The organism is Oribacterium sp. HCP28S3_H8 (assembly GCF_052064775.1).
Lineage (GTDB): Bacteria > Bacillota > Clostridia > Lachnospirales > Lachnospiraceae > Oribacterium.
The window spans coordinates 288,358-345,618 of record NZ_JBQHUZ010000003.1 but is presented as its reverse complement, the minus strand read 5'-3'; the positions used below and the strand labels follow the sequence as shown (position 1 = coordinate 345,618).

Annotated in this window: 55 protein-coding genes (1 of these 55 only partly in view); 52 read left to right on the top strand and 3 right to left on the bottom strand. The window is 45.9% G+C overall.

Annotated features, from left to right (window positions below; translation table 11 throughout):
- Positions 1-474, bottom strand: a 474-nt coding sequence (locus tag ACTNEN_RS05690; protein ID WP_441205075.1) for a transposase, incomplete at its 3' end; no start/stop codon positions are given.
- Between the two features lie 135 nt (positions 475-609).
- Between ACTNEN_RS05690 and ACTNEN_RS05685 the strand changes: the two genes are divergently transcribed.
- From ACTNEN_RS05685 to ACTNEN_RS05665, 5 genes are all read left to right on the top strand, one after another.
- Positions 610-1,335, top strand: coding sequence for a MerR family transcriptional regulator (locus ACTNEN_RS05685; RefSeq protein ID WP_441205074.1), 726 nt, complete (start codon positions 610-612; stop codon positions 1,333-1,335).
- Positions 1,332-2,159, top strand: coding sequence for a YhfC family intramembrane metalloprotease (locus ACTNEN_RS05680; RefSeq protein WP_441205073.1), 828 nt, complete (start codon positions 1,332-1,334; stop codon positions 2,157-2,159). The genes ACTNEN_RS05685 and ACTNEN_RS05680 overlap by 4 nt, the downstream gene beginning before the upstream one ends.
- 160 nt (positions 2,160-2,319) lie before the next feature.
- Positions 2,320-3,039 carry an ABC transporter ATP-binding protein gene (locus ACTNEN_RS05675; protein ID WP_441205072.1) on the top strand — a complete coding sequence of 240 codons (720 nt, stop codon included), beginning with the start codon at positions 2,320-2,322 and terminating at the stop codon, positions 3,037-3,039.
- Complete coding sequence (locus ACTNEN_RS05670) at positions 3,036-3,689, top strand: ABC-2 transporter permease (protein WP_441205071.1); 654 nt, start codon at positions 3,036-3,038, stop codon at positions 3,687-3,689. Before ACTNEN_RS05675 ends, ACTNEN_RS05670 begins: the two co-directional genes overlap by 4 nt.
- 13 nt (positions 3,690-3,702) lie before the next feature.
- Positions 3,703-4,137, top strand: coding sequence for a helix-turn-helix domain-containing protein (locus ACTNEN_RS05665; protein ID WP_441205070.1), 435 nt, complete (start codon positions 3,703-3,705; stop codon positions 4,135-4,137).
- 92 nt (positions 4,138-4,229) lie between these two features.
- Here the strand turns inward: ACTNEN_RS05665 and ACTNEN_RS05660 are convergent, their stop codons facing one another.
- On the bottom strand, positions 4,230-4,424 hold the full coding sequence (locus tag ACTNEN_RS05660) for a DUF1349 domain-containing protein (RefSeq protein ID WP_441205087.1): 195 nt from the start codon (positions 4,422-4,424) through the stop codon (positions 4,230-4,232).
- Positions 4,425-4,472: 48 nt separating this feature from the next.
- Here ACTNEN_RS05660 and ACTNEN_RS05655 point away from each other — a divergent pair, with 48 nt between their 5' ends.
- From ACTNEN_RS05655 to ACTNEN_RS05480, 36 genes are all read left to right on the top strand, one after another.
- Positions 4,473-4,721 (top strand): hypothetical protein, encoded by a 249-nt coding sequence (locus ACTNEN_RS05655; RefSeq protein ID WP_441205069.1) that lies wholly within the window; start codon positions 4,473-4,475, stop codon positions 4,719-4,721.
- Between the two features lie 70 nt (positions 4,722-4,791).
- Complete coding sequence (locus ACTNEN_RS05650) at positions 4,792-5,283, top strand: DUF6935 domain-containing protein (RefSeq protein WP_441205068.1); 492 nt, start codon at positions 4,792-4,794, stop codon at positions 5,281-5,283.
- Between the two features lie 198 nt (positions 5,284-5,481).
- The gene (locus ACTNEN_RS05645; protein ID WP_441205067.1) at positions 5,482-6,249 is read left to right on the top strand and encodes a hypothetical protein; all 768 of its coding nucleotides are present in this window, start codon (positions 5,482-5,484) and stop codon (positions 6,247-6,249) included.
- 583 nt (positions 6,250-6,832) lie between these two features.
- Positions 6,833-7,225 (top strand): hypothetical protein, encoded by a 393-nt coding sequence (locus tag ACTNEN_RS05640; protein WP_441205066.1) that lies wholly within the window; start codon positions 6,833-6,835, stop codon positions 7,223-7,225.
- Positions 7,226-7,369: 144 nt separating this feature from the next.
- Entirely contained in the window at positions 7,370-7,549 is a 180-nt protein-coding gene (locus ACTNEN_RS05635) for a SymE family type I addiction module toxin (protein ID WP_441205065.1), read from the top strand.
- Between the two features lie 439 nt (positions 7,550-7,988).
- A complete protein-coding gene (locus ACTNEN_RS05630) occupies positions 7,989-8,243 on the top strand; it encodes a helix-turn-helix domain-containing protein (protein ID WP_441205064.1) in 255 nt (84 codons plus the stop codon).
- Positions 8,240-8,842, top strand: a complete 603-nt coding sequence (locus ACTNEN_RS05625; protein WP_441205063.1) for a DUF1819 family protein — start codon at positions 8,240-8,242, stop codon at positions 8,840-8,842. Before ACTNEN_RS05630 ends, ACTNEN_RS05625 begins: the two co-directional genes overlap by 4 nt.
- A gap of 1 nt (position 8,843) precedes the next feature.
- Positions 8,844-9,473: a DUF1788 domain-containing protein gene (locus tag ACTNEN_RS05620; protein ID WP_441205062.1), complete on the top strand. Its 630-nt coding sequence runs from the start codon at positions 8,844-8,846 to the stop codon at positions 9,471-9,473.
- A gap of 13 nt (positions 9,474-9,486) precedes the next feature.
- Positions 9,487-13,110 (top strand): BREX system P-loop protein BrxC, encoded by a 3,624-nt coding sequence (gene brxC, locus ACTNEN_RS05615; RefSeq protein WP_441205061.1) that lies wholly within the window; start codon positions 9,487-9,489, stop codon positions 13,108-13,110.
- Positions 13,111-13,121: 11 nt separating this feature from the next.
- On the top strand, positions 13,122-13,724 hold the full coding sequence (locus tag ACTNEN_RS05610; RefSeq protein WP_441205060.1) for a DUF6338 family protein: 603 nt from the start codon (positions 13,122-13,124) through the stop codon (positions 13,722-13,724).
- Positions 13,725-13,880 (top strand): hypothetical protein, encoded by a 156-nt coding sequence (locus ACTNEN_RS05605; RefSeq protein WP_441205059.1) that lies wholly within the window; start codon positions 13,725-13,727, stop codon positions 13,878-13,880. It begins immediately after the preceding gene.
- A 22-nt stretch (positions 13,881-13,902) separates the two neighbouring features.
- A complete protein-coding gene (pglX, locus tag ACTNEN_RS05600; protein WP_441205058.1) occupies positions 13,903-17,631 on the top strand; it encodes a BREX-1 system adenine-specific DNA-methyltransferase PglX in 3,729 nt (1,242 codons plus the stop codon).
- 3 nt (positions 17,632-17,634) lie between these two features.
- Positions 17,635-18,666 carry a Fic family protein gene (locus tag ACTNEN_RS05595; protein ID WP_441205057.1) on the top strand — a complete coding sequence of 344 codons (1,032 nt, stop codon included), beginning with the start codon at positions 17,635-17,637 and terminating at the stop codon, positions 18,664-18,666.
- 5 nt (positions 18,667-18,671) lie between these two features.
- Positions 18,672-21,197, top strand: a complete 2,526-nt coding sequence (gene pglZ / locus ACTNEN_RS05590; protein WP_441205056.1) for a BREX-1 system phosphatase PglZ type A — start codon at positions 18,672-18,674, stop codon at positions 21,195-21,197.
- A gap of 28 nt (positions 21,198-21,225) precedes the next feature.
- The gene (gene brxL / locus ACTNEN_RS05585) at positions 21,226-23,337 is read left to right on the top strand and encodes a protease Lon-related BREX system protein BrxL (protein ID WP_441205055.1); all 2,112 of its coding nucleotides are present in this window, start codon (positions 21,226-21,228) and stop codon (positions 23,335-23,337) included.
- Position 23,338: 1 nt separating this feature from the next.
- Positions 23,339-24,169 (top strand): DUF6414 family protein, encoded by an 831-nt coding sequence (locus ACTNEN_RS05580; protein WP_441205054.1) that lies wholly within the window; start codon positions 23,339-23,341, stop codon positions 24,167-24,169.
- Positions 24,162-25,289 (top strand): AAA family ATPase, encoded by a 1,128-nt coding sequence (locus tag ACTNEN_RS05575; protein ID WP_441205053.1) that lies wholly within the window; start codon positions 24,162-24,164, stop codon positions 25,287-25,289. The genes ACTNEN_RS05580 and ACTNEN_RS05575 overlap by 8 nt, the downstream gene beginning before the upstream one ends.
- 69 nt (positions 25,290-25,358) lie before the next feature.
- Complete coding sequence (locus tag ACTNEN_RS05570) at positions 25,359-25,955, top strand: RNA 2'-phosphotransferase (RefSeq protein ID WP_441205052.1); 597 nt, start codon at positions 25,359-25,361, stop codon at positions 25,953-25,955.
- A gap of 47 nt (positions 25,956-26,002) precedes the next feature.
- Entirely contained in the window at positions 26,003-26,749 is a 747-nt protein-coding gene (locus tag ACTNEN_RS05565) for an 8-oxo-dGTP diphosphatase (protein ID WP_441205051.1), read from the top strand.
- Positions 26,750-26,970: 221 nt separating this feature from the next.
- A complete protein-coding gene (locus tag ACTNEN_RS05560; RefSeq protein ID WP_441205050.1) occupies positions 26,971-27,345 on the top strand; it encodes a helix-turn-helix domain-containing protein in 375 nt (124 codons plus the stop codon).
- Positions 27,346-27,467: 122 nt separating this feature from the next.
- The gene (locus ACTNEN_RS05555) at positions 27,468-28,826 is read left to right on the top strand and encodes a hypothetical protein (RefSeq protein ID WP_441205049.1); all 1,359 of its coding nucleotides are present in this window, start codon (positions 27,468-27,470) and stop codon (positions 28,824-28,826) included.
- Positions 28,827-28,998: 172 nt separating this feature from the next.
- The gene (locus ACTNEN_RS05550; RefSeq protein WP_441205048.1) at positions 28,999-29,280 is read left to right on the top strand and encodes a helix-turn-helix domain-containing protein; all 282 of its coding nucleotides are present in this window, start codon (positions 28,999-29,001) and stop codon (positions 29,278-29,280) included.
- Positions 29,281-29,754: 474 nt separating this feature from the next.
- Positions 29,755-30,150 carry a type II toxin-antitoxin system PemK/MazF family toxin gene (locus ACTNEN_RS05545; protein ID WP_441205047.1) on the top strand — a complete coding sequence of 132 codons (396 nt, stop codon included), beginning with the start codon at positions 29,755-29,757 and terminating at the stop codon, positions 30,148-30,150.
- Between the two features lie 26 nt (positions 30,151-30,176).
- Positions 30,177-30,410, top strand: a complete 234-nt coding sequence (locus ACTNEN_RS05540) for a DNA-binding protein (protein WP_441205046.1) — start codon at positions 30,177-30,179, stop codon at positions 30,408-30,410.
- A gap of 81 nt (positions 30,411-30,491) precedes the next feature.
- Positions 30,492-31,712 (top strand): tyrosine-type recombinase/integrase, encoded by a 1,221-nt coding sequence (locus ACTNEN_RS05535; RefSeq protein ID WP_441205045.1) that lies wholly within the window; start codon positions 30,492-30,494, stop codon positions 31,710-31,712.
- 152 nt (positions 31,713-31,864) lie between these two features.
- Positions 31,865-33,112 (top strand): tyrosine-type recombinase/integrase, encoded by a 1,248-nt coding sequence (locus ACTNEN_RS05530; protein WP_441205044.1) that lies wholly within the window; start codon positions 31,865-31,867, stop codon positions 33,110-33,112.
- A gap of 297 nt (positions 33,113-33,409) precedes the next feature.
- Positions 33,410-33,877, top strand: coding sequence for a hypothetical protein (locus ACTNEN_RS05525; RefSeq protein ID WP_441205043.1), 468 nt, complete (start codon positions 33,410-33,412; stop codon positions 33,875-33,877).
- Positions 33,878-34,033: 156 nt separating this feature from the next.
- Positions 34,034-35,953, top strand: a complete 1,920-nt coding sequence (locus ACTNEN_RS05520) for an OPT family oligopeptide transporter (protein WP_441205042.1) — start codon at positions 34,034-34,036, stop codon at positions 35,951-35,953.
- Positions 35,954-35,955: 2 nt separating this feature from the next.
- On the top strand, positions 35,956-36,339 hold the full coding sequence (locus tag ACTNEN_RS05515; protein WP_441205041.1) for a PqqD family protein: 384 nt from the start codon (positions 35,956-35,958) through the stop codon (positions 36,337-36,339).
- Between the two features lie 355 nt (positions 36,340-36,694).
- Positions 36,695-38,338 (top strand): HlyD family efflux transporter periplasmic adaptor subunit, encoded by a 1,644-nt coding sequence (locus ACTNEN_RS05510; protein ID WP_441205040.1) that lies wholly within the window; start codon positions 36,695-36,697, stop codon positions 38,336-38,338.
- A gap of 19 nt (positions 38,339-38,357) precedes the next feature.
- Positions 38,358-39,071 (top strand): ABC transporter ATP-binding protein, encoded by a 714-nt coding sequence (locus ACTNEN_RS05505; RefSeq protein WP_441205086.1) that lies wholly within the window; start codon positions 38,358-38,360, stop codon positions 39,069-39,071.
- Positions 39,061-40,314, top strand: coding sequence for an ABC transporter permease (locus ACTNEN_RS05500; protein WP_441205039.1), 1,254 nt, complete (start codon positions 39,061-39,063; stop codon positions 40,312-40,314). The genes ACTNEN_RS05505 and ACTNEN_RS05500 overlap by 11 nt, the downstream gene beginning before the upstream one ends.
- Before the next feature lie 102 nt (positions 40,315-40,416).
- Positions 40,417-41,127: a response regulator transcription factor gene (locus ACTNEN_RS05495; RefSeq protein WP_441205038.1), complete on the top strand. Its 711-nt coding sequence runs from the start codon at positions 40,417-40,419 to the stop codon at positions 41,125-41,127.
- A 31-nt stretch (positions 41,128-41,158) separates the two neighbouring features.
- A complete protein-coding gene (locus ACTNEN_RS05490; RefSeq protein ID WP_441205037.1) occupies positions 41,159-42,508 on the top strand; it encodes an ATP-binding protein in 1,350 nt (449 codons plus the stop codon).
- 66 nt (positions 42,509-42,574) lie between these two features.
- Positions 42,575-43,369, top strand: coding sequence for a hypothetical protein (locus tag ACTNEN_RS05485; RefSeq protein WP_441205036.1), 795 nt, complete (start codon positions 42,575-42,577; stop codon positions 43,367-43,369).
- Between the two features lie 128 nt (positions 43,370-43,497).
- Positions 43,498-44,664, top strand: a complete 1,167-nt coding sequence (locus ACTNEN_RS05480) for an iron-containing alcohol dehydrogenase (RefSeq protein ID WP_441205035.1) — start codon at positions 43,498-43,500, stop codon at positions 44,662-44,664.
- Between the two features lie 101 nt (positions 44,665-44,765).
- Here the strand turns inward: ACTNEN_RS05480 and ACTNEN_RS05475 are convergent, their stop codons facing one another.
- Positions 44,766-44,894 carry a hypothetical protein gene (locus ACTNEN_RS05475; RefSeq protein WP_441205034.1) on the bottom strand — a complete coding sequence of 43 codons (129 nt, stop codon included), beginning with the start codon at positions 44,892-44,894 and terminating at the stop codon, positions 44,766-44,768.
- A gap of 518 nt (positions 44,895-45,412) precedes the next feature.
- Between ACTNEN_RS05475 and ACTNEN_RS05470 the strand changes: the two genes are divergently transcribed.
- The 11 genes from ACTNEN_RS05470 to ACTNEN_RS05420 all read left to right on the top strand — a co-directional run.
- Entirely contained in the window at positions 45,413-46,936 is a 1,524-nt protein-coding gene (locus ACTNEN_RS05470) for a cell wall-binding protein (protein WP_441205033.1), read from the top strand.
- A 333-nt stretch (positions 46,937-47,269) separates the two neighbouring features.
- Positions 47,270-47,989 carry a response regulator transcription factor gene (locus ACTNEN_RS05465; RefSeq protein ID WP_441205032.1) on the top strand — a complete coding sequence of 240 codons (720 nt, stop codon included), beginning with the start codon at positions 47,270-47,272 and terminating at the stop codon, positions 47,987-47,989.
- On the top strand, positions 47,986-48,585 hold the full coding sequence (locus ACTNEN_RS05460) for a hypothetical protein (protein ID WP_441205031.1): 600 nt from the start codon (positions 47,986-47,988) through the stop codon (positions 48,583-48,585). The genes ACTNEN_RS05465 and ACTNEN_RS05460 overlap by 4 nt, the downstream gene beginning before the upstream one ends.
- On the top strand, positions 48,497-48,847 hold the full coding sequence (locus ACTNEN_RS05455; protein ID WP_441205085.1) for a sensor histidine kinase: 351 nt from the start codon (positions 48,497-48,499) through the stop codon (positions 48,845-48,847). The genes ACTNEN_RS05460 and ACTNEN_RS05455 overlap by 89 nt, the downstream gene beginning before the upstream one ends.
- A gap of 221 nt (positions 48,848-49,068) precedes the next feature.
- A complete protein-coding gene (locus ACTNEN_RS05450) occupies positions 49,069-49,656 on the top strand; it encodes a hypothetical protein (RefSeq protein WP_441205030.1) in 588 nt (195 codons plus the stop codon).
- Positions 49,657-49,818: 162 nt separating this feature from the next.
- A complete protein-coding gene (locus ACTNEN_RS05445; RefSeq protein ID WP_441205029.1) occupies positions 49,819-51,000 on the top strand; it encodes a COG1470 family protein in 1,182 nt (393 codons plus the stop codon).
- 2 nt (positions 51,001-51,002) lie between these two features.
- Positions 51,003-52,229: an ABC transporter ATP-binding protein gene (locus ACTNEN_RS05440; RefSeq protein ID WP_441205028.1), complete on the top strand. Its 1,227-nt coding sequence runs from the start codon at positions 51,003-51,005 to the stop codon at positions 52,227-52,229.
- 19 nt (positions 52,230-52,248) lie between these two features.
- Positions 52,249-53,235, top strand: a complete 987-nt coding sequence (locus tag ACTNEN_RS05435; protein WP_441205027.1) for an ABC transporter permease — start codon at positions 52,249-52,251, stop codon at positions 53,233-53,235.
- Between the two features lie 543 nt (positions 53,236-53,778).
- Entirely contained in the window at positions 53,779-54,690 is a 912-nt protein-coding gene (locus tag ACTNEN_RS05430) for a hypothetical protein (protein WP_441205026.1), read from the top strand.
- Positions 54,691-54,918: 228 nt separating this feature from the next.
- Positions 54,919-56,583: an acetolactate synthase large subunit gene (locus ACTNEN_RS05425; protein WP_441205025.1), complete on the top strand. Its 1,665-nt coding sequence runs from the start codon at positions 54,919-54,921 to the stop codon at positions 56,581-56,583.
- 97 nt (positions 56,584-56,680) lie between these two features.
- Positions 56,681-57,261, top strand: partial view of an amidohydrolase gene (locus ACTNEN_RS05420; protein ID WP_441205024.1) — the 5' end (the start) only. 868 nt of this gene lie beyond the right edge of the window; 581 of the gene's 1,449 nt are visible here — the first part of the coding sequence; the start codon lies at positions 56,681-56,683; its stop codon lies off the right edge, out of view.

The window sequence follows — 57,261 nt, the reverse complement described above, 5'->3', positions numbered from 1 at the left end:
AATGTATGGGTATTCTTCGGTGATAGGACGATTACGCCACTTATCGATGTTCTCATACGCCTTTTTATTAAGGTTACTGATAGTTCCTGGGGATACCTTGGTACCCCAGAGCGCTTCTGTAATATCTTCAACACGGCGTACGGAGACACCGGCAAGATACATTTCAATAAGAGCTTCTTCAACAGAAGTCTCACGGCGACGATACCTCTCGATTATAGCAGTTTCAAAGGCTACGCCTTTGAGCTTTGGCATCTTGAGATTTACATCACCAGCTGTAGTGGTGAAATTTCGATCATAGTGGCCTGCTCTATAGCCTTTACGATCTTCTTCACGAGCATAGCGATCAGCATTTACAAGCTTATCCGCTTCTGCATCCAGCATAGCATTCAGAGTTTCCTCGACGCTAGTTTTGACCAGATCCTTTAATTCGGTATGGATTAGATCCTGGTTTAACTGTATAATGTTCTCAGACATGACAAATACCTCCGGTTAGTTTTTTGTTTGAGCACTTAAAATTTTACCCAAAGGTACTAGTCATGTCTATTTTTTTATTCGGTTTTAAAAGAATTTGCGCAATTAATTATACGTTATCAAAAGGAGGCGAAGGCTATGTCAAAATACTCGACAGGAGAGATTGCAAAGCTCTGTAGCGTCACTGTCCGGACGGTCCAGTACTATGATACAAGAGGGATCCTGATTCCCAGCGAACTATCCGAAGGCGGGAGACGGCTCTACTCGGAAGACGATCTGAAGCGCATGAAGATTATCTGCTTTCTGCGTGAATTGGATCTTCCCATCGGCGCGATTGCTCAGATCCTGAAGGAAGAGCATCCTGAAAAGGTGATCTCCCTGCTGATAGAACAGCAGGAGAAGGCTCTTTCAGATGAAATCATTGACAAAGAGGAAAAGCTTCTGAAGCTCCGTGAGCTGAAAAACGGACTGAAAGGCAAAACAGAATTCTCCCTCGAAACGATCGGTGACATAGCCGCCATTATGGAAGGCAAGAAAAGACTGAAGAAACTGCATCTGATGATGCTCCTGACCGGGCTCCCGGTCACGGCGCTGCAGTGTTTTTCCATCATCTTCTGGATCGTCAAAGGCATCTGGTGGCCGTTCATTATCTGGCTCCTGGTGGCGATCCCCTGGGGGATCCTGATCAGCCGATACTATTTCGCACATGTGAAATACATCTGTCCGGAATGCCATGAGGTATTTAAACCCACACTGAAGGAAGCCTTCTGGGCAAATCATACCCCCACAGCCCGAAAGCTTACCTGCACTTCCTGCGGTCACAAGGGCTTCTGTGTGGAAGTCTGGGGAGGTGATGGCGAATGAGCGTATTTGAGAATATTGTCATCGGTAAAAGCGCCGTTCCGTCTCTTGCCATCACCGTTATTCTGATGATCGCGATCCCCGTATGCTTTTTCATCTGCTGGCGCAAGAAGCATAAAGAACAGACAAAGATTAGCTGGCTTATTGCCGGTGCTGCCGGTTTTGTCATTTCTGCCCGGATTCTGGAAGTGGGCGTACACTATTTCTGCATCGTGGCAGACAATCCTGTTTCGCGCTTCATTAACGGAAACACAGCCGCCTTCGTCCTTTATGGGATCACGATGGCAGGGATTTTCGAAGAATGCGGACGGCTTATCATTCTGAAATACATTCTGAAAAAGGACCGTACCCGTGAAAATGCGGTGATATACGGAATCGGCCACGGTGGGATCGAGATCCTGACGGTCCTTCTGCCTGCTATGATCCTCTATCTTGCCATCGCAGTAATGTTTCTTCAGGGAGATACGGAGACCGCGCTTAAGACCCTGAATATTACGGAAGAGACCGCAGCCGCAGCGCTTCCTTCCGTACAGGCAGCTGCTGCGTTTGACTACGCCATGATGGCCATGAACGTCATGGAGCGGCTGCTGGCGATGTTAATACATATCGGACTTACGGTCATCGTATATTACGGTGTTGTCAATGCAAAGAAGTTCTGCTTGCCCGCGGCCATTCTGCTGCATATGCTGGCAGATACCTTTCCGGCGCTGTATCAGAGAGGCATTCTGCCTCTGTGTGCAGTTGAAATGTGGGCTGCCTTCTGGACACTGATGATTATGCATATTGCGGTTAAACTATACAAAAGAATGTCGGAAATTGTTCATTAGCAATTCAAACACTTCATGCAGGCAGGGAAACAGGGTGATTGCAGACGGCTAATGCAACCAGATGTAATAAAATACGTGATAAATTGTCATGTACGGTTAGTGGAAACCGACGCAATCAGACTTTACAATATTCATGAAAGTCATATTTCTGGAGGACCACATGGATATTGTAGAAGTAAAGAATATCTGTAAGACCTATCAGGCTTTTCAGATGAAAGACGTGTCCTTCTCGCTGGAAGAAGGCAGGATCACTGGATTCATCGGGCGAAACGGTGCCGGGAAAACCACCACGATCAAAGCCATGCTGAATCTGATCCATACTGACAGCGGTAAGATCTTTTACTTTGGGATGCCGCTTGCCGGAAATGAAGCAAAGATCAAGCAGCGGATCGGGTATTCCACCGGAGCAGTCAGCTGGTTTCCGAGAAAGACGATAAAGAAAATCGTCAGCACTACTAAATCCTTTTATTCAAACTGGGATGAGGATGCTTATCACCACTATATGGTGATGTTTGGTCTGGATGAAGGAAAGAAGCCCATGGAGCTTTCAGAGGGAATGAAGGTGAAGTTCAATCTTCTTCTGGCGCTTTCCCACCGGGCAAAGGTGCTGATTTTAGATGAGCCGACCAGCGGGCTGGACCCATTTTCCCGGGATGAGCTCATGGAAGTGTTTCAGATATTGAAAGAACATGGGGTGACGATCTTCTTTTCAACACATATCATCTCAGATCTGGAACGGTGTGCAGATAATATCATTTATATCAGCAATGGTGAGATAAAAGCGGACTGCTCCATGATGGAGTTCATGCAGAGGAATGTCCGGCATGAGGAGACCCTGGAAGAGAGTATTCTGAGGCTGGAGAGGGAGGCGAGGTCATGAGTGCTTTATTACGGAAGGAAATACGGCTCTCTTCGTTACCGCTGACCTGGCTGTTCATCAGTTTTGGCGTCATGACACTGATCCCAGGCTATCCGATCCTCTGCAGCGTATTTTTCATCACGCTGGGGATTTATCAAAGCTTCCAGAGTGCCAGAGAAGCAAACGATATCCTGTATTCGGCACTATTGCCGGTGGCAAAGAATGATGTAGTCAAGGGAAAATATCAGTTTGTTATGATGGTCGAGCTCTGCGGGTTCGCTCTTATGACTGTTCTTACCATGCTACGAATGACGGTCCTTAAGGATTCATCCATTTACAGGCAGAATGCGCTGATGAACGCTAATCTGTTTTACCTGGGCGCAGCCCTGTTTATTTTCGGATTATTCAACGCAATCTTTGTGAGCGGTTTTTTCAGGACAGCCTATAAGCTTGGGAAGCCCTTTGTCATATATATCATTGCCGCATTTCTGATGATCGGATTCTTTGAAGCGCTGCATCATTTCCCGGGACTTGCGGCTGTTAATGCTTTCGGCTTTGACCATATCATTTTACAGATATCACTGCTTCTTGGCGGAGTCCTGTTTTATGCGGGAATAACATATCTGTCATATCAAAAGGCCTGCGCGGATTTTGAGAAGATCGATCTGTAGTAAGGAGGAATGCATGCTGAAAGACAATCTTGTGATGCTTCGAAATCTCCATGGGTTTTCACAGGAAGCAATCGCTGAAAAAATAGGGATCTCCAGACAGGCGTATGCTAAGTGGGAAACCGGTGCGACGGTCCCTGATATTGAAAAGTGTTTATCACTGGCAGAAGTATACGGAACGACCATTGACAGCCTGGTCAGGACGGAATCCGTGGAAGGAGTGGGGATCATTCCACCCGCTCCCAGAGGAAAAAATATCTGGGGTTCTGTTGCCGTGGGCGAAAGGGGTCAGATCGTCATCCCGAAAGGGGCAAGAGATCTGTTTGGACTGACGGGAGGACAGCGCATGGTCGTTCTCAGTGACGAAAATGGAATTGCCCTGATTCCGGAGGAGGTGTTCATGTCGAATATGAGAAACGCAATGGAGCGAAGTCTTGAAAAGCAGGATTAAGGAAGGTTGATACGAATAATTAAAAATGAACTCCCTTTTTACAAAAGTGTTTCTACATGCACAAACTTGAAGTTATTTATACGGTAATACTTCTAATCTGGTTGCTGACCGTCATGAGCCTTCCATGCACAGTCTGTGATTTCCATATTTGTAAAGGTTGCCAAAAAAGATGAATCCTCAGCACTGCACGCATAAATACCGAAACTAATCTCCTTTGGAACATTGAACATATGACATATCCTCATTTGTTTATTGTAAAAAACAGGGGTAAGATAAAATATACATATAGTATGTGTATGAGTTGTGTGCAGTCGTGAAAAAGAGGGGAACAGTTTTTGGTTTTGGGAATATTGCTTGTGACGGGAATAATCTTAGCAATACCGGCTCTTTCAGACAAAAATGCGGTTCGGCTTATGATTTCTGAAAAGTTTATTGCACTGTTTCTGATGATTGACTGCTTTGAAAGCGACGGTACAGGAGCAGATGTTATGACTGGATTTGTGATGCTTGCTGCGGCTGTAATTATATATATCTTTGTGAACGGGCTTTTAAAAACGATTGGATTTTGTGTGAGAAATAAATAATTAAGTAGAGGTTTCATGTTGGTTGCTTATGAAGTCGGCTTTTTGAAGCTGATTTCGGGAAGGAGTTGTTATGAAAAGAGTAACGGTAACCATGGATAAACTGCCAAAGAGCGTGCTGGAGCTGAAAAGTGAAGCAGAGAAGATGCACTCACCGGAAGGAACAGCGATTCTTACCATTGCAGCATTCTGCCTGTATCCGGAAAATCGTGATGAGTCGCTTGCAATGCTCGATTATTTAAGAGGTCCGAGACCGTTAAGTATCGCGGAGAAGCAATTCATCCGGGATCGATTTATGGATAAGGACTATGTGCCGCGCTCTTATTTTAAGGGCGCAACTCCGGACAATGACTACACGCCGGATCTTCCATATGAACTGGACGTGATTGATCAGGAGCTGCCAGAAGAGGACGGGTATGAGACGCGCTACTTAAGAAGTGGAGGAGCGGATTCACCTCGCCCGATTAAGTTCAGAAATAAACCATCTACAGGGGAGTGGTTTTTATGGGAACAGCTGTTGCTTGCAGGAATCAGGGAGCCGGCAAGTAAGGATCCGTGGAGGTAACGGGAAGCTGACAAGTAAGTTTCTACGGAGGTGACGGGGGAAGATTGTGAGTCGCGTATGCGTAATATATTAAAAATTGTTTTATGCTTCGGGGCTGTAATTCTTGCCTTTTTTGCAGTTCTGATTGGTGTAACAGTCTATCAGAACAGTAGTTTAAAAGAACGAATAGACAACAGCAAAAAAGTTAAGGAGAGCAAGATGACAAAATTTGAATATTCGGTTGGCGGTGGAATGCGCGGAGAATCGAGCACTGTCACCGTCAGTGTTGCGGATGAGAACTCCTGCATGATTACGGAGACTGATAAGGAGTATTATGCTGCAAGGAAGGTTGTGCACGAATACCGGACGGAAGAGGATCTGCTTGGGGAAATCGAGGACATTTTCCGCGAAAATAAAATGCAGAAATGGAGCGAAAAGGACCTGAGGGGTATTTTTGTAGCAGATGGAGCATCTGAGAGTTATCGCTTTTCTTTTACAGATACTGATGTATATTTTTCTTCGCAGCATTATCCAAAAAAATATAGCGAAAAGCTGGCTAAGATTCATGAGATGATTGAATCAAGAAAGAAGGAGGCAGAACAGCTTCCTGCACTGAAGCTTCCAGTGGGTGAGTCAGAGGATCAGGTGAGCCCGTCAGCGGAAATTTATCCGACGGATGGATATTTAGGGCTTTATCTTGAATCTTACGAGCAGAATGAATTACATTTTGTGATTCGAAACGGGCGTAAAGAGGCGTTTCCAGGAATTGGCGAGAATGGCTTGAATGCGAGTGTTTCTGAGGTGAAGATCATCGATTTGCGAAGTCAGGAGGAGCTGCCGCTTCTGTCTCCACGTTACGGATATGGTGGAGCCTGTGCCGGGGAGAATATTGGAGAAGGCTATGTGACGCCGGAAAGCTGGTTGGAACCTGGACATTACGAGTTACGAGTGGAGAATCTTGCCTGTGAATTTGAAATCGTGAAGTGAGTGTTTAAGAAAGAGTGAAAGTATGGTACCTGTCAATGTAATTGTGGCGTTTGTCATTGTCGGGCTGTTTTGTATTTTGAGGCCGGCAGGGCTTTTAATCTTCTGGCACAAAAAGATGAAAACGACTGTGGTAAATGCCCTGATTGGATCATGCAGGAATCGATATCGGAACCGTGCTTCTTGCAAGGGCGTTGCCGATTCCTGTTTTTGAGGTGCTGTTACTCTTTGCTGTTCTGGGTCTGGCATATGTGGTTTCTGTTCGATACAGATCTGAAGGAAAAAGTGTTTTTGAGTCATACTTGCAGATTTGTTTCTTTCGTGTTACTGAAATAAAGCTTTATGTTTTATTTAGTGCAAAAGACATCACTGACCGGGCATGTAAAGTCTGGTCAGTTTTTTTAATTTATGCTAACAGCTGAGTGAAAGCTGATTTGCCTGTTTATCCTGAAAGGATTTCGTTCTTTTATATCAACAATGGTGAGATAAAAGCGGACTGTTCCATGATAGAGTTCATGCAGAGGAATGGCCGGCATGAGGAGACCCTGGAAGAGAGTATTCTGAGGCTGGAGAGGGAGGCGAGGTCATGAGTGCTTTATTGCGGAAGGAAATACGGCTCTCCTCGTTGCCGCTGACCTGGCTGTTCATCAGCTTTAGCGCTATGACACTGATCCCGGGCTATCCGATCCTCTGCAGCGTATTTTTCATCACGCTGGGGATTTATCAAAGCTTCCAGAGTGCCAGGGAAGCAAACGATATCCTGTATTCGTCACTATTGCCGGTGGCAAAGAATGATGTAGTCAAGGGAAAATTGTTAGCGCCAGGAGAAAATGGCCATTTTCACCTGGCCCAAAATGGCCATTTTCTCCTGGCGCTAACACTGTATTGGTTTCTTGGTCAATATTTCCTGTTTCGATACCAGTACTCTTGCAGTAAAATGATGGTCTTACGAAAAAACAGTTGCTTCTGCTCTGGATAAGCATTACCTTAATGACAACAGATCATATCGGCATAACAACCATTTCTTCAAAGTGCCAGGGAGTGTCTTTCAGACACACCGGATTCCATTTTTTCAATAATTATATAAAAGTAGCGCTTTTTATTATGCGCGGATTGGAGGACTATGGAGCAGAGAAACACTCGTAAGTTGTCAGTTTATGAAAGCAGCGGGTATCACTACAAGAGCACACCATCAATCGTTCTGAAAGGGCAGTGGCTTGAGCAGTATGGCTTTTTCATTGGAACAAAAGTTGATGTACAGTGTTCAGAAGGAAAACTGATAATCAAGCCTCGAGAAGAATGAGTAGGATATTAATTTACCTTAATAATTGAGCAACAATTCCATTGGCATATGATGGCTGTTAATGATGCTGTCATATGCCTTTTTTCTTGTTGTTTATTGTTTTTGCATTTAGCGTTCATTAGAACGCGCAGCCATTTCCTAGGAAATGTTCAAGGGGATTGGGGCGATTCCCCAACGAGCGAATTTAGTCTTTGTATATACAAAGACACTGCTCGCACAGTAACTCAGATCTTGGAAAGGTAGTCTCTGGTGGCGTAAAACATCGGCTTCAGCCTTAAATTCAATTATGGTGATTCAGAATTTAATTGTTGGGATTCAAAATTTGCAAATACCAATTTTATGATTGTAGAAGCCCATTATCGATGTTATACTGGTAATATCGTTTCAATGTGCAGACAATTGCTGACAAAATGCGTGAATTTATGATGGAGAGAAGACCATGGCTGTAAGCTATAACAAACTCTGGAAGATGTTAATTGATAAGGGCATGAAGCGTACAGAACTTCGCGATGCTGTCGATATGAGCACGAACTCATTGGCAAAGCTGGGTAAGAATGACTATATCTCACTGGAGATTCTGGACAGGATTTGCACGTATCTGCAGTGTGATATCGGTGACATTATGGAGTTTGTTCCTCCGAAGAAGGATGATACTTCTAATACGCCTTCCGGTCGGAATGAGGTGCATCAATGAAGGATCTGACATATAGTGCCGGTGGTGTTAAGCATGCCTTCTGGTTCCCGGAATTTCGCAAAGAGATCAGTATGCTTGCGGAAGGAAAGACAACGGAAGAAATCAAAAAGCTTTGCCTTGAAGACAATCTGTTTGGCGCGTCAACAACTGCCAGGGCAAAAATGGTTTACCTGACTGTCACAGCCAGAATCATGGAACTGGATAAGAGCATCTATCCGATTTTCCAATCCGCGGATCTTGCAACGCAAAAGCTGATTAATTTGACTGCAGTAATGGCGCATGATCGTCTTTTCTTTGAATTTGTATATGAAGTGGTTAAGGAAAAAATTCTGATCGGTGCAGAAGATTTATCAGACAGCGATTACCGGATCTTTTTCCGGAACAAGCAAGTGCAGGATGAGAAGGTTGCAGCCTGGACGGATCAGACCATTCATCGCCTGACCGGAACCTATAAGAGTTATCTTCTTGAAGCAGGCATAACAGATGATGGGAAGCCGGCGAGAAAAATACTAAGACCGATTCTTGATCCTATCTTCGAGGGTTGGCTTCGTGAACATGACATGCGCATGGTGATAAATGCGCTGACGGGGGTTCGGTAAAATGACAGATAATATAACATCCCACGACTATTACAGGAAACGGCGAAGCCTCACGGAACGCTTTGCAGAGATGGATGAAAAAATTAAAAGCCCATCATTCCGGAAAGCATCCGGCAAAGCAAATGAAGTGAATTATTGGGTGTTCGATTACCCGCCAGAGCAGGAAATGGAAGTGCGAAGTCACATCAAGTGGCTCCAAAATCGAAACAGCAAAGGACTCGATGACTACGAGCTTGTTGTCTATGACCTCTACGATCTGATCATTGATGAACTGAAGGCGAAGGGCTTTCTTGAAAAAACAGAGAAGCTGGAAGAACGAGGTGGCATCCATAGGGTCGTCACAGCTGTTCAGAGAACGCTCCGCATCACAGACAAGGACAATTATCTGGTGCAGTACATTTCCGATCATACACCGGATAATGCTGTTGTACTGCTTTGCGGAATCGGTAAATGCTATCCGATTCTGGAGGCACCGGAGGTTTTCAATAAGGTGCTTTACAACATGCCGCAGAAATTTACATCGACACCAGTGATCCTGTTTTATCCCGGCACCTACACGGAACAGGAGCTGGTCGTATTTAATGAAGTCGTCGAGGACAGTTATTATCGTGCTTTCCGCATAGCACGTTAAGAGGGGAGAAACCATGGAAATCAAGGATATGTTTGTCAAACCGATTGATCGTGACCTGCAGGGGGTTATCAAAGTCGGTGACATTGAGAATGAAAATGTCCGTCAGGAACTTGAAGAATATGTTGTGACGAAAGAGCTGCAGAAACATTTTGCGGATTTCTTCGCTGCGTACAAAAAAGGAATTCTCGGAACAACACCAAAAATGGGCGTTTGGATTTCCGGTTTCTTTGGAAGTGGTAAATCTCATCTGTTAAAGATCCTCTCCTACATACTGGAGAATAAAGAAGTTGGCGGAAAGAAAGCTATCGATTACTTCATTGATGATCATAAGATTGAAGATCCGATTGTGCTTGCCGACATGAAACTGGCAGCGGAGACACCGACGGATGTGGTTCTTTTCAATATTGATTCCAAGAGTGATTCGAACGGAAAGAAGGACAAGGATGCGATTGTCAATGTCTTCCTGAAGGTCTTTAACGAGATGCAAGGATTCTGCGGTGCCATTCCGTATCTTGCGGATCTGGAACGGAAGCTTTCCGATGACGGACGTTACGATGAATTCCGGCAGAAGTTTGAGGAAGAGTATGGCTCGCCGTGGGAGGAATCCCGGAGTGATTTTGACTATGTGCAGGATGATATTGTCACTGTCCTTGCAGATATGAATTATATGTCCGAGGATGCCAGCAGAAACTGGTGTGAAAAAGCGATCCAGCCATATAGGATTTCCATCGAAGAATTTGCAGACCGGGTAAAGAAATACATCGATCGCAAGGGTAACAACCACCATGTTGCGTTCCTTGTAGATGAAGTAGGACAGTATATTGGCGATGACCGGAACCTCATGTTGAATCTGCAGACAGTGACAGAAGACCTTGGAACTGCATGCAATGGCAAGGCATGGGTCATCGTGACATCCCAGCAGGATATTGATTCTGTCATCAAGGTAAAGGGAAATGATTTTTCCAAGATTCAGGGACGTTTTGATACAAGACTTTCTTTATCTTCTGCAAATGTAGACGCCGTTATCAAGAAGAGAATTCTGGAGAAAACAGACACAGCCGGACAGACACTCCGTCTTCTTTATGGTCAGAAGGAAACGACGATCAAGAACAAGATTGTGTTTACGGATTCTGTGGAACGTAAGCTGTATGCAGGACCAGACGATTTCTCTGAAGTTTATCCTTTCATTCCGTATCAGTTCAATCTGCTCGCTTCCGTACTGACCGCAATCCGGACCCACGGCGCTTCCGGAAAGCATCTTTCCGAAGGCGAGCGTTCCATGCTGGCCATGTTCAAGGAATCCGCTGTCGCCTATATGCATGAGAAAGAAGGAACGATCATTCCGTTTTATGCATTCTATACACCGATGGAGAACTTCCTGGATCACAGCCATCGTGGCGTCATTATCAAGGCCTACGAGAATGACTACATCAATCCGGATCATAAAAATGGCGACGTTTTTGCCATCAATGTCCTGAAGACACTGTTCCTGATCAAATATGTGCAGGATATCACCTCTAATATTGACAACATCACGACTCTCATGATGACTGATATTGATGAAGACCGCATTACCCTAAAGGGCAAAGTAGAAGATGCCCTGAAAGTTCTGATGCGTCAGATGCTGGTACAGAAAAACGGGGATTCCTATGTCTTTCTGACGGATGAAGAGCAGGAAGTCAACCTCTGGATTGAGAGGGAGGATGTTGATAATGCCGATGTCATCAACAAGGTGTCGGAACTGATTTTTGAAGACATCTACACCGAAAAGAAATACCGGTATCCGAAGTTCAATGGCCGGTATACATTCAGCTTTAACCAGAGTGTTGATGACCGCCCGTATAAATCCAGTCAGTCTAATGATATTGGTGTACACATCCTGACGCCCGCATCTGAGATTACGGATGAATTGACGAAACGAATGATGTCCGGACAGGGCCATGAGGTTCTTGTTGTGCTGCCAAATGACCGAAGCTTTATGGACGAAGTGCAGACGTATCTTAAGATTGAAAAGTTCCTGCGTCGAAATACAAGCTCTTCCATGATGCAGTATGAGACGATCAAAGAAGCAAAGCGTCTCGAGATGCGGGAGCGGTTTGCCAATGCGAAGCTGTTCCTGACGGAGAATCTGAAAGAAGCAGAGATCTATGTTAATGGAGATCGGGCAGATATCAAATCAAAGGACGTTACATCGAGAATCAATGAAGGACTGCAGCGTCTGGTAGAGACGGTTTATAACAAACTGTCCTATATTGATGCGCCGCTTGGCGACAGTGACATTCCGAAACTCTTTGCCAGCAGTAACCAGTTCTCACTGAAGATTGATGATGCGCAGGAAGCCAATCATCTGGCGTCACAGGATGTGCTTGCTTACATAGACAATAATACGCAGATGCATATGAAGACTTCTATGAAGTCCGTCAAGGACCGTTTCATGAAGGCTCCGTATGGATTTATCGAGGAAGACGTGGATTATCTGGTGGCACGTCTGTTTAAGCGCGGTGATATTGCTTTTACTGTGAATGGAGCAGCCGTCAGCCTTCTCAATAAGTCTAAGGAAGAGATCATCAATTACATCACAAAAAAGCAGTTCGTAGAAAAGCTGATGATAGAGCGTAAGACGCACCGCACGGATCGTGAGATCAAAGCCTGCAAAAATCTGCTGAAAGAGTTGTTCTCATTGACACCGACCAATGACGATGAAGATGCGATGATGCAGCTGTTTATCAGGGCGTCACAGTCAACATTAACGGATCTGAAAGAGCTGTCTGTCCGGTATGAGAATGCACCTTATCCGGGGAAGGACACAGTTTCTTCCGGAACCAAGCTGCTCACTTCCATTACAAATGCGGAATCTACGGAGGAATTCTATAAGCTTCTGACAAACTGGCAGGACTCACTTCTGGACTTTGCAGAGGATTATGAGCCGATTCGTGAATTCTTTAAAGGGGAGCAGAAGCAGATCTTCGATGAAGCATTGAGACTGATGAAGATCTATGACGATAGTAAGACCTACATTGTTAATGAAGAACTAGAAAATACGGTTGCAAAGATCCGGGATATATTGCGTGAAAAGCAGCCGTATCGGGATATTCCAAAGCTTCCGGAACTGCTGGATCATTTCAGAACGATCTATGGCGGAATCCTTGATGAGCAGGAGAAACCGGTTATGAGCGCCATTAACGATTCCTACCAGCGCGTAATGGATGTGCTTGATACCAAGTCATATGTGGCTGAGAAGAAAGAAGCATATGGTATTCAGTTCAAGGAATTATTCGATGGTGTAGAGCGTTGCAACAACGTGTTTGTTCTTCGCAGCTATGCTGATCGGGCGGATGCTCTAAAGATCCGTCTTTTGAATGAGATGGACGCAAAGGACAAACAGATCGCAGAGAAGGAAGCGGCAGAAGCAAAAAGAAAAGCGGAAGAAGAGGCAAAAAAGAATGGCCAGCAAGTGACACCAGTTGTCGTAACGCCTCATATAAAAACAACGAAGAATGTTCCGATCAAGTCGGTTACGGGAACCTCTTCCTGGCGCTTGGAATCACAGGAAGATATTGAGAAATATATCAATGCGCTCAAGAAGAAACTGACGGCAGAACTGAAAGACGATACGATCATTAATATTGAGTTTTAAGAGCCGAAAATATGATAAGTAATCCAGAAACAATCATATATACTTTTTTGTTTTTAGTTCCGGGTTATGTGATTTCCGAAATCATATCAAGTTTCTTACCTGAAAAAGAAATTGATACTCTCAGAAAGACATTACAATGCCTCATGTACAGTGTGATCAATATAAGTTTGTGGTATTGGTTATTCAGATTGATCGCTAATCACTTATCGTCGGATACTTCAGTTTTCTGGCTTGCAATGGTCTTGGCGTACATTGTAACGAGCATTATAACGGGTGTCTGCTTGGGAATTGTTAGGCTGAAAAACTTTCCTAGACGGTTGCTTAGCATATTTAAAGTTAATGTCCAACATCCCGCGCCTACGGCCTGGGATTATAGATTTAGTAAAGATGAATGCTGTTGGGTTGAAGTAATTCTTAATAACGGCGATACGATCAAAGGCTATTTCGGAAGTGATTCATTGGCTTCTTCACAAGAGAATTATCATGATCTATATCTTGAAAAACTTTATGTGATGGGAAGTGAAACTTGGAAATTAGTAGATCGTACAGCAGGAGTATGGATTAATCCATCTGAAATAAGGTATATCAAGTTTTATAAAACAGAGGAAAAATGAATGGAATATTCAGATAAGAATCAAGATCTTAATAGAAGAGGTTACCAACCTTCTGGAAAGCCCAATGTGGGCAAGCCAGGCAATAGTTATCAACCATCATCGGAACATAAAGATCCAGGGACACCACCAAAAACATCATCCGGTAAAGATGGCTGATTAAGGAAAAGAAGAGAAAACCATGAATAAGTCTGAGATTAAAAACTTTGCTATTTGGGCAAGAAATAAATTGATTGCAGACAGTGTCTATAAGGCGAGTCTGCTTGGTATTACAGAAAATGGAATACAGAATCCGCTTCCGCAGTCTACGTCAGATGCACAGCTCTTTGATATTGGCATGAAGGAACCCTATGCCATTACCAGGCAAGAAATCGATCAGAGAAGGAAGCTTGTCGCAGCAATCAAGAATAAACAGCGTGATCTGAAATATAAGGATGCTTTCCAGAATGTAATGGAAGAGGCTGCCTATACCTGGTTTAACCGTCTTATTGCGATCCGGTTCATGGAAGTCAATGATTACATGCCGTCCCACATCAGAGTGCTGTCTTCTGAAAATCCGGGAAAGACAGAACCGGATCTTGTGACGACACCATTTGATTCTGATCTTCAATTTAAAGATGAAGAGAAGCAGCAGATCATCGATCTTAAAAATGAAAACAAGACCGATGATGTTTTCCGCATGCTGTTTATCAAGCAGTGCAATGCTTTGAATAAGCCGCTTCCGATGCTTTTTGAAAAGATTTCTGACTACACAGAGCTTCTTCTCAATATCTCCATTACCGATCGCGATGGTATTGTCTGGCATCTGGTTCATGATATTCCGGAAAATAACTTCGATGTGAATGCTGTGGATGAAGACGGTAACCCGATGGGACAGGTAGAGATCATTGGCTGGCTATACCAGTATTACAACACGGAACCGAAGGACAAGGTTTTCGCCAACCTGAAAAAGAATATAAAGATCACCAAGGAAACGATTCCGGCAGCGACACAGCTTTTTACACCTGACTGGATTGTTCGCTATATGGTGGAAAACAGTTTGGGAAGACTTTGGATTGAAGGACATCCGAATGACGATCTGAAAGCTGGATGGAAATATTATCTGGATGAAGCGGAACAGAAAGAAGATGTCCAGAAACAGTTGGATCAGATTTATGCGGAACATGCCAAGTTAAAGCCGGAAGAAATCACTTGTATGGATCCTTGCAGCGGCAGCGGCCATATTCTTGTCTATATGTTTGAAGTGCTGATGCAGATCTATCAGAGTCAGGGATATTCTGCCCGTGAGGCAGCGGTAAGCATTGTTGAACATAATATCTATGGCCTTGATATCGACAAACGTGCTGCACAGCTGGCTTATTTTGCAGTGATGATGAAGGCTAGACAGTATGATAGAAGATTTCTGACTAGAGGAATACAGCCAAATGTTTATGCGATCTGCGAAAGCAATGAGATTAGTGAAGAGTGTCTGGAATATTTTACTAATGGAAACGATAGTATTAATCGAGAGATACATGCATTAGTAACAGAAGTGAAAGATATTTGCGAATATGGATCGATCCAGCAGGTGACACCATTTGATTTTGACAAGTTTGCAATAAGGTATGAAGAAACTCAAAACGAAATTAGCTTCTACAGACAAGAAGTAGAGGATTATCTATATCCGTTAATAGTCGTATCAAATTTACTATCAAGAAAATATTCAGTTGTGGTTACAAATCCGCCATATATGGGTTCAGCTAGTATGAGCCCAAAACTTTTTGAATACGTAAAGCAAAAATATCCAAATAGCAAAAATGATTTATTTGCTGTTTTTATTGAACGATGTCTGAAAATGACGGAGGATGACTCGTATCAAGCAATGATCACACAACACGCTTGGATGTTTTTAACAAGTTTTGAAAAGCTAAGAAAACATATTTTGCAATATAACATTGTCAATATGATACATCTTGGAGCAAGAGCATTTGAAGAAATTAGCGGAGAAGTAGTGCAAACAACCAGCTTCGTTATTAGAAAATCAACTAATACTAACTGCTACAATGGAATGTATTGCAGATTAACTGAGTATTTCTCTCAATCAGCTAAAGAAGAGTCATTTCTATCCCAAAAAAACAGATATGAATTTTCTCAAAATAAGTATAGCGATATTCCAGGAAACCAAATTGCTTATTGGATAAGCGATAATTTTATTAAGCTTTTTTCCAATAAAACCGTAAAAGATTATGGCTTTGCTGGGATAGGAATGAGAACGGGTAATAATGAGCGTTTTCTTCGCCATTGGTTTGAAGTAAGAGTCGATAACACCTTGTTCCATTGTAAAACAGCTAAACAACAAATAGAATCAAAAACCCGATGGATACCATATAATAAAGGCGGAAACTATAGAAAATGGTATGGAAATAATGATTATACGGTTAATTGGTTCAACAATGGAGAAGAGATAAAAAATAATACTAAAAAGGTATACCCTCAGCTCGGGGATAATTTGGAATGGAAAATTAGTAACCAAAAATATTATTTTTTGAAGGGTATTACATGGTCAGGTGTAACTATGGGGCCATTTGGATGCCGCTGCTACGAAGAAGGTTTTATCTTCGATTCTGGAGCCAATGGTTTGTTTACTGTTACCGATGAGAATAGGTATTATTTGGCTGGATGCTTAAATAGTAAAGTTGTGGGTGAGATTTTAAAAATACTGAACCCAACAATTAATACAGGATCTGGAACTATTAATCAGATTCCTACAATTATGAATAATGATAGAAAAGCCGAAATTGTCAACTGTGTAAAAATGGCAATTGGGCTTTCGAAAAGCGATTGGGATTCTTTTGAAACATCATGGGATTTTAAACGCCATCCTTTATGTCCGTCAGCTAGCGCTTTACAGTCTCAGCTCCATTCTCAATTTGCGACAGATCGTATGTCGAAATTCGATCGAATCTCTTGGCATTACGATAACTGGAAACGTGAATGTGATAACCGCTTTAAACAGCTGAAGGCAAATGAAGAAGAACTTAATCGTATCTTTATCGATATCTATGGCCTTCAGGATGAGCTTACTCCAGAAGAAGATGATAAGGATGTAACGGTCAAATTAGCTGATCTCAACAGGGATATTAGATCGTTTATCTCCTATGCGGTCGGCTGCATGTTCGGCCGTTACTCTCTTGATGTGGACGGTCTCGTATACGCTGGCGGGGACTGGGATGATTCAAAGTATAAGACTTTCCTGCCTGATGCGGATAACGTAATACCAATTACTGACGAAGAATACCTCGACGATGATATCGTTGGCCGCTTTGTTCAGTTCGTAAAGGTCGTTTATGGAGAGAAGACTCTGGAAGAAAATCTGACCTTTATTGCGGACGCACTGGGCGGTAAGGGAAAGTCAAGTCGTGAGGTGATCCGGAATTATTTCCTCAAAGATTTCTTCAAGGATCATTGCAAGACATATCAGAAGAGGCCAATTTACTGGCTCTATGACAGCGGCAAGCAGAACGGTTTCAAGGCATTGGTATATCTGCATCGTATGGATGAGAACACAACCGGGAAAGTCCGCGCGGATTATCTGCATCGTATGGAGCAGATCTACGGCAATGAAGTTATCCGCATGCAGGACGTAATTGACCATGATAAATCTGCGCACCAGGTATCCCTTGCTGAAAAGCGCATGGACAAACTAAAAAAGCAGATCAAAGAGTGCCAGGATTATGATGCAAAGCTTGGTCATCTGGCACTGGATCAGATAAAGCTGAATCTGGATGATGGTGTGAAAGTAAACTACCGGAAGACGCAGACCGGACGAGATGGCAAGTTCTATGAAGTTCTTTCGGATTCAAAGAACATCATGGCAAATGATGCCCTGTGGAAAGAGTATCTGACAGAATGGCCGCATGAGGAGGAATAACAGATGAGTGATGAGTATGTTCCTCCATTTCAAATAACAGAAGAGATCACAAATCTGACCATTGAAATCGGTCAGTATGTCGGTTCGATTACTGCATTTGAAGAATTGCATCCGAATCCGGTACTTCGAAGGGAGAACCGGATCCGTTCCATTCATTCATCGCTTGCTATTGAGCAGAATACACTGACACTCGATCAGGTGACGGACGTTGTTGACGGAAAAAGAGTTCTCGGTCCGCCGCAGGATATTCGGGAAGTGAAGAATGCCTATGAGGTTTATGACATTGTGGCTTCCTTTGATCCCTATAGTGTGAAGGATCTTCTGCGTGCGCATAAGATTATGATGGATGGACTTGTCAAAGAGGCAGGCATGTTCCGCTCTGGTAGTGTCGGCGTATATGCTGGGAAACAGCTGATTCATGCCGGGACACCGGCCAATTATGTTCCGGAGCTGATCGGTCAGCTTTTCTCATGGCTTAAGAAATCAAAGGTTCATCCGTTGATCAAGAGCTGCGTGTTTCACTTTGAGTTTGAGTTTATTCATCCATTCGCGGATGGAAATGGCAGAACAGGAAGACTCTGGCAGTCATTGATTCTGCAGAAATGGCAGCCGATCTTTGCCTGGCTGCCGATTGAAACACTGGTTCATGAGAATCAGGAAGAATATTATAAGGCGCTTCAGCTTGCAGACAATGCTGGAGAGTCTACCGTTTTTGTTGAATTCATGCTGCGGATGATTCGGGATGCTCTCAAGGAGCTTTCCGAGACACAGAATGAGAGAAAGCCGTCAAATTCTGATGATGTCGTAACAAATGTCGCAGAAAATGTCGTAGTAAATGCCGCAACAAATGAGGAGAAAGTCCTGGCTCTTTTGAAACAGGATGGCAAAATGACTGCAAAAACCATTGGCAGTACATTAGGAATTACTCTGCGTCAGGCGCAGCGTATTATTGCCAAATTGAAAACAGAAGGTAGAGTGATCCGCCATGGGGCCAGTAAAAATGGTTTCTGGGAAGTTGTTGAAAAGGATATGTGATAGTTATGGCAGAGTTGAATCTGAAACAGATTGAGGACCGACTGAATGAGGAGTTTGCTGCAGGATCGGCAGAGAATCGTAAGCTTGTCTTCTGGTATGACGACAAGGGTGAGTTTGCAGAGGACATTGATTCTCTGAAGCTTTCGTCTGCGCAGATTCTGCATCTGTCGGAGAAGAATCAGTTCAAGACAAAACACTTTCTTGAGCAGGAAGACCAGACGACGAATTATCTGGTGTATGCACCTTTCCCAAAGCCGGATGTTCATGAAAATCACCTGGAGGATGTTCTTCTCTATTCAAAGAGATTCTACGCAGATCGGGCCTCTCTTCTGGTGGCTGATCTTGGTATTGCAGAGTCTCTGAAACCACTTCTGGAGAAGCATATCAGTTTCTTTGCCAATAAAGAACGTACAAAGAAGTTCTATGACCTTGGCATCAGTACCTATGATGAGAAAAGCATTCTGCTTGGCATGATGTGCGCTCTTTCTGGAGTCCGGACCTGTTCTTTTGAAGAGGTGCTCCAGGTGATATTAACCGGAAAGGATCTGGATCACAATAAAGTTCTGGATGAGATTGCCCATTATGACTTGCTCAATGATTTCTGGAAAATGTGCAGTGAACAGTTTGGCTGTTCCGTGCAGGATCCAGCACTCAGTAAGCTCGTCATTTCGTTATTTGTTACCTGTGCAGCGCATGAAATTGATGAAGAGATTCCGGACAACTGGAAACCATTTGCCATGAGCAAGACCGGCAATGTCATCGCCTTTCTGGACAGCATGATGAACAGTGTCGTTTATCAGGATGACTTCGACCGATTTTCAGCATTTGTCAGTGCCCAGCTGCATATAGCAGATGTACTGAAAAATTTCCCGCCGGAAAGTCTTGTGGAATGTGGATGCTTCCCGGATATTGATACGATCCTGATCCATTGGTTGACGGAAAGACTGCTTGCCGAGGACATAGGTGCACAGCTGGGATCTTATGACATTCCAGGCTTGTGTGATTTTCGCAGTAAGACGCATTTTGGCAGGCCAAGGCAGAATGCGTATGAAATGCTATCCAGTGCGTTTCGGATTGAATCTTTCCTTCGGGAGAAATTACCGAACGGATTTAAGAATACAGTCAAAGCATACCAGGATAAGCTGTATCAGGTGGATACGGATTACCGTGCATTCTACTACTGTCTGGATCAGCTTCCGGAATCCGGTAACTTTGAGAAGCTTCGTGTCCTGATTGAAAATATCTATACCAATGAATATCTGGGAAAACTGCTGCCCAAGTGGAATGCCGGGATTATGGAAAAGGATGCATTGACGGTTCTTCCTCTGCAGCGAAATTTCTACAACAAATACGTGTCCGGCAGTCAGGATCGTGTGGTTGTCATTATTTCGGATGCGATGCGGTATGAGGTTGGACGGGAGCTGTTTAATCAGCTTAAGGACAATCCGCGCAGTAATGTGACAATTGAGCCGATGCTCAGTACATTGCCTTCTTATACAAGACTTGGCATGTCAGCGCTGCTTCCGCATCGGAATCTTACAATCTCAATGGATGGGAAGGAAATGGTCGATGGGGAATACTGCATCGACCTTGCTTCCCGGGAGAAGAAGCTGCAGGCAAGACAGCCGCTTTCCAGAGCCGTGCAGTTTGATGCGATCAAAAACATGAATACAAAAGCACTCCGTGAGATCTTCACCGGTCAACAAGTAATCTATGTCTATCATGATCAGATCGATGTGCGTGGCGAACATACGGAGGATGAGGTATTCCAGGCCTGCAAGGAAGCAGTGGAGGAGATCCTCGCCTTTATTGAAAAGATTCATAATGGCGTCAATACGCATCACTTTATCGTGACGGCAGATCATGGCTTTATCTATAAGCGGGATAAGGTGCAGGAATCCGACAAGATCGGAAATGTCAGCCATAATGAGATCGTAAAGCGCCGCTATATCATTTCCCAAGACGGCATAGAGGAGGATGGTGTCTGCAATTTGAGTCTGGGATATCTGCTTGGCAGCGACGATAAGAGGATTGTTTCGTTCCCTGTTGGCACGAGTGTATTCAAAACACAGGGAAGCGGCGGTCAGAACTATGTACATGGCGGCTCTTCACCGCAGGAGATGCTGGTTCCGGTCGTAGACATTCACATGGAACGCGGCAAGGCAGAGACAAGAACAGCACAGATTGTTCTTGTCAGCATTATCAGTAAGATCACCAGTCTGATTACGACAATGGATTTTATCCAGTCAGAACCGGTCAGCGATGTGGTGAAACCGACGACGTATCAGATTAGTTTCATCGATCAGGATGGCAATCTGATCTCCAATGAGAATACATATGTGGCGGACAGCAGGGAAGAGGATTCGGCAAAGAGGATCTTCCGTCTGCGGTTTACATTCAGGAATCAGGGATATGACAAGGACAAGTCCTATTATCTGATTGCCAAGGACGTAAGCACAGGAATAGAAGTGTTCCGTCATCAGGTCATCATGGATCTTCCGTTTGCTGGAGATTTCGGATTTAACCTGTAGTTTTTGGGAAACAAGAGAAGGTGTGAAAATGGGTGCAGAAGACGGAGCGACAAATAGAGATGCCATCCGTGAGAAATTACGGGAGAATTTTCAGGGGAAGATCGTTCGAAAGGATCTAACAAAGAAGATTAAAGAAGGAGCGAATGTTCCAGTCTATGTACTGGAATTCCTCCTTGGACAATACTGCAGCTCGGATGATGAAGAGATCATTCAGGCAGGTGTGGAGAATGTGAAGCAGATTCTGGCGAACAACTATGTCCGTCCGGATGAAGCGCAGAAGATTCTCTCACTCCTTCGTCAGCATGGGAGCCATACGATTATCGATATGGTTTCTGTGGAGCTGAATATCAAGAAAGATCGCTATGAGGCGTCCTTCACAAATATGGGGCTGACTGGCATTCCGATCGGGGAGGAGTATCCGACGAAGTATGATCGGCTGCTCTGCGGTGGGATCTGGTGCATCGTACAGTTGGAATACGAATCGGATGAGGATTCCGATATTGAAGGCTATGGAGAATTCAATGATAAGGGCGTTAAGTACAAGAAGAAAAAGGACTTCTCGCCGATCAAGGTCCGGTCTCTAACGCCTGTACAAATGCCGCATATTGATTTGGAAGAGCTGAAGCAGGGGAGAAAGGCATTCACCAAAGAAGAGTGGATTGATGTATTGCTTCGCTCTTCCGGCATGGAACCGGATGCCTTTACCTATCGCGAGAAATGGCTGCTTCTGGATCGAATGCTGCCGCTGGTTGAAAACAACTTCAACTTCTGTGAGCTTGGCCCGCGTAGCACCGGAAAATCGCATCTGTACAAGGAAATTTCTCCGAACAGCATTCTGGTGTCCGGTGGTCAAACGACAGTTGCAAATCTCTTTTACAACATGGGCAGACGTCAGGTGGGATTGGTCGGCCTATGGGACTGCGTTGCTTTTGATGAAGTTGCCGGAATCAACTTCAAGGATAAAGATGGCGTGCAGATCATGAAGGATTATATGGCTTCCGGCTCCTTTGCACGTGGCAAAGAAGAGATCGCTGCCTCCGCTTCTATGGTTTTTGTCGGTAACATCAACCAAAGCGTAGATGTGCTTCTGAAGACCTCCAGTCTCTTTGATCCATTTCCACCGGAGATGGGAACCGATACGGCTTTCCTTGACCGTATTCATTGCTATAACCCCGGCTGGGAAATCCCGAAATTCCGCCCGGAACACTTTACGAACGACTACGGCTTTATTACAGACTATATGGCGGAATTCATGCGTGAGCTTCGGAAGGAGAACTTTGGCGATGCCCTGGATCAGTACTTCCGCCTTGGTCGGAACCTGAACCAGAGAGACACCATTGCCGTACGCAAGATGGTTGACGGTTACATCAAGCTTCTGTATCCGGATGGCAGCTTCACAAAAGATGATGTGGCGGAGTGTCTGACAATGGCGTTGGAGATGCGGCGCCGTGTCAAAGAGCAGTTAAAGAAGCTCGGCGGCATGGAGTTCTATGATGTGAATTTCTCCTACATCGACAATGAAACATTTGAAGAACACTATGTGTCCGTTCCAGAACAGGGCGGTGGCAAACTGATCCCGGAAGGTATGTGCAATCCGGGACAGATCTATACCGTCTCCCGTGGCAAGAATGGTATGATTGGCGTTTTCCGGCTGGAAAGTCAGATGTTGCCAGGCAATGGAAAATTTGATCGCACAGGTATTGGCTCAGATCGGGAATGCAAAGAAGCCATCGATACGGCATACAATTATCTGAAGGCAAATGGTAACCGGATCAGCGGATCCATATCGACAACAGCGAAAGACTACATCATCAATTATCAGGATCTGCAGGGTATCGGCATGACGCATAAGCTGGCATTGCCGACGCTGATTGCATTGTGCTCCATAGCTCTGTCAAAACCAGCACAGAGTTCACTGGTGGTACTTGGGGAAATCAGCATCAGCGGAACCTTGATGAAGGTGGATGAGCTAGCAAATGCTCTGCAGGTATGCCTTGACTCCGGGGCAAAGAAGATTTTGCTTCCGATCACATCAGCGGCAGATCTTGGAACGGTACCGCCGGAGCTGATGGGGAGCTTTCAGATTATCTTTTATAACAGCGCGGAGGATGCGGTATTTAAAGCCTTAGGAGTTGAGTGACTTGGATACAAAAATTTGTAAAATCGTTTATTTTGATGAAGAATCTACCACTGATTATGTTCAGATAGTCGCTGGTGGTGCAATGGAAAAAACGGAAGAGCTTTTGAAATCTCATGCCAATGATGCGGAGGCATCAGCAAAAGCCGGAGCAAAATTAGGATTTAATGGAATAATAAAAGCCTTAATTGGCTTAGAGGCTACGGGGGAAGCAGGGGCGTCAGGAAGTATTAGTGTTCAAGGAAGTAAGATAGCTAAGAATATCATCAAAAATACGATGCTTACCGATTTCTTGGGAATAATTGAAGGAGAGGGCTCCCTTGGAAAAGCTGCAGCAAAATCAAAAAGAGGAGCGATAAAGAAATTTTCTGGATATAGTATATCCGTTGAACCGGACTCCCTCTCATATATGGTAATGCTTGCTCCATATCTTGGTATGCTTAAAACTGGATCTACAATACCAGCCGGTGATTTTAATTTTGCATTGGAAAAGATGGACAGTGCGTTAAAGAATGCAAAAGGATACTACGAGTTTGTAGCGACAAAAGGAAGATCGAAGGTTGTTTTAAGATTTAACATTAATTCGTTTAGAAACGGATATAAGATCAATGATCTCTTAAAGATGGATCTGAGTATATATGCCATAAAAGTAGGAAAAACGAAACTGGAGATGTTAAATGTCAGTAAGGAATTAGGAACTAATTTTTCAATTGTCCCTAAGGATAATCCGGACTTTGAAGAGGCACATATCAACACTGAAACAGATGAAAAAAACAAGAATGCAGTCTTAGATGTATTTGATGTTTTATTAGCAGGTGTAGAATCGGATGACTGACAAAATTACGATATTTATTGGCTCAAAAAGAGATTTCAATAACTATATTAATAATCGTATTGATCCTGATGAAGAAACCATATCTTTTATGGAACTAATTCAGCATTATAATGCTCGAATACGCCCATCCGATTCAGGCGTAAGGGAAAGAGATTTATCAAATCTTATAAGCGTTAATAATTGCGTTGTTCGTGCAGATGACTATGGATCCGTTTTAGAACATGTGATTTCAAATTTTGCAAATGTGGTCGCACTAAATTACGATATTGGGCATTTATACATACAGAACCCGCCTAGAAAGGTTTTAGAGTCTCTTAAATCATTCTATGGCGACGATATTGAATATACGGGTTCTGAATATACGAAATTAGACAGAACAAAATTGCGCGAGGTATATCAAAATCTTTGCCGCGATATACTCGGACAAGAAAAATGCAAAAAGCAAATGATTAGCGGTATGTATCGCCTGATTTCACAAAATAATCAAAAACCGATTGTACTCATGTTCTATGGACCGTCAGGAGTTGGAAAAACGGAAAGCGCTAAATGCATAAGTCGTACTATGGGTGGCGAGTTGCTCAGAATTCAATTTTCAATGATGCAGAGTGCTGAAGCTTTTAATTATATTTTTGGTGCTGAGCATTCAAAAAACAGCTTTGCAAGAGATATGTTATCCAGGGAATCAAATGTTATTTTAATTGATGAATTTGATAAAGTTCATCCTACTTTATATAATGCATTTTACGAATTATTCGATGAAGGAGTATACGTTGATACAAATTATAACGTGGATTTGAACAATTCTATATTTTTGTTGACAGGTAATTATCAATCTGAGGAGCAAATAAAAAAGGAGCTTGGCCCAGCAATGTTTTCACGTATAGGTGCTTGCATTTGTTTCGAGGGTCTTACAAAGGAGCAGAAACAAGCTATTGTTACAAACTGGTATTCAATCGTTTTAGGCCAGCTTCAGAAGGATGAGCAGAACGTAATCAAAGATGCACCTATTTTAGAATGGTTCAAAGAAAACGCCGATCGGTATGACAACATTAGAATATTAAAGACGAAATTGGAAAATGCTATTTTTCAGAAATTAACTGAGGAATTTATTATAAAATGAGATCCGCATTATGTTGAATGCAAACAATTGGTGGGGAAAACATTGGATAGCTTGAGCAGGCAATGATATATGACAGGTTCATTGAAGCAGGAAGAAGGTGTGAAAAAAGCAATGGATGACGATCAGGTAAAATTCATCAGCAAGAAGATGTCTTACGCGCTGCGCCATAATCCGGACAAGTATAGTATCAGGCTTGATGAAGAAGGATTTACTGATCTGAAGATCTTCCTGCGTGCGATGAATGCCATATATCATTTTGAGCCTGCACTTACGAGAGACGGCATTCAGTATGTTATAGATCATTCTGACAAGAAGCGATTTGAAATGACTGAGACGAAAATCAGAGCGCTCTATGGGCATTCGTTTCCTATGACGATTCGTAAGAAGCAGGCGGTTCCTCCGGACATTCTGTATCACGGTACGGCACATCGTTTCTTAAAAAACATTATGCAGCAGGGGCTCCTTCCCATGAGCCGTCAGTATGTTCATCTGTCAGCAGACCAAGAAACTGCGCGTCAGGTAGGCCAACGGCGGGATTCTTATCCGGCGATCCTGCAGATAGATGCAGCGTCAGCGTATGTTTCCGGTATTCGGTTTTATATCGGAAATGACAAGGTGTGGCTAAGTGATCCGATACCGCCGGAATATATCAGAATCCTTGTATAACTACCAAAGACACCAATTCATTGCAATTTACTGAAATGTAGGTTTATATGAGTAAACACATTAAGGTCGATGGCAAATTGCTTCAGGCCAATAAGAGCTACAATCAACTCAAACAAAAGCAGAAAGATAAAATTGCGCAATGGATGTATGAGGAAACCAGGGCGTACCATGAGCGAACAGGAAATTTCCCTACTGCCGGAACGGGTGATGAAGTGGCTGAGGCGGTATATGCCAGGATTGAAGCTGCAGACATCTGGATTCCATACGGAGAAATTGCAGGCAGATACAGTCAAAAGCGGATGAAGATCTGTGAGCGCATCTGGAAAGAAGATACCATCCGGAAGCATCCGCCGGAGCAGGTCATTTTCATGAATATGTGCATGATCTGCCGCGGCGACGATGTGCTTGCACTGGACAAGGTCAATAATTCATATACTGGTACTACTTTTCCAGGTGGTCATGTAGAGCTAGGTGAAACATTTCATGATGCGGTGGTACGCGAAGTATTTGAAGAGACTGGTCTTCGTATCCAGAATCCGGTGTTGAAAGGCATTTATCACTGGTATCGTGATGGCTTTCATAATGTCGGGTATCTTTATCGCGCGGATGAGTTCACTGGAGAGCTGAAGAGTTCCGAAGAGGGTAGAGTATACTGGATCTCCCGGAAAGAGTATGAGCAGAAGGAACTTGCTGTCGGCATGCACCGCGTGGTGCAGATCATGGACAGCGACAGATTTTCCGAATGCTTCATGGATGTGAAAGAAGATGGATCGATAGAGGAGCATATGTATTGAATCTTGTTTTTTCTTGCTGAAGGTGGACAGATCATCGGAAAGCCATAAATAATCATTTAGCACAACGACAGCATTAAAATCACAGAGATATTTACCATTCTTTTCCTGAAAATTATGAAAAGGTGGACATTGCGTGTGAATGGTGGACAAACCACAAGTTCTCACAAGATGTCCACTTTTTTAGAATAAAGGTGGAAGACAAAAGGAAAGGAGTGGTGGCATTGCAGAGTGTTGCGGAAACCGATAACAAGACTGACAAACAAATAAGAAATGCAGCAGTTGGCCGCCGCATCCGTGGGGCTCGTCTTGAAAAAGATATTAATCAGAAGACACTGGCTGAAAGGGTTCAGATGGATCCAAAATATCTGAGTCGAATTGAAAACGGTCATTCCGGTGTTTCACGCGAGCTGCTGTTACGTATCGGCCGCGAATTAGGAAAAGGGTTGGATTATTTCTATATTGATAATCCGGAGCTGGAAGCAGCGTATGCTTTGGATGCGGAGTTCGCACAAAAATGGAAACAATGCAATAAAGCGCAGAAGCTGACGATTCTTAATATCATGGATGCGGTATTGAAATCGCCGATAAGAGAATAAATAATGGTGCATAGTAGTTTGCCGCCATTCACACAGAATAATTGGACTGATCGCAGGACTGCCAGGCACCGCCGAGGCGTTCTGCGATTTCGCGTTTTACTGGGGTGATGGGAGGTGACATTATGTTAAAAAATTATGAATTTGATCCGGATGAAATCGATTTAAGTAAATGTTCGCCAGAGGACATCAAAGCTGCTCTGGGAATATCCCAGATGCTTGTTAGGCTTGAAAGTCAATTCCGTCGTGATCTTGATCCGAAGACAATTATTATGAAGGTGTTGAAGCTTACCTGTAGCTTCTATGGAGGTGACTGGGCAGGCGTTTTGGACATTGATCCGGAAGTAGGAGTGTGGACGGCGCATTGGTGGTATAACGTGGAAACTGACGGTATGACACCAACGAATTTCAATGAATTTGAAAATGTATCGGAGTATGTTACCTGGGCAAAAGCACTGGATGAAGAGCGGACACTCTGTATTCCAATGATCGATCCGATGACAGAGCAGGAGAAAATCCATTACAGGCGACTGGGAACGAAAACGGTGATTGCCGCGCCATTTTATAAAGGCGCAACAGGTTTCGTGGTTGTCCGGAATCCGACACAGTATGAAATAAATCTGGATCTGCTGAAGCTGGTTGCGTACGTCGCATCCTGTGAATACCACGATTACCGTCTGATTGACAGCTGCAAGCATCAGCTGAGGCCGGAATATATCAGGAATGAAAATGATGTCTACATTAACCTGTTCGGAGGACTTGAGATTGTCACTGTCAACGGCGTCATCAGGAGTGAGGAAATCAATCCTTTAAAGATTGCCCCACTGATTGTTTTCCTCAGCCTGCATCGGAATCATGCATACAGTGCCTTCAGTATTGCGCAGCATATCTTTCCCGATGACCCTGATGCTGCGGAAGATTATGCCAACAAGATCAAATACCACATCTATACTTTTCGTCAGAATTATAGTGAATTATTCAGCGCAGGAGAACTGATAGAGACAACAAAAACCGGTTATCGGTTCTCTGAAAAACTTCATATCACGATTGATACAGAGACGTTCGGGCATATCTATAAAGTTGCTAGAAATACTTCCAATCTGAATGACAGAGTCCGGCTGCTGGAGAAGGCAGTAGATATTTATAAGAATGACATTTACCCACCTGCTTCGACAGATCCATGGCTGATGCCGACAGTTATGAGCTACAGCAAACAATACTTCAGTGCAATAGAAGACCTTTTGAATTTGCTGGATAAACGCCATGATTATTCTGCCATTCATGATTTTGCAGTTGCTGCGATGGAGCACCATACAGGAAATGAACGCCTCTATTATTGGATGATCGTTGCGATGATCGAACGTCATCAGCTAAACATGGCTGCCAAAGAATGTAAGGCTGCACGGAAGCATTTGTTCTATGAAGATCAGAGGAAACTGGAAAAAGAAATAAGTGAAAGATATCCGAATTATAAGCTAAAATAATGGAAACTGATATACAACCAGAATCCAACCGGAGAATCAACTAGGATCAAATGAGACTTTGATTTCCCACCGTAATACAACTGCATATTCCACCAGAGAGACCACTCCCGAAGTGTAAGGTAAAACCTGCAATCGCGATTTGCAGATCTTACAAACAAGGAGTGGTCTTTTTATGTTTAATGCAAAGGAAATCGGACAAAGGGTCCGTGTTTTAAGAATGCGTCGCGGTATTACTCTCGAATCTCTTGCGGAGCAGCTGCACTGCAGCCGCAGCCATATTTCACAGGCGGAACGCGGTGTAAGGAGTTATTCCATCGATCTTCTGATCGATATTGCTGCCTTCTTTGATGTCAGTCTGGATTATCTGATCCTGGGGAAACCGGCAGTTGATGGACAGACCAGAAGAGAACTTCTGCAGATCGTTCAGGAGCTGCTTGCCATCGCAAATCAATAGAAAAAGGCACCATATTATGGTTCACAGGGCACCTTGCTGTGACCTCGAAGAAGTTCTTACATACGACTAAGCTTGAATCAGAAGCGGTGATACCGATTCTGATTAAAATGATCTTTGAAAACTGAATACCATTCACTCGGTACATTACTTCCTGCAGGAGCCTGCCGTACGCCATGATGTCCATCGGGACGCAAGCGGATACATACGGCAGAAAAAATCAAGCATGCAATTTGATCAGCGGTGATTGCAGGAAGGGACAATGATACTTCCGTAATTCGCGGTCCGGTCACAATGCAGGCGGGATGGTGAGACTCCAATGGAGCAGCGATGCAGGCTGCCGCCGATGTGAAATCCCAGACTTCCGGGGTATAGGAAAAATACAGGAAGACCCATATCAGAAGAAAGCGTTGCAGATGGGCGAAAACTCATCTGCAATGTTTTATCCATAACAGAGCTTATGGGATTGGAGGAAGCATGATGAGAAAAGGCTGGATTTACCGGAGAGGCGATATCTATCTTGCTGATCTCGGTAAACCAACAGGATCACAGCAGGGAGGTGTCCGGCCCGTTGTGGTTCTGCAGAATGATGTCGGAAATTATTATTCACCGACAATTACCATTGTGCCGCTGACCTCGAAGTTTATGAAGAAAAACAAACTGCCGACACATTATCCTCTGCGGTCGGCAAAAGGACTGCTTCGACCGTCAATGGCATTATGCGAGCAGGTAGGCACTTATGACAAGAGCTGTATCCTTCGGTACCTGGGAAAGGTAAGCCGGGGGCAGATGCGCGGTATCGATGAAGCCGTGAGAAGACAGCTTGGATATTACTTAGATGAAAGCCGGACAAGACATTATAAGGAACGTTAGCAGCGTGGAGAGGAGGTGACGCATTTGTGGAAGCACTGATCAAGAGAAAAGATGCCGCAAAGATTCTCGGCATCAGCGTATCAAAGCTGGATTATGAAAGGATGAGTGGAAAGATCGCATTCATTCAGTATGTCGAAAACGGCTGCGTTTATTTTACGGAAAAAGCGCTGCGTGATTACACGGAACGTGCGACACGCAAGGCGGATCCGGTCAATACCAGACTGACAAATAGAAGATTCCGGAGAACAGGTCACTCTTAATAATCGACATCGTGGTGCTTCTGCGGTGGTTCTGATAGAACGGCTTTAAGGATCATTCTACAATTCAGGAGGTATTTGAAAATGACAGTAAATCGAAGACGTCTTCCGAGATACAAAACAGTAACCATTCATGGAGACACTTATTATCGGACGTATGTGGAAACGGCGGAGGGTAAAAAGGTTGCCCTTTATGGAAAAAGCCGCGAGGTTCTGTATGAGAAAGAACAGGCTGCATTGGATCACATTGATTCCATTCTGCTCGGGAAGAAATCCCCGACTGTAAAAGAGTATTGTGAGAAATGGCTCATCATGCAGTCAGTGCAGGTTCGTCCGACAACTCTGATTGATTATCAATCCAAGGTACGCAGACATATCATCTCTCAGCTTGGAGATAAAAAGATGACGGATGTGACACTGGATGATATTCAGCTTGCCATGGTTTCTGTTTCAGATAAGTCGGCTTCGGTTTATAAATCGGTAATAGTTCTGTATAAGCAGATCTTCCAGTCGGCTTATCACAGCAAAACCATTGATAAGAATCCAACATTTTATCTGACGGCAAAGGGCGGAGGGGTTCCGCAGAAAGAACGGATTCCGCTGACCGATGAACAGTGTGAAAAACTTCTGGATGCCGTAAAAGATCGAGAGCCAACATTTACGTTTGTGATGCTGGGCTTATATGCGGGTCTGCGGAGAGAAGAGATTCTGGCGCTTCAATGGGACTGTGTTTTCCTGAATGCGGATGCACCGTATCTGTCCGTGCAGCGTGCATGGCATACGGAAAATAATCATCCGGTGATTACGGATGAACTGAAGACTACCGCTTCGCGCAGAAACATTCCACTTCCGGATTGCCTGTTTGAATGTCTTTCGAAAGTGAAAGAGCATTCGACTTCGGACTTTGTGATTGCTAACGATAAAGGTGAGCCGCTTACTTACGGGCAGTTTAAATTGCTTTGGAAATATATCGATACAAGAACAGCCGGTGAAAAGCATTACTTCAAGTATGAAAATGGCGTCCGGGTAAAGCATACGTTTGAGGCAAAGCTGGGAGAGAAGGCTGGACATAACGGACATGTGGTTTACAGTCTGGATTTTAAGGTGACAGCACATCAGCTGCGTCATACGTACATTACGAATCTGATCCATGCAGGTGTGGATCCGAAGACAGTGCAGTATCTGGCAGGACATTCCCGCAGCAAGATAACGATGGATATCTATGCCAAGGTCAAGTATCACCAGCCGGATCAGGTCATCAATCAGCTGGCGGATGCATTTGACGAGTGGGATGACGAGGATTGATTCCTACTAATATATATTAGAAAGAAGGGCGAGGGAAAATTGATTCCTTCGCTCTTTCTTTATGCCCTGAATCGACATCCTTAAGCGATCCGTACTGTTCTGATACAAAGAAATTGTTAGAAAAAGCCAGAGCGAAAGGAGTGTGATCAGCAATGGCAGAGAGAGTTGAGAGAAAAAGAAGTGTTCCTAATTATGGGACGCATGTAATTCATGGACATTCATACTATCGGACAAGAATAAAGGATATCAACGGAAAGGTTCGTCCACTTTATGCGAGTACGCCCGAAGAACTATATGAGAAGGAGAAAGAGCTCCGGGATGAAATTGAGGATGAATTGTTCCGAAGAGAAAATCCGACAGTCAGAGAATACAGTGAGAAATGGCTGGAAATGCAGTCGCCCAGGCTGTCTTATGCAACGATGAAAGGCTATCAGAATGCGATTAAAAATTACATAGTCAAACCGCTTGGCGATATGTATATGTCAGATGTCCGGCTGGATGATCTGAGAGTTGCGATGGTACCAATCTCACAGATGTCATCGAAGACTTATGATCATGTAAATATGCTGATCAAACAAATCTTCAAGTCAGCATTGAGAAGCGGATTCATTGACTATGATCCTTCTGAGGAGCTGCCGGCAAGAGGCGGCGTTCCGGTGAAGCCGAGACAGGCTCTTACAGATGAGCAGGTGAAGACACTGCTTGCTTCAATCAAAGAAACGCCGGTTTACCTTTTTATCCTGATCGGTCTGTATGCAGGACTTCGTAGGGAAGAGATCCTTGGCCTGCAGTGGGATTGTGTATTTCTGGATGCGGAAACACCTTATATTTCCGTACGGCGGGCGTGGCGCTCAGTCCACAACCGTCCGGAAGTAACAGAAAAGCTGAAATCCAAAGCTGCCAGGAGAGATATCCCGATACCGAAAATATTGCAGAAAGCTCTGCAGAAGGAAAAAGAACTTGGGAAGGGAAATTATGTTATTACACCGAAGGAAGGAGATGGTCCAATATCTTATTCACAGTACACACGGATCTGGAATTACGTAAAAGTGAGATCGACCCTGGAAAGAAGATGTTACAAATACGTCAACGGTCAGGCAATCAGGACAACAATCCAGCATGAGAAAGGGGAACCGGTCAGCAACAACCACAGCATTCACTGCGACATTGATTTTTACGTATCACCGCATATGCTGAGACATACCTACATCACGAATCTGATCTATGCGGGTGTGGATCCGAAGACGGTGCAGTATCTGGCAGGACATGACAACAGCAAAACAACGATGGATATTTATGCCAAGGTCAAGTATAATGACCCAAGAAAGCTTTCTTCCGTTGTGAAGGAAGCACTTGATAGAAAACCATCAGATAATACGGACAGCCAGGAAAAAATATAAAAAATTTAGGCCATTTTCCAAGTTACGTAAGTGGATAATTCCAAGCAGAAATGGCTTAAAATAAGGAAAATTGAGCATTTCCCCAATGAGTACGGTCTCAAGGCAGCAAGACGTGCACCTCAGTTCAGCAAGCGTTAATTACCTGCGTTTTACAATCAAAAGCAAAAATCCTGGAAGCTTCGGCTTGCCAGGATTTTTTGTTGCTTTTTTGTATATTGTAAATATGTAAATATTGACATGTTAATATTGCCACTATACAATGCCTATGATAAGAACAAAAGAAAGGATTGGAATCGTATGTTTTTAAAAAATCATTTTGGAGCCATCGTAACCGTAATCTTGTCCATCATCATGGGTGCAGCAATGTCACTTGCGGCAGTTGTCTGGGATCATATGGAATTTAATTTTTCCAATGTTTATAAGGTCTGGTCAATGATTACACTGACTGTCCTCATGGCAAGCCTTGTGCTCCCGTACAAAATGTGGGGTGACCGGCTTGGCAGGCTGCTCTCGCTTAGGGAGGGAACCGTAATATATAAAGCAGTTACTGCACTGGTGCCGACGCTGATCCTTAATACCTGTAATACATTGCTTGTGGTTGGAGCCAACGTATTTTATAATCCTGAGATTCCTGCGGAGCTGCAGCCGCATGCATATATAAGCGGAGTCCTTCATGACTGGCCGTTCATGCTTGTTATAAGCTATTGTATCTCTTTTTTAGCGGAAGCCGTAGGAACAGCATATGCTAAAAAAATTATCAGATAATGCTTGCCTGGCGTTCCGGTCCGTATTTTGGCAGTAATCTGTGATATTATGATTGTATATTATGGCAGAAATTAGTATAATGAATACCATGAATAAAATAGATTCTACGGTATCGGGGGAGATACTGTGGGATCATGTAGAGAGGAGTTCCATAAAATGGACAACACACAATTTAAGCCATATATACCGGCGGAGAAGATTGTCCCGGAAATGACCGCGCTATCGATCATTATGGGCATGATCCTTTCTGTCGTATTTGGCGCAGCTAATGCATACCTTGGACTCAGGGTAGGCATGACCGTTTCCGCATCTATTCCGGCAGCCGTAATTTCCATGGGCGTGGTCCGGGTACTGTTGAAACGTGATTCGATTCTGGAAAACAACTTTGTACAGACCGTCGGTTCCGCCGGTGAGTCTCTTGCTGCCGGTGCCATCTTTACCCTGCCTGCAATGTTTCTCTGGGCAAAGGATGGTATTATGGAGAAGCCGGGACTTGTAGAAATCATGATCATCTGTCTTTTTGGTGGTCTGCTCGGCGTATTTTTTATGGTTCCGCTCCGGAATGCGCTGATTGTCAAGGAACATGGCATTCTGCCGTATCCTGAAGGACAGGCATGCGCCGAGGTTCTGCTTGCAGGTGAGGAAGGCGGGGCATCCGCGTCAACCGTATTCGCAGGACTTGGAATTTCCGCGGTTTTTAAATTTGTGATTGATGGTCTGCAGCTTGTGCCAAGCGAAATCAACACACCGGATAAGGGCATGGGCTCTTATGCAGGACAAATCGGAACACAGATCTATCCTGCGGTGTTTTCTGTAGGTTATATCTGTGGCCCGAGAATTTCCTCCTATATGTTTGCTGGTGGAATTGTATCCTGGATGATGCTGATTCCGCTGATTGTGCTGTTTGGCTCATCGGCAGTGATGTATCCGGGAACCGCGCCGATCGGTGAGATGTTTGCATCCGGTGGTGTCGGTGCGATCTGGGGCTCCTACATCCGTTATATCGGTGCAGGCGCGCTTGCAGCCGGCGGTATCATTTCACTTGTAAAGTCTCTGCCGATGATTCTCCGGACCTTCCGTGATTCTGTAAAATCTCTCGCCGGAGGTCAGGGAGAGAGCAATATCCGGACAGACCGGAATCTCAGCATGAAGACCGTCGTTATTTCGATTGCTGTACTCATTGTATTGATTGCTGCAGTACCGGTGATCCCGGTCGGCATCGGCGGTGCCATCCTGATCACAATCTTCGGCTTCTTCTTTGCCGCGGTTTCTTCACGTATGGTTGCTATCGTTGGTTCCTCCAACAACCCGGTTTCCGGCATGGCGATCGCAACGCTGTTGATCTCAACGGTGATCCTCAAGGCAACCGGTGTCACCGGAGCTGAAGGCATGAAGACTGCCATTGCCATCGGAACCATCATCTGCGTTATCGCTGCGATTGCAGGCGACACCTCACAGGATCTTAAGACAGGCTATCTTGTAGGAGCGACCCCGATCAAGCAGCAGTATGGTGAATGCATCGGTGTCGTAGTTGCCGCAATTGCGATCGGTGGTGTGCTGTACCTCCTGGATGCGGCATGGGGCTTTGGAACGGAAGAGATCGGTGCGCCGCAGGCTATGCTTATGAAGATGATCATTGAGGGCGTCATGGGCGGCAAGCTTCCCTGGGGACTTGTTTTTGCCGGAGTCATCCTTGCAGTTGTCATCGAAATCCTCGGCATTCCGGTGCTTCCATTTGCCATTGGTGTGTATCTTCCGGTACAGCTCAATGCCTGCATTATGATCGGCGGACTGGTACGTCTTTACTATGACAAGAAAAAGTATCAGAATGAGAACGAGCGGACGGCACACGTGAATCGTGGCGTACTTTATTGCTCCGGTATGATTGCAGGAGAGGGTCTTGTCGGTATCCTCCTGGCAGTATTTGCGGTCGCAGGACTTTCCGAAGGGCTGAACCTCTCCGGACGCTTGAATCTCGGATATGGCGCAGGTGTAGTCGCAAGTGCAGTGGTATTTGTACTGATGATTGCTCTCACCATCCACTTTATTGAGAGAGGCAGCAAGACCAAAGCATAAGCATGAAAAAGAAACAAAAGCTCAGCAGGGAGGAGGCTCTCAAGCTCTATAAGACCTATGTTCCTTGTATCGCGCCTAAGGCAGAGATCTGGGATCAGGATCAGGATGGTATCGTTACCATTCACATAGAAAACAAGGGTCTTATGAATGTCATCTTCCAGAAAATCCTGCGGAAGCCGAGAGTGTCCTATGTGCATCTGGATGCGCAGGGAAGCTTTGTATGGAAGCTATGTAACGGCAGCCGCACGATTGAGGAAATCGCGGAAGCGGTGCATAGGGAGTTCGGAGAAGCTGCAGATCCTCTTTACGAGAGACTACTTAAGTTTTTTGAGATCACGGAAAGCTATGATTTTGTGAGCTGGAAACGGGAGCAAAGCCCGCACTGAGCAAGGTAAAAAGTTATAGTATACAAAATACCAGAATTAATGTCATTGGCGGAAGCCGCAGGACATTGGTTCTGGTATTTTTCTTTATTCTATGTTTTGCTTATATTCTGTTCTTACCCTTTTTGTCTTTCTTCATCGCTGCCTTTTTTACCGATGTTTTCCTTACCTTAAGAAATCCTAAGGTTTCATTTGTGGTAGATTAAGGAATCTTTGATAAGCTGTACAAAGTGATTTTAAACAACAGTATGTTGTCGAGGTGTGGTAATACAGAGCCCTATAAAAGACAACACGGAGCCGCATATCAAGATGAACGGCAAGGGATAGCCCTATAGATGGTAAGGAGTGCATAAAAAATATGAAAAAGGCGTTAGGCAATGCGGGAAAAAAATTAAAAAAACACTGGAAGCGAAACCTGATTCTTGGTCTGGTGCTGTTAGGGGCAGGAGCTGCAGTCGTTCATCACCGGATTGCGGCAAATGCATTTAAGGAACAGGCGCAGATGACGAGCTATGAAACCGTACAGCGGCAGGATCTTAAAAAAAGCATCACAATAAATGGAACCATTGCCAGCTTACAGAAGGTGGATGTCACATCGGAGATCTCTGATACCGAGGTGACGATGGTGAATGTTAACGTCGGCGATACCGTCACCAAGGGGCAGCTGATCGCACAGCTCGATACCAGTAGTCTGGAACGACAGCTCAAGCTCGCAGAAGCAGCACTTGAGAACATAAAGAATAAAAATCAGTCGGAGATTTCCCAGGCGGATCGCGCAGTATCCAATGCTTCTCAGGCACTTCAGTCCGAAGCCAATCAGGGAGCACAGGATATCGCACAGGTCCAGGACAAGATTCAGGACAATAACGTGGATCTCCTCAATGCGCAGCAGGATATCAGCACCTATGTCGCAAAGGAAGCAGAGCTTCAGGGTCAAATCGACAAGGCGCAGGATACCTATGATTCCGAGCAGAGAGTACTGCGCAAAAAGCAGCGAAAATTAAGTCGGATACAGCAGGGTGAGGCGGATGACGATAATGATGGAAGCAGTGATACCAGCAAGCTGAGCGTGGATATCACAGATCTGGAAAATGCCCAGACCGACCGGCAGAAGCACATTGACGATCTTAAAAGCAAGCTCCAGGAGGCACAGAGTAAAAGGACTGCAGCAGAGGAGAAACTGAAAACTGCGCAGGATAATAGTAAGTCTCTTACATCCGAGCTAAGTAAAAATCAAAATGCTGCACTGGATACCAACCGGAACAATCAGAAATCCCTTGAGGACAGTAAGTCCCAGGCGGGTACTGCACGACTTTCTGCAGAGAGTGAGCAGATGAATGCACAGAATGAGGTAGATAAGATCAAGGAGCAGATTCAGAAAGCAACAATCGTTGCACCGATTGACGGCATTGTCACCGGTATCGAGGTGCAGGAAGGTAAGGCATATAAAGGCGAGATTATCGCCACAATTCAGAATACTGCAGGCTATAAGGTGTCAGCAGAAGTCAACCAGTATGATGTGAGTGATGTTTCACAGGGCATGCGCGCAGCCGTTACGACCAAAACAACAGGGGATCTTGAGATGCCGGGTACACTCAGCTTTGTTGCACCGCTTCCCTCCACGACGACGTCTGTTTCCAACAATACGACAACGACGAGCAGCTCCGGTAATTATCCGGTGGAAATCACACTGCAGGATCCAAATGACCGCCTTCGTCTTGGCATGTCTGCAAAGGTAACCATTATTGAGGATGAGAAACCGGATGCGCTGACAGTGCCGATCAGTACGATCACAACAGATGCAGATGGTACAAGCTCGGTTACAGTTGTCGGGGCGGACGGAAGTGAGACGCAGATCCCGGTTACGGTTGACTTAAAGACAGATTATTATGCTGCAGTGACCGGTGACGGTCTTAATGAGGGAGATCAGCTGAAGCCCGCAGATACGATGAAAGCGGCAGAAGGAGATGGAACGGATGGCGGAGCCAATATTATGTACTGATTATAAGGCAGGAGAAAACATGAATGAGCAGAACGTCATCATGGAAGCCAGAAACATTCACAAAAGCTATAACATCGGGACGGAAAATGAAATCGAGATTCTGCATGGCATTGACTTTACCGTACATCGCGGCGAGTTTGTTTCCATTGTCGGAACCAGCGGCTCAGGTAAGTCAACGCTCATGAATATCTTAGGGATCCTCGACCGCCCCACGGTGGGAAGCTATGTACTGAATGGAATCGATGTAAGTACGTCGAGTGACACGGATTTAAGCCATATCCGGAATCAGGAAATCGGTTTTGTATTTCAGACCTATAATCTTATCCCGAGGACATCGGCACTTCGGAATGTTGAGCTTCCGATGCTGTACGCAAGAGTCCCGGAGAAACGCAGGAGAGAGCGGGCGGAGGAGCTGCTTCGGCTCGTGGGTATGGAGGAACGGATGGACCACACTCCGGATGCTTTGTCCGGTGGGCAGAAACAGAGAGTTGCGATCGCGAGGGCACTGGTAAATCATCCTTCGCTGATCCTTGCGGATGAACCGACCGGCGCGCTGGATTCGCATACCGGCAGAGTCATCATGAATTTGTTTCATGAGCTTCACAGAAAAAGCGGGATTACCATCGTGCTGATTACGCATTCACAGGAGCTTGCCGAGGAGACGGAACGGATCCTCACACTGAAGGATGGAGTCTTTATCGGAGAGAGGAGAGGTTCCAGGTATGTTGCTTGAAAACATAAAGCTTGCATTTACAGGACTCATGGCCAACAAGATCCGGAGTTTCCTTACCATGCTGGGCGTCATTATCGGTATCGCGGCAGTGATCGCAATTATGACGGTCAGCAGTGCGATGCAGAGATCTGTGATGAGTATGATGGGAAGCATGGGCACCAATCGCATCGAGTTCTTTCTTACACAAAAGGGGAATGATACTGCGGTGAGAGATACGGATAAGACCAAGGACTATATGTCCGAGGATGATTTTAAGGATCTCATGCAGCATTTTAACGGACAGCTGGAGGGACTGGCACTGGAACGGAGCCTTGGCAATGTGACCCTGGAAAAGGGAGACGGCAGAACACAGGCATCCATTAATCTGAATGGAGGTAACAGTCTCGATATCAGGACCAAAAACCTTACTATGCTTGCGGGTCGGACCCTGAGCCTGGAGGATCAGAAAAATGCAGCCAAGGTGGCGCTGGTATCAGACCGTTATGCGGAAAAAATGATTGGTCCGGATGTAAATCAGGCGCTTGGACAGGTGATTGAGATTCCGATCGACAACAAATTCTATACCTATACGATCGTGGGAGTGTATCAGTTTAACGTAAGTGCTGCTTTTGGCGGAAACATGGCGGATATGCCGACGGATGTTTATATTCCCCTTGCAACGGCAAATCTCCAGGTAAAAGACAGCGAGTATTATGACAGCTTTACGCTTTTTACCGCCGAAGCTGCCGATCCAGAGACACTCTGTCCGGAGATTCAGAACTACTTAAATAACGGGAAGTATCTGGATAATGACACCTACATGGTCTTTGGCTACAGCATGAAGGAGCAGATCCGTCAGACGACATCTATGCTTTCCTCACTGAAGCTCGCCTTTGTGGCAGTCGGAGCCATTGCACTCCTGGTCGGCGGTATCGGAGTCATGAATATCATGGTCGTATCCATTACGGAGCGCACCCGGGAAATCGGTACACGCAAGGCGCTGGGAGCTACCAATCTGGACATCAGACTCCAGTTTATCACAGAGGCGGTGATGATCTGCCTCATCGGAGGTGTCATTGGCATCCTGCTGGGGCTGGGACTTGGCATGCTCGCTTCCTCGCTCCTGCACTTTGAGGGACATCCCTCCATCTCAGGTATAGCAGTAAGCGTACTCTTTTCCATGGCGTTTGGCGTTTTCTTTGGCTATTATCCTGCCAATAAGGCGGCAAAGCTTGACCCGATCGAGGCTTTGCGCTATGAGTAAGAGAATCGGGTAGACATGCACACATCATGATAAAGATATGTATAAGAGAAATCCGTGAGATGCATACGGCATTGTAAAGTATTGTAACGAGAGGACAAAACCGTGAGAGATAAAAAGTATCGTATTTTAATTGCAGAGGATGACTGTGACATAGTGAATCTGTTGGAGCTGTATCTTGAGAATGCAGGCTACGAGGTGCTGACCGCGGAAAATGGGCTTCTGGCGTGGCAGCGTTTGCAGCAGGATACCGTAGATCTTATCATTATGGACATCATGATGCCGGAGATGGATGGATATCAGCTGATCCGGAAGGTGCGGGAGAGTATGAATGTTCCCGTCATCATCTTATCCGCCAAGACCGAGGACAGTGACAAGATCCTTGGACTTGATCTCGGCGCAGACGATTATATCGCAAAGCCTTTTAATCCGCTCGAAGTGGCAGCCAGAGTGCGCTCCAACATTCGCAGGTTTTATCATTTAAATGAACATAGTACGGTGGCAGAGGTAAAAGTTCTGGAGACTGGCGAGCTTAAGATGAATCTGGAATCCATGACGCTCAGAAAAGGAGAGAGGGAGATCATGCTGACGCCGACAGAGTTTAAGATTCTGCGCCTCCTTATGCAGCATCCGGGCAAGGTGTTTACCAAGCTTCAGATCTATGAGAGCATCAATGGTGAGTACTTTGAGAGTGACGACAATACGATTATGGTGCATATTTCCAAGATCCGAGAGAAGATTGAGGACGAGCCTAAAAATCCGGTCTATCTTAAGACCATCCGCGGACTGGGATATAAGATTGAAAAAAATATATAAGATAGAATTTCAGGAAGGATAAGCATTACATATGGGGGATCAAAAGATGAAGCGGAAGGGAAGCTTGTATTTCCTGATTATGCGGGGATATCTTGGGTTGATTGGCATGACGATTGCGATTCTGCTGATTTGTGGCGGTATCTATTATTATGGTTCTATTAAAATAGCGGATAAGTATCTTAATTCTACAGTGCCACAGAGTTATACGGAAACGATCCCGATTTCCAATGGAAATGGAACCATGATGGTGCGTTCTGAACTGGATCTTAATAATGAAGTGTATTATGTGACAGATCTCAAAATCCTGGATAACAGTGGCAAGGTGCTGTATCAAAACAGCGACAGGAGCGTTGCAGAGCTTCAGACGGAGATTGACAAGACAAATGAGCAGCCGATTTCCAGACAGTACTGGAATTATAATAATGCAATGCATCAGTTGACTATAGCATTGATTGTGGGATTTCTTGCAGGGGAGCTTCTAAGCCTGCTGGGTTTTGTCTTCCGGATGAATCAAAAGGTTTCCAAGCCGCTGCGTCTTCTGGACGATGCGATGGAGCAAATGCAGAGCGAGGATTTGGATAAGGTCAGTCCAATCCGGTATCAGGGTGCCCAGGAGCTTCAAAGTATCTGCCAGAGCTATAACAGGATGTTGAATGCATTAAAAACCAGTATGCTCGAGAGGAAGCAGCTGGAGGAAGGAAGACAACGTCTTATCGCCGGCATTTCCCATGATTTAAAGACTCCGATCACGGTGATCCAGGGCTACAGCCGCGCGATTGTGGACGGGACCATCCCGGAGGAGCGCTGGAAGCGCTATGCGGATACCATTTACCGGAAGTCGGTTTTACTCACGGATCTTATCAATACCTTCCATGAATACAGCCGACTGGAGCATCCGGATTTTTCCTTTCATAAGGAATGGGGCGATCTTGTAGAGTATCTCCGGGAATACCTCGCGGAGAAGTACGAGGAGCTGTCTCTCAGCCACTATGGATTGGAAGTCAATCTCCCGGAGGAGCGAATAGACTATTATTTTGATAAGGTGGAGTTCCGCAGGATATTTGAAAATCTTATCAACAATACGGTGCGATACAACCCGGAGGGTACGAACATTTATGTGAGTCTCATGGTCTCTCATGTCAATCACTGGATTGTCATGGATGTGGCGGATGATGGCATCGGTATTTCGGAGGAGCTTCGCCAAAATATTTTTGATGCCTTTGTGACAGGAGATGCCTCCCGGCAGTCAGGTAAGGGATCCGGCCTCGGACTTGCCATCGTGCGACGTGTTGTGGAAGGACATGGAGGTACCATTACTCTGCTGCCAAAGGGCGCTGTCGGACACAGCACCACCTACCGCATCATCCTGCCAAGATCATGACAGTGATATTGGAATTGCAGTAGATGGAATACCATTTATTTGTGGATGTATATAAAGGATAGATATATGCAGAAAAACGGAATTTTTAAATATATGTGGCGAGGCGCGGTATTTGCAGCAGCGCTTTGCTTTACCGGAACACTAGCGAATGTCGGCGGGACGGAAGCATTCGCAAAGGTAAGAGATGAGGCGGATTATGCGTTTTCGGATTTAAGCTTTGACATCTCGGACAATGTGATTATGGCGTACTGGGATCGTTCGCAGGAGGACCAGCGCTATCGGGTATCGCTCTATAAGGACACCGTTTCCAAGAATACGCGCATCGGGCAGCCGGTAACAGTTTCGAGCAAGGACCACTACGATTTTACGAAGCGGATTCTGGAGCAGGGCGCCGGGGATTATATTTTTACCGTGGAGGGACTTAAGTACAGCGATGTGCAGACATCCGAGGTGCTGCATCTCAGCTGGGAGGAGTTCTATGAAATTGATGACAGATACCGGGATGAGCATCCGGTAGCGTCGGACGGCGTGTACAGGGCGGTGAATCCGGCGCAGAGAGACGCAGGCGGGACAGACAATGGAAACGTACATTCTGATAATAAAATGTCAGGACAGAGCGCCGAGGCCGGGGGTAATAGGGAGGCAACTGCAGCGCCATCGGAACTCTCGGGCTGGGTGAAGCTTGACAATGAACACTGGTATCATTTCAGCAACGGTAAAATGGATACGGGCTGGTGGCAGGACCAGGCGGATGGAGTCTGGTATTATCTCAAGCAGGATGGAGTCATGGCGACAGGTTGGCTTCGGATTGCCGGCGTCACGCAGCATTTTGACGCCAGCGGGAAGTGGATTTCTGTTTAAGCGAGTGTCTGGACTTGCCGTAAAGCTTCACTTAGGTGTATATTGTTAATAAAATAACTGATGGAGACGATGCTCTCTCAGCTAGCTTTATAAAATTAAATACACTGATCTAAGAGGAGGCCAATATAATGTATAATTTCAGATTCAGCGTACCTACAACAATTTATTTTGGTAAAGGACAGATTTCACATCTTTCAGAGCTTGCCAAGTACGGTTCCAAGGCACTGCTTGTTTATGGTGGGGGCAGTATCAAACGGAATGGCATTTATGATACAGCCATGAAGATTCTGGGTGATGCCGGAGTCCGTGTTATAGAGCTTTCCGGAGTGGAACCAAACCCTAGAATCGAAACGGTCCGGAAGGGTGTGGAGCTTTGCAAGACGCAGGCCATTGACATGGTGCTTGCCATTGGTGGTGGAAGTACCATTGACTGTGCCAAGGTAGTAGCAGCCGGGGCACTTTATGAGGGAGACGCCTGGGATCTTGTGATTGATCCTGTGAAGATCACAAAAGCACTCCCGATCTTTTCTGTATTGACACTCTCTGCGACCGGCTCTGAGATGGATGCATTTGCAGTAATCTCCGACATGACAAAGAATGAAAAGTGGGGTACTGCTGGGGATGCGTTAAAGCCAACCATGTCTGTACTGGATCCGACTTATACGTTTTCTGTATCCAAAAAGCAGACGGCAGCAGGTACGGCGGATATGATGAGCCATACTTTTGAGAGTTATTTCACCAAGGAACCTGGATGTGATGTGCAGGCAAGATTTGCAGAAGGACTGCTCAAGACCATGATCAAGTATGGTCCGATTGCATTGGCAGAGCCAGACAACTATGACGCGCGTGCCAATCTGATGTGGGCGGCAAGCCATGCAATCAACGGTCTTATTGCGGATGGCAGTAAGCCGGCATGGTGCGTACATCCGATGGAGCATGAGCTCTCTGCATTTTATGACATTACACATGGTGAGGGACTTGCGATCCTGATACCGGTTTGGATGGAGTTTGTGCTTAAAAAGGATCCTTCCACGGCGGTTAATTTTGCAGTTTATGGCAGAAATGTTTGGGGAATCTCCGGAGATGATGACATGGAGATCGCTAAGGAAGCGATTGACAGGACACGGAAATTCTTTACAGAATCCATGGGACTTCCGGCAAATCTCCGTGCCGTTGGAATCAACAGCGATGAGCATTTCAAGGTCATGGCGGAAAAGGCGACCAAAGGAAGTGCCGGATTCTTTGTGCCACTGACCAGCGCGGATGTTGTTGAGATTTACAAGGCGGCGTTCTGATTTCATCATTGGTAGAAAAACCAAAGATTTTATCTGCAATAGTTTATATGATTTTTGAAGCATACCCTGATCTGATCATTAGAGGATTAGGGTATGCTTTTTTAAAGCTTTTCCGTGCTTGCCGTGGTGGTTGTACTGTTGCCGTATGTCACGGCACCTGCCATTGCCGGCATAGAGGCGGAAACAGCAAGCAGCAGACTCATTGCAAGAACTGCGATTCTCTTTTTCATTTTAAGTCTCCTTTGATTGATTTTTAGTGTCTAAATCATGATGCACTTATGGATTTGGTTTGCATGTGTCTTACATGCGATGCATTTATGAATTGTCACTACTGCATAAATTTTATCATTATAAAGAGACCGAAACAGCGTTAAATTTATTAAGAAATATTACAAAATTAAGATAATGAACGCTGCGCCGCACATTTTGCGCTACCAGGCGAGCCTGATTAACGGTAAGCCTAATCAGGCGAATCTGATCGTTTATAAATCCCCTACAGTTTGCCACATTTTTGCCACCTCTTTTGTCTATTTCTGCCGGATGCCCCCGGGCTATGATGTACCTGTGCTTAAGAGAAGCAGCGAATGCAGTTTCCCATATGCACTCCCCGATAAATGCACACTTTAATACGAAACGTAGGTAAAGGCAGAATCATCGTCTGCCAAACGACAAAGCGCAAGGGCTTAAGCAACAAAGCCCAATGACAAAGCTAAAAGACAAGGCGCAAATGACAGAGCGGAGGTAAATCATGAAACAGAAACAGTTATGCAGGACACTTACTGCAGCAGCGGTTCTTACGGCAGCCATGGCCATCCCGGCATTCGCATCCGGATGGGAGCAGACAGCGGACGGGACCTGGGTTTATACGGATTCCAGTGGAAGCTATGTAACCGACAGCTGGAAAAAATCAGGTGACTATTATTTCTATCTGGGAGATGATGGAACCCTTGTGACCGACAGCCTCATCGAGGACGATGGCTACTATTATTATGTAGATGAAAACGGCGCAATGGTTACAAATCGCTGGGTGAAGCTGGAGTCCACAGATGATGACGATACTGACGCCGATTACCGCTGGTATTATTTTGGAGCCAATGGACGCGCCTATCAGGACACCTCAAGTCCCAAGGAGATCAACGGCAAGAAGTACATGTTTGATGAGGAAGGCAGGATGCTGTACGGTTTTGTGGACGAGGAAGGCGAGATGCTGACCGATGATGATGCAGCGCTGGATGCCACATATTATTTCGGTACAGCAGATGACGGAACGATGTACACCGGCTGGCTGCAGGTTACCGAGGATCTCACGGACGAGAGCTATGACGATTATAATGAAATCTGGATGTACTTCGGTTCCAACGGCGAGAAATACGCAGACAGTACCAAGACAATCAATGGAAGCAAGTACAGCTTTGATGAGAACGGCATCATGAATTACGGATGGACTGACACAAGCTCCACGGCATCCTCGTCCAATGTAAGCTCCACCAAATATTACTCGACAGCGGCAGACGGACACCTGCAGAAAAACACCTGGATTTACGCGATTCCATCAGAGGATGTCAATGAGGATGACTATGAGGATGGCACATACCGCTGGTTCTATGCCAATTCCAGTGGCTACATCGTCAGCAATCAGGCTAAAAAGATCAATTCCAGGTGGTATGTCTTTGATGAGGATGGCATCATGCAGTATGGTCTGGTTGTGATGAATGATGATTCCATCAGTTCCTCCAGCAATCAGTACATTGTATCCACGCTGGATGAAGACGAGGTTACCGCAGAGGACATCTATGAAATGGGTGATGCGGCAGGCGGAGATCTGAATCTGTTCTATTTCTCATCAGGAGAGTCTGATGGCGCAATGAAAAAGGGCACGACTGTTTCCATTGAACTCGCAGATGACACCTATACCTTTGGCTTTGCGTCCAATGGCAAGGCATACAATGGCATTGAGAGCAAGAAGTATTATAAGTACGGCATTCTCCAGAAGGCAGATTCCGACGATAAGTATGCACTTGTAGAAGCGACAGAGGGTAAGTACGTGTTGGTTAATACCACAGGTACCGTCGTGACCAGTGGCACCGTGAAGGACAGCGACGGCAATTACTACGCTTTCCATAATGGCACAATCGGATATTTTGCGGAGAATGATCTCGCCTCCAAGGCAGCCACTGCTTATAAAAATGGAAGCTCCACTTTTACATATGATGGAGATACCTATATGGTTTCCGACTATCTGACTGCAGAATATACCGAATATACAGAGTGATTTTTATGCAGCAAGCTTTTGACGTGACATGATTCGGTACCGCTGTTGTCAAGGCGGGATGAGATCATAAAAACCACCGCCTAAAACATAACGGTACAGAAAGCTACCCAAAAAGGAATATAACGAAAGTATAGTATTAAAGCAAAACGGCGTTCCGGGAAAAAACGGGGCGCCGTTTTCAGCGTGGTTTCAGCTTTCCTCACTAGGATATATAAAAGATGCAGGTTGTTTGTATTTAGCAGAGGTCGACAGGATGAAAGTTATGCAGGCGCATGGAATAAAACTTCTGGACATCAAGACCTATGAGAGTAAAAAGTGGGAGACAAAATCCGGATGGAAACAAAAATCTATATTGCAGATGATGAGCAGCATATCCGTGACATGGAGCGGATCTTTCTGGAAAATGAAGGGTATATTGTAGAGGACTTCCCCGATGGGGAGAAATTATTGGAGAGATGCAGGATAGAGCTGCCGGAGCTTGTAGTACTGGATGTGATGATGCCGGGGAGGAGTGGTCTTGAGATCTGCTCGCGGCTCCGACAGAACAGTGCTGTGCCGATCCTGATGGTATCCGCCAAGGACAGTCCCATTGACAGAATGACCGGACTCACCATAGGAAGCGATGATTATCTGGTAAAACCGTTTCTCCCATTGGAGCTGGTCGCAAGGGTAAAAGCACTTTTGAGGAGAGCGGCTTTTCGTAATGCATCAGAGCTTGATACAGCAGAGCAAGCCATAGAGATGGGAAATATCAGGATGGTCCGCGGACAGAGATTACTGCGGATCGGAGGAGAGAGCTGTCAGGTAACGCCGATGGAATTTGAATTTTTATATTACCTTCTGTCCCGACCGGAGGCTGTGTCCAAGGAGGAGCTTTTGCATCAGGTCTGGGGCTATCGGGATATCCCGATGGATATACGGGTGACGGATGATCTCGTCAAGAGACTGCGTAAAAAGCTGAATCAGGCGGGGTCTACGGTGCAGATCGAAACCGTCTGGGGATTCGGTTACCGGCTTAAGGAAACAGAGACGGGGAGGATGGGCAGTCGATGAGGAAGCAGACAAAGACCACGCAGAGGATGGGGATCCGGATGAAGATTTTTATGCCTGTACTTCTACTTCTCATCCTTCTGCCGTGCCTTATCTACGGCACGCTTTGTATAACTTCAGCAGGATACCTGAGACGCACCGCTGAGCAGGATGTCAGGAGATTTGCAGATCAGGTGGAGTATGCATTTGCCATGACAGAGGGCGATCAAAGGCTTAAAACAAAATTTACGAGGGACGGCAGTTCACCGGCGTCCGCGAGTGAACTGTCAAAAAGCCAGCATTCGCAGGACCCGGATGGTGACGGCGGCAAGGCAGAGGTGGGAATGCTTCCGCTGCGGGTATTTCTCGAGAGAAATTTCCATGAAGGTGTCGGAGATGTTCGTTATGTGATTGTGAATCAGGACTATGAAGCTGTGGGATCTGATGTTATGGATAGTTCTATTAAAGTGGATCATGCCTTTTTGGATTTCCTTTCGGAAAGAAAAGATACCATAGCAGCAGGCACAACACATCAATATCAAAACAGATCCAGATCTTCTGATCCGGATCCTGCAAAATGTAGTTTCAGACTGCATTCGCTATGCAGAATCAGAGGTTAAAGTCTCTTATGGACTCACAGATCAGGCGGAAGATATCGTTATCTGCATCGAGGACGACGGACCAGGAATTGATGCAGCGGACCTGCCGCATATATTTGAGAGATATTATAAAGGAGAAGCCGGAAGCTTCGGGATCGGACTTTCTGTTGTCGCGTCCGGTATCCGCTATCTTGGAGGTCATGTTATGGTGGAAAATAAAGTAAAACCGCAGCATGGTGCCTGTTACCGGTTGTATCTTCCATGCTCCGGACCAAGGCCATAGCTATGACCTAAGACGGCCTGACATTGACAATTTCATTACAATTTCCGGTCATCCCTTGCAGCCGCGTTGCCTTTTCAATACGATAGGACTAGAAGACCGTCAAGAAGCATCTGCATTGAGATTACTGCACCTGATCCGGACAAAGACTGCTATGGATGCAGGGTAGAAGCTTTATGCGGTGGGATCAAGATATATCCGTACAGACAGGAGCGCTGGCAATTATGAAGCTTATGCATCATATCCTTAACAAAACCGTGTTGACGCTGATGATCTCTGCGGCAGTGGCCTGCCCTGTATATGCAGGCTGGCAGCAGAACAGCAGCGGACAGTGGACATTTCAGTATAATAACGAGACGATCCGTGACAAGTGGATCCATACAACGTATGGGTATTACCATATGGATGCAAATGGCATTATGCAGACCGGCTGGGCCAAGGTGCATGATACCTGGTATTACTTTAAGGAGTCCGGGCTGATGAATACCGGCTGGCGGCAGATCAACGGTGACTGGTATTACATGGACGGTAAGGGTGCCATGCAGACCGGCTGGCAGTACCTTAAAAACGCGGACGGAAGCTCCAGCTGGTACTATCTTAAGGATTATGGCGGGATGGCGACCGGCTGGCGGCAGATCAATGACAAATGGTATTATTTTAATTCCGATGGCAAGATGCTGACCGGGTGGGCAGAGCTTCCGAGCGGCACCTATTATCTTACGGACAACGGAGACATGCTGTCCAATGGAAATTACACCATCGGTGGTAAGGAGTATCATTTTGCAGAGTCCGGTGCTCTCATAAATCCGTAATATCATTGAGAACACAAAAACTTCACAAAAGAATCTAAAAGTTTTCACAATTCCGGCTTACAACAGGGACTTAGTTAATGGGAAGGAGGGCAGAACCCGGTTTCCGGCATATGCTGCTATCCTGGTCCCATGCCAATACTCATCCTTTAGGGGGCAGGAATTATGAAGACAAGAAATGTAATACGGAAATTTACGGCAGCAGCTGCCGGTATGATGCTTACGGCAGCAATGACCTTAAGCGGAGCGATCCCGGCATTTGCGGATGGCGGACTCGATATGAGTACAGCGTATCCCGGGATCAGCGTAAAGCCGGGTGATGCCATCAGCTTTAACCTTGACTTTACAAATGCAGGTGCCGGAGAGAGCGTGGCACTTTCTGCGTCCAAGCTCCCCGACGGGTTTACCGGCTATTTTGAGGGAGACGGCAAGAACATCTCCAACGTTTATGTTAAGAACGGTGACAATGACAAGCTTGCAAGCTATAATGTGACAGTTCCGGACAATGCCGCCGAGGGCAGCTATACCGTAACACTCAATGCTGCAGGCGAGTCCAATGCCGACAGCATCACGCTTACGATGAATGTTTCTTCCGAGGAGTTAGGCTCCTCCAAGCTCACTACCGAGTATCCCGAGCAGGAAGGCGCGGCGGGCACTACATTCACCTTTAATTCCACGATTCAGAATAATTCCTCCAACAATCAGTCCTTCAGCCTGTCTGCGCAGGCTCCGGATGGATGGAAGGTCGCATTTACACCTTCCGGAGCATCCACGCAGGTTGCGTCTGCAGATGTTGACGCAGAAAAGAGCCAGGGCGTGACGATTACCGTTACACCACCTGATGGAGTTCAGGCAGGGGACTATACGATTCCCATTTCCGCGGTTTCCGCAAGTGAAAATCTTACAAGCCAGCTTAAGGTGACGATCACCGGTACCTACGGACTCAAGGTCCAGGCTCCCAGTGGTCTGCTCAGCTTTAACGCAAATGCCAACAAAAAGACTGCCGTTACAGTGGACGTTGTGAATGACGGCAACATCGCGCTCAACAATATCAATCTGACAAGCACGGCGCCAAGCGACTGGAAAGTTGAATTTTCCGAGAGCAGCATTGATTCGCTGGATGCCGGCGCCACCAAGGAAGTCACCATGTATGTGACACCGTCCAATGCCGCAGTGAGCGGTGACTATGCCATGACCGTACAGGCGGCGACCACGGCAACGACCGCAAAGTCCGACTTCCGTGTCACAGTTAAGACACAGACCGTCTGGGGACTTGTGGGCGTTGTACTGATTGCAGCCATTGTCGCCGGTCTTGCCGGAGTATTTAAAAAGTACGGGAGGCACTAAGTATGGCAGACGTAACCAAGGTGGACGAGCAGAGGGCGCAGTTTCTTAAGGAGAATGCCATCAAGGCAGATTACCACGAGGAGGCACCGACAGATCCGGATATTATCATCCGGACGGTGGATCTCTGCAAGGATTATGGGGAGGTTCATGCGGTGAACCATCTGAATCTTGAGATCCATAGGGGTGAGGTATTTGGACTGCTCGGACCCAACGGCGCAGGTAAGACCACAACGACGCTTATGCTGCTCGGACTTACGGAGCCAAGCTCCGGCAGAGCCTATATTGATGGCATGGACTGCAGCAGAGAAGCTCTCGCTGTGAAACGTGAGGTCGGGTACCTACCGGATAATGTGGGCTTTTATCCAGATATGACAGGTCGGGAAAATCTGATTTTTTCCGGTATGATGAATGATTTAAGCCGGGAGGAGGCCGCGAAGCGTGCGGTCGGACTTCTGGAGCGGGTGGGCATGACCTATGCCGCCGACCGGAAAACTGGCACCTATTCCCGAGGCATGCGGCAGCGTCTCGGCATTGCTGATGTGCTGATGAAGGACCCCAAGATCATCATCATGGATGAGCCGACCCTCGGCATTGATCCGCAAGGTATGCATGAGCTTACGGCGCTGATCCGCGAGCTTTCGGTAAAGGACGGGAGGACGATCCTGATTTCCTCTCATGAGCTGTATCAGATTCAGGCGATCTCGGACCGGGTTGGTATCTTTGTCCATGGACAGATGATTGCGTCCGGCAGGATCCGCGATCTTGGAAAGCAGCTCCAGAGCGAGGGACTGTATCTTGTGGACATCCAGGCAGAGCGGGAGCCCGAGATAACAGAGGCAGTCGGGACGAGCACAGAAGAGAAGCATTCGCAGGAGGATGCGTCTGGCAGGTCGGAAGCAGAGGATGAATCGCAGGAGCTGATCCCGCTGATCCGTACGATTCCCGGCATCCGTGCGATCGGGCGGCGTGAGGACGGAAGCATTCACATTGAGTCTGTGCGGGATATCCAGAAGGAACTTCTCAAGCTGCTTCTGGAGCATCATTATATCCTCCGGGAGATGCACCAGCGTGGTGGTGACTTGGATGAAATTTATCGTAAATATTTTGAAAAGGCAGGCGAGAGTGATGGAAGCGAGCACACAAAGGACGGAACAGAACATAAAGCCGGGAACAAGGATCCAGAGAATCTTTTCCGGAAAGGACTTGCATGGCTCCTCAAGGACGACTGAGACGGAATCCGGGAGCCTGATGGAGCAGAGAGCAACCAATCGTCATGGCTTCACAGTGCTGTACCATAAGGAACTGGCGGATCATCTGACCTCGAGACGGTTCCAGCTTTTGTTTCTGATCCTGCTTTTCATTGCGGGGGCAAGCCTCTTTGGCGCATTCGGAAGCCTCAGTAAGGCAGCACAGCAGACAACGGCCAATGGTCAGCAGGCTGCTCCGAGCGATTTTGTGTTCCTGCAGCTTTTTACGACCGCGGGTCAGTCCATTTATGCTTTTACGACCTTTATCGGATTTCTGGGACCGATTTTTGGCATCATGCTTGGCTTTGATGCGATCAACAATGAGCAGGCGCAGGGGACACTAAATCGTCTTGCGGCGCAGCCGATTTATCGGGATACCATCATCAACGCCAAGTTCTGCGCAGGTGCGACGGTTGTTTTCCTCACGATGTTTGCACTGGGCGGCATTATGACCGGGGCGGGCATCCTGCTTGCTGGACTGATCCCCAAGCCCGAGGAGATTGCGCGGCTGCTTGTTTTTTTACTGATTGCATCTGTTTACATCTCGGTATGGCTTGCGGTGGCAGAGTTCTTTTCCGTGGTCTCCAAGCATGCGGCGACAGCGGCGCTTGCCTGTGTGGCGATCTGGTTGTTCCTTACGATGTTCCTGAGCCTTGCGGTAAATGGCTTTGCCGGACTTGTATATCCGGTCAGCAAAACGGCACCGGTAACCAATGTTCTTGCGAATTATCGTATGCAAATGAATCTGAACCGGATTTCCGCATATTATCTCTTTAACGAAGCAACCACCATGATCATGAACCCTAACGTGCGTTCGCTTAATATCATGGATCTGGTATCACTCCAGGATGGAGGGATTTCGTCTTATCTGTCTCTCGGACAGAGCCTGCTTCAGATCTGGCCGCATCTTGTCGGACTGATTGCGATGGCAGTTGCCGGCTTTGCGGCAGCCTATATCAGCTTTATGAATCGTGAGATCCGCGCGTGAGACTAAAACGAATCAGTTTTATGAATTGGGAGATCCGGGCGCGAGATTAAAACTAAAATGAAATGTAAAAAAAGAAAATACACCCGCAAAATAAATATACAAAGAAATATTTTTAAAATCTATTGACAGATTGTACTTATTGATGTACAGTAAAGCCATAAAGAGATCGGAACGAGTTAAAGAACAAGGAAATATGGCGAGCGCTTCATAAATCCAAAATTCTTTAATTCAAAAGGTGAAAAAGAAGCAGGAAGTAAAGTGGCGAGCGCTTCACAGAACCAACTGCAGAAATTTCATCAAAACCGTTAATGGTGAGAGATGTTGGATCAGGTAGTACGAAACTACACAGAAGATAACAGATTTCACCAGAATCACACTTTCTCAAGGAGGTAAAATCCATTGGAAAGTGAACTCTAAAGGGGTCCTCTTCATTGCGTAAGTTGAGGATCCCTTTTATTATGTCTTTTTTGAGCTGTTTGTGCTTAAGGCCGGTCAGGATTTACGGGCTATGCTATAATACATAAAAAGAAGCGAGGCATAAGCATGACAAACAGACAAAACCGTATCGCCCGGTATCATCTTCCGGGCTTATTTCAGTTTTATACCTTTTATCAAAAGTTTCTTCCACTCTTTTATGAGCATAGAGAGTATTTTTATGACTGGTGTGAGATCGGATCTATTTACGGAGCGCCGGAGGGCTGCATTTGGGGCGGCGGCAGAGTAGGAGAGGGGGATCCCGATCCTGAAGCAGTGCTTAAGCTTCTAAGAGAATATCACATCTCCGGCAGACTCACCTTCAGCAATGCACTTCTCCGGGAGACAGATCTTTCAGATCCGAAGTGCAATGCCCTGTGCGCACTTTTTGAGGATAAAGACCGCCAGCAAAACGGCATCATTATTCACTCCGATCTCCTGCTCCATTATCTTAGAGCGCGATATCCGGGGTTCTATTTTGTTTCCTCGACCACCAAGGTGCTGACAGAATTTAAACAGCTTCTTGCGGAGCTTCATCGGAGTGAGTTTTGCATGGTTGTACCGGATTTCCGGCTTAATAAGAGCTTTGATCAATTTAAAAGCATGACTCCGGCAGAACGCAGCAAAGTGGAATTTCTTGTAAACGAATGCTGCTGGTTCGGATGCCCCGATCGGAAGCGCTGCTATGAGGATGTCAGCAGGAAAAATCTGGGCTTGCCCGGTCCGGAGCATGTCTGCCATGCACCGGATGCCGCCGGTGGCTATCGATTTTCCAAAGCAATGACCAATCCCGGATTCATCGGTGTCGAGGACGTCAGTAAAGTCTATCTTCCGATGGGATTTACAAATTTCAAGATCGAGGGCAGAGGCTTGGGCAGCGCTCTCCTCCTGGAATTTCTCCTGTATTACCTGACGAAGCCAGAGTGCCAGCTTAAGGTACGAGAGGAAATCTATCTCGACAATACACTGGATTTGTTTTAGAGTTTTTTTGGCTTCAAAGGGGGGGATTCATCCGGTTGTTCTGTTCCGGGTCGAGGTATACCTGCCATAACCAAAAGAAAATTGAACGGAAAGCTTTCGTGTGCTAGAGTAATGCTCAAATATGAAAAAGTTTCCTAAAAAAGGTTCCCGCATTGAGGCAGACGCGAGATGCGCCTGTCTTTTTTAATGCTTTATTACTTTTTAAGGCGATCAAAGGGGGGAGTAACTATGAATGTTGCGGAAATGCTGGTAAAGGCATTGGAACATGAAAATGTAAAATATGTGTTTGGTATCCCGGGAGAGGAAAATCTGGATTTTATGCATGCACTGAAGCAGTCGGATCAGATCCGGGGAATCGTGGTCCGACATGAGCAGGGCGCTGCTTTTATGGCAGATGTTTACGGGAGGCTGACCGGAAAGGCGGGGGTCTGCTTTTCCACACTCGGTCCCGGCGCGACAAACCTGATCACCGGTGTTGCCGATGCCAATGGTGACGGTGCACCGCTTGTTGCAATCACCGCACAGGTTACCACCGACAAGATGCCGCTGACCTCGCATCAGTATCTGGATCTTGAGACGCTGTTCCAGCCGATCACCAAACGTACCAAGATGATTGTGTCACCGGAGTCGGTCAATGAAATTGTACGCCTCGCGTTTAAATATGCCGAGGGACAGAAGCCGGGCGCAACCCACGTCTGCATCCCGCAGGATGTAGCACAGATGGAGGTGCCGGAGGGAAGTGCCAGGAAGCTTTTAAACCGACCGGCGGAGGTTAAGGAGTATGCCGACGAAACCCAGCTTGAGGAAGCTGCGGCAGTCATCAACCGCGCGGAGCATCCGGTTATCCTCGCAGGGCATTCTGCTGTGAATGGAGGTGCCGCCAAGGCGCTCACGGAGTTTGCAGAGAAATTACGCATTCCCGTGATCAACACTATGATGGCAAAGGGTATCATTTCCTGTAAAAGCCCCTACTATATGTGCACCATCGGCATTCCGCAGCGGGATTATCCCAACCTCATCCTGGACCAGGCGGATCTCGTGATCTGCGTCGGTTATGACATTGTGGAGCTGGCACCCTCCAAGTGGAACCGTAAGGACCAGCACCGGATTCTGCACATTGATTCACTGCCGGCAGATGTCAACAAGCTCTATCAGCCGGAGGTGGAGGTCATCGGGGACATCAGCTTTTCGCTGGAGCAGCTGCTGCTGGACTGCGATCCCAAAAAGGAACCGGAGGACTTTTTTGAGATCCGCAGGGCGATCACAGCGGAAAATCTCATGTACCAGGACGACAACGGTTATCCCGTGAAGCCACAGAAGCTGCTCTACGATATCCGTAAAATCATGGGACCGGATGACATCCTGATTTCGGATGTCGGCGCGCATAAGATGTGGATTTCCCGCCATTATGACTGCTATAAGCCTAACACCTGCCTGATTTCCAACGGTTTTGCCACGATGGGCATGTCCGTGCCGGGTGCGATTGCGGCAAAGCTTGTTTACCCGGAGAGGAGAGTACTGGCAGTCTGTGGTGACGGCGGCTTTATGATGAACATGCAGGAGCTCGAGACGGCAGTCAGAGAAAAGATCCCGATCGTGGTACTTGTATTGAATGATGGCGGCTACGGTCTGATCCGCTGGAAGGAGGATGACCGCTTCCACGACCATTTCTTTGTGGATTTCACAAATCCGGATTTTGTAAAGCTGGCAGAGGCGATGCATGTCCGCGGGTTCCGCATTGATAAAACCGAGGATATCATCCCGATCATGGAGAAGGCATTTAACTGCGGTGGACCGGCACTTGTTGAGTGCCCGATCGATTACAGGGAAAACGAAAAGCTGACAGCACATCTTAAAAAGCTGATGGAACAAGGTACGACGATCAAAGCTTAGTTCTGCAGCGGCTATCGCACATGATATGAGTGTGGTAAAATATATTTCAGACCGGATCGGCGTCATGTACTTAGGACACATGATGGAGGAGGCAGATATGGGCTTGGAACAGTACCTTACGGTAATTGACGATAGTAAAGAGACACTGGATACACTTGCGGACCAGATCTGGGGCTGCGCGGAAACCGCCTACAGCGAGACAAAATCCGTAGAGAAGCTCACGGAATTTTTCCGGAAGGAGGGATTTACCGTTGAGGACAAGGCATATGGTATCGATACCGCATTTACGGCATCCTTCGGCAACGGCAGTCCGCGGATCGGTATTTTGGGAGAGTTTGACGCACTGTCAGGACTAAACCAGATCGCAGGACTTGTTGAAAAAAAATCCGAGCATCCGGGGGCACCTGGACATGGCTGTGGACATAACCTACTTGGAGTTGGCTCTGCAGCCGCGGCGCTGGCAGTGCGCGATTATCTTAAGGCAGGTCATCCGGGGACGGTGATTTATTATGGCTGTCCTGCGGAGGAGGGCGGCAGCGGTAAGGCATTTATGGCTAAAGAGGGTGCCTTCCGGGATCTTGATGCGGCAATTACATGGCATCCCGGGACCAGCAATGTTGTAGTGACCAACAGCTCGCTCGCCAATTTCCAGGTATTGTACAGTTTTGAAGGGACGGC

What these genes read in the sequence shown, in the direction of transcription:
- ACTNEN_RS05505 (WP_441205086.1), top strand. Translation starts at nt 38,358, where the DNA reads ATGAATGAGCAGAACGTCATCATGGAAGCCAGAAACATTCACAAAAGC.
- ACTNEN_RS05470 (WP_441205033.1), top strand. Translation starts at nt 45,413, where the DNA reads ATGAAACAGAAACAGTTATGCAGGACACTTACTGCAGCAGCGGTTCTT.
- brxL (WP_441205055.1), top strand. Translation starts at nt 21,226, where the DNA reads ATGGGTGCAGAAGACGGAGCGACAAATAGAGATGCCATCCGTGAGAAA.
- ACTNEN_RS05435 (WP_441205027.1), top strand. Translation starts at nt 52,249, where the DNA reads ATGGAGCAGAGAGCAACCAATCGTCATGGCTTCACAGTGCTGTACCAT.
- ACTNEN_RS05520 (WP_441205042.1), top strand. Translation starts at nt 34,034, where the DNA reads ATGGACAACACACAATTTAAGCCATATATACCGGCGGAGAAGATTGTC.
- ACTNEN_RS05570 (WP_441205052.1), top strand. Translation starts at nt 25,359, where the DNA reads ATGACAGGTTCATTGAAGCAGGAAGAAGGTGTGAAAAAAGCAATGGAT.
- ACTNEN_RS05450 (WP_441205030.1), top strand. Translation starts at nt 49,069, where the DNA reads ATGAAGCTTATGCATCATATCCTTAACAAAACCGTGTTGACGCTGATG.
- ACTNEN_RS05525 (WP_441205043.1), top strand. Translation starts at nt 33,410, where the DNA reads ATGTTTTTAAAAAATCATTTTGGAGCCATCGTAACCGTAATCTTGTCC.
- ACTNEN_RS05490 (WP_441205037.1), top strand. Translation starts at nt 41,159, where the DNA reads ATGGGGGATCAAAAGATGAAGCGGAAGGGAAGCTTGTATTTCCTGATT.
- ACTNEN_RS05465 (WP_441205032.1), top strand. Translation starts at nt 47,270, where the DNA reads ATGGAAACAAAAATCTATATTGCAGATGATGAGCAGCATATCCGTGAC.
- ACTNEN_RS05500 (WP_441205039.1), top strand. Translation starts at nt 39,061, where the DNA reads ATGTTGCTTGAAAACATAAAGCTTGCATTTACAGGACTCATGGCCAAC.
- ACTNEN_RS05665 (WP_441205070.1), top strand. Translation starts at nt 3,703, where the DNA reads ATGCTGAAAGACAATCTTGTGATGCTTCGAAATCTCCATGGGTTTTCA.
- ACTNEN_RS05670 (WP_441205071.1), top strand. Translation starts at nt 3,036, where the DNA reads ATGAGTGCTTTATTACGGAAGGAAATACGGCTCTCTTCGTTACCGCTG.
- ACTNEN_RS05650 (WP_441205068.1), top strand. Translation starts at nt 4,792, where the DNA reads ATGAAAAGAGTAACGGTAACCATGGATAAACTGCCAAAGAGCGTGCTG.
- ACTNEN_RS05510 (WP_441205040.1), top strand. Translation starts at nt 36,695, where the DNA reads ATGAAAAAGGCGTTAGGCAATGCGGGAAAAAAATTAAAAAAACACTGG.
- ACTNEN_RS05515 (WP_441205041.1), top strand. Translation starts at nt 35,956, where the DNA reads ATGAAAAAGAAACAAAAGCTCAGCAGGGAGGAGGCTCTCAAGCTCTAT.
- ACTNEN_RS05610 (WP_441205060.1), top strand. Translation starts at nt 13,122, where the DNA reads ATGATAAGTAATCCAGAAACAATCATATATACTTTTTTGTTTTTAGTT.
- ACTNEN_RS05635 (WP_441205065.1), top strand. Translation starts at nt 7,370, where the DNA reads ATGGAGCAGAGAAACACTCGTAAGTTGTCAGTTTATGAAAGCAGCGGG.
- ACTNEN_RS05630 (WP_441205064.1), top strand. Translation starts at nt 7,989, where the DNA reads ATGGCTGTAAGCTATAACAAACTCTGGAAGATGTTAATTGATAAGGGC.
- ACTNEN_RS05545 (WP_441205047.1), top strand. Translation starts at nt 29,755, where the DNA reads ATGATGAGAAAAGGCTGGATTTACCGGAGAGGCGATATCTATCTTGCT.
- ACTNEN_RS05550 (WP_441205048.1), top strand. Translation starts at nt 28,999, where the DNA reads ATGTTTAATGCAAAGGAAATCGGACAAAGGGTCCGTGTTTTAAGAATG.
- ACTNEN_RS05425 (WP_441205025.1), top strand. Translation starts at nt 54,919, where the DNA reads ATGAATGTTGCGGAAATGCTGGTAAAGGCATTGGAACATGAAAATGTA.
- ACTNEN_RS05480 (WP_441205035.1), top strand. Translation starts at nt 43,498, where the DNA reads ATGTATAATTTCAGATTCAGCGTACCTACAACAATTTATTTTGGTAAA.
- ACTNEN_RS05685 (WP_441205074.1), top strand. Translation starts at nt 610, where the DNA reads ATGTCAAAATACTCGACAGGAGAGATTGCAAAGCTCTGTAGCGTCACT.
- ACTNEN_RS05575 (WP_441205053.1), top strand. Translation starts at nt 24,162, where the DNA reads ATGACTGACAAAATTACGATATTTATTGGCTCAAAAAGAGATTTCAAT.
- ACTNEN_RS05460 (WP_441205031.1), top strand. Translation starts at nt 47,986, where the DNA reads ATGAGGAAGCAGACAAAGACCACGCAGAGGATGGGGATCCGGATGAAG.
- ACTNEN_RS05535 (WP_441205045.1), top strand. Translation starts at nt 30,492, where the DNA reads ATGACAGTAAATCGAAGACGTCTTCCGAGATACAAAACAGTAACCATT.
- ACTNEN_RS05565 (WP_441205051.1), top strand. Translation starts at nt 26,003, where the DNA reads ATGAGTAAACACATTAAGGTCGATGGCAAATTGCTTCAGGCCAATAAG.
- ACTNEN_RS05645 (WP_441205067.1), top strand. Translation starts at nt 5,482, where the DNA reads ATGACAAAATTTGAATATTCGGTTGGCGGTGGAATGCGCGGAGAATCG.
- ACTNEN_RS05530 (WP_441205044.1), top strand. Translation starts at nt 31,865, where the DNA reads ATGGCAGAGAGAGTTGAGAGAAAAAGAAGTGTTCCTAATTATGGGACG.
- ACTNEN_RS05445 (WP_441205029.1), top strand. Translation starts at nt 49,819, where the DNA reads ATGAAGACAAGAAATGTAATACGGAAATTTACGGCAGCAGCTGCCGGT.
- ACTNEN_RS05485 (WP_441205036.1), top strand. Translation starts at nt 42,575, where the DNA reads ATGCAGAAAAACGGAATTTTTAAATATATGTGGCGAGGCGCGGTATTT.
- ACTNEN_RS05555 (WP_441205049.1), top strand. Translation starts at nt 27,468, where the DNA reads ATGTTAAAAAATTATGAATTTGATCCGGATGAAATCGATTTAAGTAAA.
- ACTNEN_RS05620 (WP_441205062.1), top strand. Translation starts at nt 8,844, where the DNA reads ATGACAGATAATATAACATCCCACGACTATTACAGGAAACGGCGAAGC.
- pglX (WP_441205058.1), top strand. Translation starts at nt 13,903, where the DNA reads ATGAATAAGTCTGAGATTAAAAACTTTGCTATTTGGGCAAGAAATAAA.
- ACTNEN_RS05430 (WP_441205026.1), top strand. Translation starts at nt 53,779, where the DNA reads ATGACAAACAGACAAAACCGTATCGCCCGGTATCATCTTCCGGGCTTA.
- ACTNEN_RS05605 (WP_441205059.1), top strand. Translation starts at nt 13,725, where the DNA reads ATGGAATATTCAGATAAGAATCAAGATCTTAATAGAAGAGGTTACCAA.
- ACTNEN_RS05440 (WP_441205028.1), top strand. Translation starts at nt 51,003, where the DNA reads ATGGCAGACGTAACCAAGGTGGACGAGCAGAGGGCGCAGTTTCTTAAG.
- brxC (WP_441205061.1), top strand. Translation starts at nt 9,487, where the DNA reads ATGGAAATCAAGGATATGTTTGTCAAACCGATTGATCGTGACCTGCAG.
- ACTNEN_RS05640 (WP_441205066.1), top strand. Translation starts at nt 6,833, where the DNA reads ATGAGTGCTTTATTGCGGAAGGAAATACGGCTCTCCTCGTTGCCGCTG.
- ACTNEN_RS05625 (WP_441205063.1), top strand. Translation starts at nt 8,240, where the DNA reads ATGAAGGATCTGACATATAGTGCCGGTGGTGTTAAGCATGCCTTCTGG.
- ACTNEN_RS05675 (WP_441205072.1), top strand. Translation starts at nt 2,320, where the DNA reads ATGGATATTGTAGAAGTAAAGAATATCTGTAAGACCTATCAGGCTTTT.
- pglZ (WP_441205056.1), top strand. Translation starts at nt 18,672, where the DNA reads ATGGCAGAGTTGAATCTGAAACAGATTGAGGACCGACTGAATGAGGAG.
- ACTNEN_RS05680 (WP_441205073.1), top strand. Translation starts at nt 1,332, where the DNA reads ATGAGCGTATTTGAGAATATTGTCATCGGTAAAAGCGCCGTTCCGTCT.
- ACTNEN_RS05475 (WP_441205034.1), bottom strand. Translation starts at nt 44,894, where the DNA reads ATGAAAAAGAGAATCGCAGTTCTTGCAATGAGTCTGCTGCTTGCTGTT.
- ACTNEN_RS05595 (WP_441205057.1), top strand. Translation starts at nt 17,635, where the DNA reads ATGAGTGATGAGTATGTTCCTCCATTTCAAATAACAGAAGAGATCACA.